At 66.8% G+C, this 57,671-nt stretch carries 49 protein-coding genes (1 of these 49 running past the window's edge); 20 read left to right on the forward strand and 29 right to left on the reverse strand.

Translation table 11 applies throughout. The features are described from left to right. Positions 1-175 precede the first annotated feature (175 nt). From ASD82_RS09605 to ASD82_RS09650, 10 genes are all read left to right on the forward strand, one after another. Entirely contained in the window at positions 176-1,114 is a 939-nt protein-coding gene (locus ASD82_RS09605; RefSeq protein WP_235580682.1) for an acyl-CoA desaturase, read from the forward strand. Positions 1,115-1,117: 3 nt separating this feature from the next. Further along, positions 1,118-2,413 (forward strand): FAD-dependent oxidoreductase, encoded by a 1,296-nt coding sequence (locus ASD82_RS09610; RefSeq protein ID WP_056717615.1) that lies wholly within the window; start codon positions 1,118-1,120, stop codon positions 2,411-2,413. Positions 2,414-2,439: 26 nt separating this feature from the next. Further along, the gene (locus ASD82_RS09615; protein WP_056717680.1) at positions 2,440-3,210 is read left to right on the forward strand and encodes a DUF1365 domain-containing protein; all 771 of its coding nucleotides are present in this window, start codon (positions 2,440-2,442) and stop codon (positions 3,208-3,210) included. Between the two features lie 22 nt (positions 3,211-3,232). Then, positions 3,233-4,510: a cyclopropane-fatty-acyl-phospholipid synthase family protein gene (locus ASD82_RS09620; RefSeq protein ID WP_056717616.1), complete on the forward strand. Its 1,278-nt coding sequence runs from the start codon at positions 3,233-3,235 to the stop codon at positions 4,508-4,510. After that, complete coding sequence (locus tag ASD82_RS09625; RefSeq protein WP_056717617.1) at positions 4,507-5,058, forward strand: DUF2878 domain-containing protein; 552 nt, start codon at positions 4,507-4,509, stop codon at positions 5,056-5,058. Before ASD82_RS09620 ends, ASD82_RS09625 begins: the two co-directional genes overlap by 4 nt. Continuing rightward, positions 5,055-5,837: a DUF1295 domain-containing protein gene (locus tag ASD82_RS09630; RefSeq protein WP_056717618.1), complete on the forward strand. Its 783-nt coding sequence runs from the start codon at positions 5,055-5,057 to the stop codon at positions 5,835-5,837. The genes ASD82_RS09625 and ASD82_RS09630 overlap by 4 nt, the downstream gene beginning before the upstream one ends. Continuing rightward, positions 5,834-6,949 (forward strand): cyclopropane-fatty-acyl-phospholipid synthase family protein, encoded by a 1,116-nt coding sequence (locus ASD82_RS09635; RefSeq protein WP_056717619.1) that lies wholly within the window; start codon positions 5,834-5,836, stop codon positions 6,947-6,949. The genes ASD82_RS09630 and ASD82_RS09635 overlap by 4 nt, the downstream gene beginning before the upstream one ends. Beyond that, positions 6,946-7,497 (forward strand): lipocalin family protein, encoded by a 552-nt coding sequence (locus ASD82_RS09640; protein WP_056717620.1) that lies wholly within the window; start codon positions 6,946-6,948, stop codon positions 7,495-7,497. The genes ASD82_RS09635 and ASD82_RS09640 overlap by 4 nt, the downstream gene beginning before the upstream one ends. Before the next feature lie 149 nt (positions 7,498-7,646). Beyond that, on the forward strand, positions 7,647-8,756 hold the full coding sequence (locus tag ASD82_RS09645; RefSeq protein ID WP_056717621.1) for a catalase family peroxidase: 1,110 nt from the start codon (positions 7,647-7,649) through the stop codon (positions 8,754-8,756). Next, positions 8,753-9,379, forward strand: a complete 627-nt coding sequence (locus tag ASD82_RS09650) for a cytochrome b (protein WP_056717622.1) — start codon at positions 8,753-8,755, stop codon at positions 9,377-9,379. Before ASD82_RS09645 ends, ASD82_RS09650 begins: the two co-directional genes overlap by 4 nt. Before the next feature lie 10 nt (positions 9,380-9,389). Here the strand turns inward: ASD82_RS09650 and ASD82_RS09655 are convergent, their stop codons facing one another. Further along, positions 9,390-10,022, reverse strand: a complete 633-nt coding sequence (locus ASD82_RS09655) for a PQQ-binding-like beta-propeller repeat protein (protein WP_056717623.1) — start codon at positions 10,020-10,022, stop codon at positions 9,390-9,392. Between the two features lie 210 nt (positions 10,023-10,232). Beyond that, positions 10,233-11,453 (reverse strand): hypothetical protein, encoded by a 1,221-nt coding sequence (locus tag ASD82_RS09660; protein ID WP_056717624.1) that lies wholly within the window; start codon positions 11,451-11,453, stop codon positions 10,233-10,235. 129 nt (positions 11,454-11,582) lie between these two features. Between ASD82_RS09660 and ASD82_RS09665 the strand changes: the two genes are divergently transcribed. Together ASD82_RS09665 and ASD82_RS09670 are read left to right on the forward strand one after the other, a co-directional pair. Beyond that, positions 11,583-12,347: a DUF899 domain-containing protein gene (locus tag ASD82_RS09665; protein WP_056717625.1), complete on the forward strand. Its 765-nt coding sequence runs from the start codon at positions 11,583-11,585 to the stop codon at positions 12,345-12,347. Positions 12,348-12,371: 24 nt separating this feature from the next. After that, positions 12,372-13,160, forward strand: coding sequence for a DUF2182 domain-containing protein (locus ASD82_RS09670; protein WP_056717681.1), 789 nt, complete (start codon positions 12,372-12,374; stop codon positions 13,158-13,160). A gap of 53 nt (positions 13,161-13,213) precedes the next feature. Here ASD82_RS09670 and ASD82_RS09675 read toward each other — a convergent pair whose 3' ends face one another. From ASD82_RS09675 to ASD82_RS09705, 7 genes are all read right to left on the reverse strand, one after another. After that, positions 13,214-13,588, reverse strand: a complete 375-nt coding sequence (locus ASD82_RS09675; RefSeq protein ID WP_056717626.1) for a cupin domain-containing protein — start codon at positions 13,586-13,588, stop codon at positions 13,214-13,216. Positions 13,589-13,718: 130 nt separating this feature from the next. Beyond that, a complete protein-coding gene (gene mnhG / locus ASD82_RS09680; protein ID WP_056717627.1) occupies positions 13,719-14,072 on the reverse strand; it encodes a monovalent cation/H(+) antiporter subunit G in 354 nt (117 codons plus the stop codon). After that, positions 14,069-14,350, reverse strand: coding sequence for a K+/H+ antiporter subunit F (locus ASD82_RS09685; RefSeq protein WP_056717628.1), 282 nt, complete (start codon positions 14,348-14,350; stop codon positions 14,069-14,071). The genes mnhG and ASD82_RS09685 overlap by 4 nt, the downstream gene beginning before the upstream one ends. After that, on the reverse strand, positions 14,347-14,835 hold the full coding sequence (locus ASD82_RS09690; protein ID WP_056717629.1) for a Na+/H+ antiporter subunit E: 489 nt from the start codon (positions 14,833-14,835) through the stop codon (positions 14,347-14,349). The genes ASD82_RS09685 and ASD82_RS09690 overlap by 4 nt, the downstream gene beginning before the upstream one ends. Then, a complete protein-coding gene (locus tag ASD82_RS09695) occupies positions 14,832-16,430 on the reverse strand; it encodes a monovalent cation/H+ antiporter subunit D (RefSeq protein WP_056717630.1) in 1,599 nt (532 codons plus the stop codon). Before ASD82_RS09695 ends, ASD82_RS09690 begins: the two co-directional genes overlap by 4 nt. Beyond that, positions 16,427-16,762, reverse strand: coding sequence for a Na+/H+ antiporter subunit C (locus ASD82_RS09700; RefSeq protein WP_015446488.1), 336 nt, complete (start codon positions 16,760-16,762; stop codon positions 16,427-16,429). Before ASD82_RS09700 ends, ASD82_RS09695 begins: the two co-directional genes overlap by 4 nt. Continuing rightward, positions 16,762-19,659 (reverse strand): monovalent cation/H+ antiporter subunit A, encoded by a 2,898-nt coding sequence (locus tag ASD82_RS09705; protein ID WP_056717631.1) that lies wholly within the window; start codon positions 19,657-19,659, stop codon positions 16,762-16,764. The genes ASD82_RS09700 and ASD82_RS09705 overlap by 1 nt, the downstream gene beginning before the upstream one ends. 348 nt (positions 19,660-20,007) lie before the next feature. Here ASD82_RS09705 and ASD82_RS09710 point away from each other — a divergent pair, with 348 nt between their 5' ends. Both ASD82_RS09710 and ASD82_RS09715 read left to right on the forward strand, forming a co-directional pair. After that, positions 20,008-20,898, forward strand: coding sequence for a universal stress protein (locus ASD82_RS09710; RefSeq protein WP_056717632.1), 891 nt, complete (start codon positions 20,008-20,010; stop codon positions 20,896-20,898). Positions 20,899-21,034: 136 nt separating this feature from the next. After that, positions 21,035-21,877, forward strand: a complete 843-nt coding sequence (locus tag ASD82_RS09715; RefSeq protein WP_056717633.1) for an autotransporter outer membrane beta-barrel domain-containing protein — start codon at positions 21,035-21,037, stop codon at positions 21,875-21,877. Between the two features lie 96 nt (positions 21,878-21,973). Here ASD82_RS09715 and ASD82_RS09720 read toward each other — a convergent pair whose 3' ends face one another. From ASD82_RS09720 to ASD82_RS09785, 14 genes are all read right to left on the reverse strand, one after another. Beyond that, a complete protein-coding gene (locus tag ASD82_RS09720) occupies positions 21,974-22,720 on the reverse strand; it encodes a DUF2968 domain-containing protein (RefSeq protein WP_235580676.1) in 747 nt (248 codons plus the stop codon). Positions 22,721-22,851: 131 nt separating this feature from the next. Next, complete coding sequence (locus tag ASD82_RS09725; protein ID WP_162253821.1) at positions 22,852-24,597, reverse strand: pilus assembly protein TadG-related protein; 1,746 nt, start codon at positions 24,595-24,597, stop codon at positions 22,852-22,854. 51 nt (positions 24,598-24,648) lie between these two features. After that, complete coding sequence (locus ASD82_RS09730) at positions 24,649-25,110, reverse strand: DUF3613 domain-containing protein (protein ID WP_157599237.1); 462 nt, start codon at positions 25,108-25,110, stop codon at positions 24,649-24,651. Beyond that, entirely contained in the window at positions 25,107-25,985 is an 879-nt protein-coding gene (locus ASD82_RS09735) for a hypothetical protein (protein WP_082585299.1), read from the reverse strand. Before ASD82_RS09735 ends, ASD82_RS09730 begins: the two co-directional genes overlap by 4 nt. 5 nt (positions 25,986-25,990) lie before the next feature. Then, positions 25,991-26,881, reverse strand: coding sequence for a type II secretion system F family protein (locus ASD82_RS09740; protein ID WP_235580677.1), 891 nt, complete (start codon positions 26,879-26,881; stop codon positions 25,991-25,993). Positions 26,882-26,966: 85 nt separating this feature from the next. Further along, complete coding sequence (locus ASD82_RS09745) at positions 26,967-27,893, reverse strand: type II secretion system F family protein (RefSeq protein WP_056717683.1); 927 nt, start codon at positions 27,891-27,893, stop codon at positions 26,967-26,969. Next, on the reverse strand, positions 27,890-29,203 hold the full coding sequence (locus tag ASD82_RS09750; RefSeq protein ID WP_056717638.1) for a CpaF family protein: 1,314 nt from the start codon (positions 29,201-29,203) through the stop codon (positions 27,890-27,892). Before ASD82_RS09750 ends, ASD82_RS09745 begins: the two co-directional genes overlap by 4 nt. Then, on the reverse strand, positions 29,188-30,438 hold the full coding sequence (locus tag ASD82_RS09755; RefSeq protein WP_056717639.1) for a hypothetical protein: 1,251 nt from the start codon (positions 30,436-30,438) through the stop codon (positions 29,188-29,190). Before ASD82_RS09755 ends, ASD82_RS09750 begins: the two co-directional genes overlap by 16 nt. Positions 30,439-30,501: 63 nt before the next feature. Beyond that, on the reverse strand, positions 30,502-31,716 hold the full coding sequence (locus tag ASD82_RS09760) for a type II and III secretion system protein family protein (RefSeq protein WP_235580683.1): 1,215 nt from the start codon (positions 31,714-31,716) through the stop codon (positions 30,502-30,504). Positions 31,717-31,844: 128 nt separating this feature from the next. Beyond that, on the reverse strand, positions 31,845-32,885 hold the full coding sequence (gene cpaB / locus ASD82_RS09765; protein ID WP_056717641.1) for a Flp pilus assembly protein CpaB: 1,041 nt from the start codon (positions 32,883-32,885) through the stop codon (positions 31,845-31,847). Positions 32,886-32,915: 30 nt separating this feature from the next. Further along, on the reverse strand, positions 32,916-33,359 hold the full coding sequence (locus tag ASD82_RS09770) for a TadE/TadG family type IV pilus assembly protein (RefSeq protein ID WP_056717642.1): 444 nt from the start codon (positions 33,357-33,359) through the stop codon (positions 32,916-32,918). A 95-nt stretch (positions 33,360-33,454) separates the two neighbouring features. Further along, positions 33,455-33,988, reverse strand: coding sequence for a prepilin peptidase (locus ASD82_RS09775; protein ID WP_082542608.1), 534 nt, complete (start codon positions 33,986-33,988; stop codon positions 33,455-33,457). A gap of 121 nt (positions 33,989-34,109) precedes the next feature. Continuing rightward, the gene (locus ASD82_RS09780; protein WP_056717685.1) at positions 34,110-34,289 is read right to left on the reverse strand and encodes a Flp family type IVb pilin; all 180 of its coding nucleotides are present in this window, start codon (positions 34,287-34,289) and stop codon (positions 34,110-34,112) included. Between the two features lie 567 nt (positions 34,290-34,856). Continuing rightward, a complete protein-coding gene (locus ASD82_RS09785) occupies positions 34,857-35,567 on the reverse strand; it encodes an autoinducer binding domain-containing protein (RefSeq protein ID WP_157598734.1) in 711 nt (236 codons plus the stop codon). A 98-nt stretch (positions 35,568-35,665) separates the two neighbouring features. Between ASD82_RS09785 and ASD82_RS09790 the strand changes: the two genes are divergently transcribed. The 3 genes from ASD82_RS09790 (at position 35,666) to ASD82_RS09800 (ending at position 38,069) form a co-directional block, all read left to right on the forward strand. Continuing rightward, positions 35,666-36,091 carry a DUF4902 domain-containing protein gene (locus ASD82_RS09790; protein WP_056717644.1) on the forward strand — a complete coding sequence of 142 codons (426 nt, stop codon included), beginning with the start codon at positions 35,666-35,668 and terminating at the stop codon, positions 36,089-36,091. A gap of 236 nt (positions 36,092-36,327) precedes the next feature. Next, on the forward strand, positions 36,328-36,939 hold the full coding sequence (locus tag ASD82_RS09795; RefSeq protein ID WP_056717645.1) for an acyl-homoserine-lactone synthase: 612 nt from the start codon (positions 36,328-36,330) through the stop codon (positions 36,937-36,939). A gap of 209 nt (positions 36,940-37,148) precedes the next feature. Further along, positions 37,149-38,069: a helix-turn-helix domain-containing protein gene (locus ASD82_RS09800; protein WP_235577693.1), complete on the forward strand. Its 921-nt coding sequence runs from the start codon at positions 37,149-37,151 to the stop codon at positions 38,067-38,069. 151 nt (positions 38,070-38,220) lie between these two features. Here ASD82_RS09800 and ASD82_RS09805 read toward each other — a convergent pair whose 3' ends face one another. Together ASD82_RS09805 and ASD82_RS09810 are read right to left on the reverse strand one after the other, a co-directional pair. Next, the gene (locus tag ASD82_RS09805) at positions 38,221-39,033 is read right to left on the reverse strand and encodes an OmpA family protein (protein ID WP_304437862.1); all 813 of its coding nucleotides are present in this window, start codon (positions 39,031-39,033) and stop codon (positions 38,221-38,223) included. Between the two features lie 38 nt (positions 39,034-39,071). Further along, positions 39,072-43,514, reverse strand: coding sequence for a YadA-like family protein (locus ASD82_RS09810; protein ID WP_162253822.1), 4,443 nt, complete (start codon positions 43,512-43,514; stop codon positions 39,072-39,074). A gap of 612 nt (positions 43,515-44,126) precedes the next feature. Between ASD82_RS09810 and ASD82_RS09815 the strand changes: the two genes are divergently transcribed. After that, positions 44,127-45,365: a hypothetical protein gene (locus ASD82_RS09815; RefSeq protein WP_056717648.1), complete on the forward strand. Its 1,239-nt coding sequence runs from the start codon at positions 44,127-44,129 to the stop codon at positions 45,363-45,365. 3 nt (positions 45,366-45,368) lie between these two features. Further along, positions 45,369-46,229 (forward strand): hypothetical protein, encoded by an 861-nt coding sequence (locus ASD82_RS09820; RefSeq protein ID WP_235577692.1) that lies wholly within the window; start codon positions 45,369-45,371, stop codon positions 46,227-46,229. A gap of 29 nt (positions 46,230-46,258) precedes the next feature. Here ASD82_RS09820 and pbpC read toward each other — a convergent pair whose 3' ends face one another. The 4 genes from pbpC to ASD82_RS09840 all read right to left on the reverse strand — a co-directional run bounded on the left by pbpC (position 46,259) and on the right by ASD82_RS09840 (position 56,954). Then, a complete protein-coding gene (gene pbpC / locus ASD82_RS09825) occupies positions 46,259-48,661 on the reverse strand; it encodes a penicillin-binding protein 1C (protein ID WP_056717650.1) in 2,403 nt (800 codons plus the stop codon). 142 nt (positions 48,662-48,803) lie between these two features. Then, on the reverse strand, positions 48,804-53,810 hold the full coding sequence (locus ASD82_RS09830) for an alpha-2-macroglobulin (RefSeq protein ID WP_056717651.1): 5,007 nt from the start codon (positions 53,808-53,810) through the stop codon (positions 48,804-48,806). Positions 53,811-53,966: 156 nt separating this feature from the next. Then, on the reverse strand, positions 53,967-54,857 hold the full coding sequence (locus ASD82_RS09835) for an alpha/beta hydrolase (RefSeq protein WP_200950277.1): 891 nt from the start codon (positions 54,855-54,857) through the stop codon (positions 53,967-53,969). A gap of 81 nt (positions 54,858-54,938) precedes the next feature. After that, positions 54,939-56,954 (reverse strand): serine protease, encoded by a 2,016-nt coding sequence (locus tag ASD82_RS09840; protein ID WP_235580678.1) that lies wholly within the window; start codon positions 56,952-56,954, stop codon positions 54,939-54,941. Positions 56,955-57,193: 239 nt separating this feature from the next. Between ASD82_RS09840 and ASD82_RS09845 the strand changes: the two genes are divergently transcribed. Continuing rightward, a protein-coding gene (locus ASD82_RS09845; protein WP_056717652.1) for a DEAD/DEAH box helicase crosses the window boundary here: on the forward strand, positions 57,194-57,671 show its start. 4,013 nt of this gene lie beyond the right edge of the window; only the first 478 of its 4,491 coding nucleotides appear in the window; its start codon is at positions 57,194-57,196; the stop codon falls past the right edge of the window.

The raw sequence follows: 57,671 nt of genomic DNA on the forward strand, positions 1-57,671 counted from the left end.
CCCCCCCCCCCCCGCAACGGCCATGCCCGGCAAGAGCCACGTTGCGAGCCATCCCACGCATCCACTCCGCCGTTTCCCCCGTATCTGTCATCGAGCCCTACTTGCCGCTCGCCCACAGGTACGCCGCATGCCCCGTTCACCCGCCCCTTCCAGCGCACCCGCCAGCCCGCCCGGCATGCTGGCCGGCCATGGCCGCTCCTGGCTGGGCCGCACCCTGCGTCGCTGGTTTGATACCAGCGCCACCGTGCAGGTGGACGAGGGTCGCGAGGACCGGATCGACTGGCTGCGCGCCGCACCGTTCGTGGCGATGCACCTGGCCTGTCTCGCGGTGATCGGGGTTGGCGTGTCGCCGGTGGCGTTGGGCGTGGCGGGCGCGCTTTACGCGGTGCGGATGTTCGCGCTGACCGGGTTCTATCATCGCTACTTCTCGCACCGCACCTTCCAGACCTCGCGCGCGGTGCAGTTCGTGTTCGCGCTGATCGGCGCGTCCTGCGTGCAGCGCGGACCGCTGTGGTGGGCGGCGCATCACCGGCAGCACCACCGGGTTACGGATACACCGGCCGACCCGCATTCGCCGCGCGTGCACGGTTTCCTGTGGAGCCATGTGGGCTGGTTCCTGACCCCGCGCAATTTCCGCACCGACCTGACGCGCGTGCCGGACCTGGCGAAGTATCCGGAGCTGCGCTGGCTGGACCGCTTCGACATCGCGGTGCCGCTGCTGCTGGCCGTGGCGATGTACGGACTGGGCGCATTGCTGCAACAGGTGGCGCCGCAGCTGGGCACCAGCGGCGGGCAGATGCTGGTGTGGGGTTTCTTCGTCTCCACCGTCGTGCTGTTCCACGCCACGGTGACGATCAATTCGCTGGCGCACCGCTTCGGCAGCCGCCGTTACGCCACGAAGGACGACAGCCGCAACAACGTGTGGCTGGCGCTGCTGACGTTCGGCGAAGGCTGGCACAACAACCATCACTTCTTTCCCGGTTCCAGTCGCCAGGGTTTCCGCTGGTGGGAAGTGGACGTGACGTGGTACGGGCTGAAGCTGATGGCCATGCTGGGCCTGGTGCGCGGACTGAAACCGGTGCCGGCGTGGGTGCTGGTCAGGGCGGGGAGCTGAGCGATGCGCATTGCCGTGGTCGGATCGGGCATCGCGGGGCTGGCGTCGGCGTGGTTGCTGTCGCGCCAGCATGAGGTGACGCTGTTCGAGGCGAACGACTATTTCGGCGGCCACACCCACACGCACGAGGTGGAGCAGGCCGGAAAAACTTACCGCATCGACAGCGGCTTCATCGTGCACAACCCGGCGCACTATCCGCTGCTGACGCGGATGTTCGCGCAGCTTGGCGTGGCGTCGCAGCCGACCACGATGAGCTTTTCGGTGCACAGCGAGGCCAGCGGGCTGGAGTACAACGCCACCACGCTGGACACGCTGTTCTGCCAGCGCCGCAACCTGCTGTCGCCGCGCTTCCTCGGCATGGTGCGCGACCTCACCCGCTTTTATCGCGAAGCGCCCGCGCTGTTGCTGACGAGCGAGGACACCACCAGCCTCGGCGATTACCTGCTGCAGCACGGTTACGGCGCCGCGTTCCGCGACGAGCACCTGATCCCGATGGCCTCCGCGCTGTGGTCGTCGCCGCCCACGCAGATCCTGCAGTTTCCCGCGCGCTACCTGGTGCAGTTCATGGCCAACCACCAGATGCTGCAGCTCGGCGACCGGCCGCAGTGGCGGGTGGTGAAGGGCGGCTCGTCGACCTACGTGGCGGCGCTGCGCGCGCACTGGCCGGTGCGCGAACGGCTGAGCTGCCCGGTGCATTCGATCCTGCGCCACGCCGGCGGCGTCGAGGTGTGCAGCGCGGCGGGCGTGGAGCATTTCGACCAGCTGGTGCTGGCCTGCCACAGCGATCAGGCGCTGCGCCTGCTGGGCGACGCTAACGAGCGCGAGCATTCGATCCTGGGCGCGATGACCTACCAGGCCAACGACACCGTGCTGCACACCGACGCCAGCGTGCTGCCGCGCCGGCGCAAGGCATGGGCGGCCTGGAATGCGTGGCTGCCGCGCGATTCCGCCGCGCCGTGCACGGTCAGCTACTGCATGAACCTGCTACAGGGCATCGCCTCGCCCGAGCCGTTCGTGGTCACCCTGAATCGCAGCGAGGCGATCGACCCGTCCAGAATCCTGGCGCGCATGCGCTACCACCATCCGGTCTACACCAGGGCCTCGGTGCAGGCGCAGACGCGCAAGGCGGAAATCCAGGGCTGGCGCCGCACCTGGTTTGCCGGCGCGTATTGGGGCTGGGGCTTCCATGAGGACGGCATGCGCAGCGCGGTCGAGGTGGCCGCGGCACTCGGTGTGCACTGGCCGCTGGGCACCGAGTCGGCGATGAATGATGTGCGTGAAGCAGAGCTGGTGGCATGACGATGAAGCCGGCCAGCTCGACGCTGCTGTCGCATAGCGCTGTCTACGAGGGCGTGGTGCGCCATCGCCGGCATGCGCCGCATGCGCATGCGTTCAGCTATCGCATGGCCCAGCTGTATCTGGATCTGGACGAAGTCGAGCAGGTGTTTGCCAGGCGCTGGTTGTGGTCGACCACGCATCGCAACCTGGCGCAGTTCCGCCGCAGCGATTATCTGGGGCCGGCGAACATGCCACTGGCCGAGGCCGTGCGCCGTTGCGTGGAACAGGCCACCGGGCAACGCCCGGTCGGCCCGATCCGCCTGCTGACCCATCTGCGCTACGCGGGCATGGTGTTCAACCCGGTCAGCTTCTATTACTGCTTCGACGCGGACGGGCAGACCCTGGTCGCGGTGGTGGCGGAGATCACCAACACGCCGTGGAAGGAACGCCACGCCTATGTGTTGCCGGTCGAGAACGCGCACGTCCACGGTCGCGCGCTGCACTGGCGTTTTCCCAAGACTTTCCACGTCTCGCCATTCATGCCGATGGATTGCGCGTACGACTGGCGCTTCACCGTGCCGGGCAATGACCTGATGGTGCACATGAATGTGCTGCGTGAAGGCCAGCGTACGTTCGACGCCACGCTGAACCTGCAACGCCGTCCGCTGACCGCCGGCTCGCTGGCCCGTGTGCTGTGGCGCTACCCGTTGATGACCGTGCAGGTGGTGGCGGCGATCCACTGGCAGGCGCTGCGGCTGTGGCTGAAGCGCAATCCGGTTCACGACCACCCTGCCGGACCCTCCCGCCATGCCGACTGAAACACATACCCCGAGGTTTGCGATGAACGACATCGGCACCGCGCACCAACGCCACGACGCCCCGTTCGGCGGACTCGACCGCTTCCTGCGCCAGCAATTGCTGAACCAGATGCGCGGCCTGCGTCATGGCCGACTGGTGCTGCAGGACGCCTGCGGCACGGTCGAACTGGGCGACCCGGCAAGCGCGCAACCGGACTTGCAGATCCAGTTGCAGGTACTGGACGCGGAGTTCTATCGCGCGGTGGCGCGCAATGGCAGCGTCGGCGCCGGCGAGTCGTATATGGATGGGCACTGGCGCTGCGACAACCTGGTCGGCCTGATCCAGCTGCTGGTGCGCAACCGCGACCTGCTCGACGGCATGGAGAGCGGGCTGGCCCGACTCGGCGGCATGGCGATGCGGCTCTGGCACGCGCTGCGCCGCAATACGCGCGACGGCAGCCGTCGCAATATCGCCGCGCACTATGACCTGGGCAACGATTTCTTCAGCCTGTTCCTGTCGCCGGACCTGATGTATTCCTCGGCGATCTGGACCGACCCGGCCGATACGCTGGAAACCGCATCCGCACGCAAGCTGGAGCGGATCTGCCGCAAACTGGACCTCAAACCCACCGACCGGGTGATCGAGATCGGCACCGGCTGGGGCGGCTTCGCGCTGTATGCGGCACAGCAGTACGGCTGCCATGTCACCACCACCACGATCTCGCGCGAGCAGCATGCCCTGGCCAGCCAGCGTGTCGCCGACGCCGGCATGAAGGGACACGTCACCCTGCTGCTCGAGGATTACCGCGACCTCGAAGGCCAGTACGACAAGCTAGTATCGATCGAGATGGTCGAGGCGATCGGCGCGCCGTATCTGGACGTCTATTTCGGCAAGCTCGGCAGCCTGCTGAAACCGGAAGGGCTGGCATTGGTGCAGGCGATCACCATCGAGGACCACCGCTATGCGCAGGCGCTGAAGTCGGTCGACTTCATCAAGCGCCACGTGTTTCCCGGCAGCTTCATTCCGTCGATCAGCGCGCTGGTCGCGGCCAAGACCCGCGCCAGCGACCTGAGCCTGATCCGACTGGAGGACTTCGGCAGTTCGTACGCGAAGACCCTGGAAGCATGGCGCGAGCGCTTCATGGCCCGGCTGCCGCAAGTGCGCGCGCTGGGCTTCGACGAGCGCTTCGTGCGCCTGTGGGAGTTCTACCTGGCGTATTGCGAAGGTGGCTTCCGCGAACGCTCGATCGGCGTCGTGCACCTGTTGATGGCCAGGCCGGATCATCGCCCCGCCACCTCGTCGCCGGGCCGGCCGGCATGAGCTTCTGGCTCAGCCTGATCGGCTACCAGGCCGTGTGGTTTGTCGCGGTGATCGGCGCGGGCCACGGGCTGGCGTGGCCGGGCGTGCTCGGCATGCTGGTCTACGCGCTGGTGCAACTGGCTTGCGCCCGCAACGTTCGCACCGATCTCGCCCTGATCGCCGCCGGACTGGTGATGGGCTTCCTGCTGGATGGCGCGCTCAGTCGCAGCGGGCTGGCTGATTACGCGGCCGGCTGGCCGAACCCGGCGCTGGCACCGGGCTGGATTCTCGCGCTGTGGGTCACCTTCGCGCTGACCTTCAGCCAGTCCCTGCGCTACCTGCAGACGCGATTGTGGCTGGCGGCGCTGCTGGGATTGGTCGGCGGTCCGCTGGCCTATCTGGGTGCGGCGCGCGGCTGGCACGTGGTCATGTTCACCGAGCCGGCATGGCGCGCCGTGCTGGCGCTGGCGCTCGGCTGGGCGCTGGCGACACCGGCGCTGGCGTGGCTGGCGCGCATCGGCAGCACCTCGTCGCCACCGCGACCGACAACGCGAGGAGCCTGCGCATGAATCCCTGGTGGCAACTGCTGATGGTGTGGCTGCTGGCCGCGCTGATGATGACGCTGGGCTGGCAATGGCAGCGCCGGCGCAGCAACGCGGGCATCGTCGACGTGCTGTGGGCGGCAGGCGTGGGCGGCAGCGCGGTGCTGCTGGCGCTGACCGGCAGCGGCACAGTGTGGACGCGCACGACGCTCGCCCTGCTCGGTGGCGCGTGGGGCGTGCGCTTGTCCATGCACCTGTGGCGCCGCGTGCGTGGCGAAGCGGAGGATGGTCGCTATCGCAACCTGCGCACGCACTGGCAGGGCGCGCAGTGGAAGTTCTTCGCCTTCTTCCAGTTCCAGGCGTTCCTGATCGTGCTGTTCGCGCTGCCGTTCGTGGCGGTGGCGCACAACCCGCAGGCGTCCGCGCCGTGGCTGGCCGCGGCCGTCGCCCTGTGGCTGCTGGGCGTGCTCGGCGAATCGATCGCCGACGCGCAGCTGGCGCGCTTCCGCAACGATCCGGCCCACCGCGGCACGACCTGCCGCGACGGCCTGTGGCGGTATTCGCGCCACCCGAACTATTTCTTCGAATGGCTGCACTGGTTCGCCTACGTCTGCCTGGCGGTCGGTTCGCCGATCGGCTGGCTGGCATGGTCCGGGCCGGTGGTCATGTACGTGTTCCTGCGCTGGATCAGCGGCGTGCCGTACACCGAGGCGCAGGCGCTGCGCACGCGCGGCGACGACTACCGCGACTACCAGCGCAGCACTCCGCTGTTGATTCCCTGGTTTCCGAAGAGGCGCTCGCGATGACCCACCCCGCTTTCACCGAACTGGCCAGCGACCGGCCGGCACCCGGCCTGCTGGGCCTGGCCGAACGCGGCCATCTTCCCGACGCGCTGTTGCGCCAGGGCATCCGCCGACTGTGCGCCCAGCGCCTGCGCGAGGAACAGGCCGGTGGCCTGGACGCACAGGCGGCGCGATACGCGCAGCGCATCGACATGCTGCGCCACAGTCCGGTGGCGATCCACACCGACGCGGCCAACGCGCAGCACTACGAATTGCCGCCGGCGTTCTTCGAGCTCTGCCTGGGCAGGCGGCTGAAGTATTCGTCCTGCTACTACGCGCGCGGTGACGAGTCGCTGGACGAGGCCGAGGAGGCGATGCTCGCCCTGTACGGCGAGCGCGCCGAACTCGCCGATGGCCAGTCGATACTCGAACTGGGCTGTGGGTGGGGTTCGCTGACCCTGTGGATGGCCGAGAACTTTCCGCAGGCACGGATCACCGCGGTGTCCAACTCCGCCCCGCAACGCCGGCACATCGAGGCGGAGTGTCTCCGGCGCGGCTTGTTCAACGTGCGCGTGATCACCTGCGACGTCAACGCGCTGCAGCTGGATCCGGCGCAGTTCGACCGCTGCATGTCGATCGAGATGTTCGAGCACATGCGCAACTACGAGACGCTGCTGGGCCGCATCGCCGGCTGGCTGAAACCCGGCGGCAAACTTTTCGTGCACATCTTCGCGCACCGCACCGCGATGTATCCGTTCGAGACCGAGGGCGACGACAACTGGATGGGCCGCCACTTCTTCACCGGCGGACTGATGCCGGCATCCGACACCTTGTTGTGGTTCCAGTCGGCGCTGCACATAGAACAGCGCTGGCATGTCGACGGCACGCATTACCAGCGCACCGCCAACCACTGGCTGGCCAACCAGGATGCGCACCACGACGAGGTGATGGAGGTGCTGGCGCAAGCCTACGGCGACAAGGCGGCGCCATTGTGGTTCCAGCGCTGGCGCATGTTCTGGATGTCCTGCGCCGAGCTGTTCGGTTACGCCGACGGGCAGGAGTGGCTGGTCGCGCACTACCGCTTCGTGCGCCCTGCCACCGACGCCCATCCATCCTTCGCCCCGGAGACGCCATGAAGCTCCCGATAACCGCGCTGCTGGCCTGCGCCATGCTGTTCAACCTCAACGCCTGCGCCAGCGAGCTGCCGCCGATCACGCCGGTGGCCCACGTCGACCTGCCGCGCTTCATGGGCGACTGGTACGTGATCGCCACCATCCCCACCCGCTTCGAGAAGGATGCGTACAACGCGCTGGAGGTCTACACGCTGAAACCCGACGGCAACGTGGCCACCTCGTTCCACTTCCGCGACGGCAGCTTCGACGGCGAGCGCAAGGACATCCACTCCACCGGCTTCGTCAAGCCCGGCAGCGGCAACGCGGTGTGGGGCGTGCAGGTGTTCTGGCCGCTGAAGGCGCAGTACATCGTGGCCTGGCTGAAGGACGACTACAGCCAGGTCATTGTGGCCCGCGACGCTCGCGATTACATGTGGGTAATGGCGCGCACGCCGACCATCGCCCAAGCCGACTACGACGCCCTGCTGGCGCGGGTGCGGGCGCTGGGCTATCCGATGGGCAAGGTGCGCAAGGTCCCGCAGCAGGAACCGGCAGCCAGATCCGGCCGTTAGCCGCGCCGGACTTGCGCAGGCCATGCAGCACGGCGGCTCGACGGGGGTCGCGGCAAGCGGACCCGGAGTGGATCCGTGCGGGCGATGTAACCGATGCGCCTGCGGCAGCGAATGGAGTGGCTGACACACTCGCCAGGACAGCAGCCGCCATGCCCGACATCGATCCCGCCACCGCTCCATCGACCCGCCATCGCTGGCCAGCCCTGCTGGCGATCGCCCTGATCGTGGGCGGCGTCGCGCTTGCCTTCGGCTGGATCGCCGGATGGCTGACGCCTGGCCGGCTGACTCCGCAACGTTTCACCAACGCCATCGAGAGCGGCAACGGGCAGATCTACCGGGGCTATCGTCGCGCGCATGCCAAGGGCATCTGCGTGGCCGGCTATTTCGAGGGCAACGGGCAAGGCGTGGCGCTGTCGAGCGCGCGGCTGTTTGCGCCGGTGCGCACGCCGTTCACCGGGCGCCTGTCGATCGCCGGCGGCGCGCCCTACGGGCTGGACGGCAAGGCGCGCGTGCGCAGCATGGCGCTGGAGTTGAACAGCGACGACGGCCAGCAGTGGCGCATGGCGATGAACAGCTTCCCGTTCTTCGGCGTGTCCACGGTGCCCGCGTTCTACGAGCAGACCCGCGCCAATGCCCCCGACCCCGCCACCGGCAAGCCCGATCCGGCGAAGCAGGCCGCCTTCGTCCGCGCCCATCCGGAATTCGCCCGCTTCGCCGCCTGGGCGAAGACCGCGCCATGGTCGACCAGTTGGGCCAACACCACGTTCAACGGCGTCAACGCCTTCCGCTTCACCAATGACCGTGGCGAAGTGCGCAACGTGCGCTGGTCGATGCAGCCGCAGGCGGCCTTCGCGGCGATGACGCCAGAGCAGCGTGCTACCGCCGACGGCAATTTCCTCAGCGAGGATCTGCAGGCGCGACTGGCCCATGCGCCGCTGCGCTGGGACATGGTGGTGACCCTGGCGCAGCCCGGCGATCCCACGGCCGATCCGGCGCAGCCCTGGCCCCAGGATCGCCAGCACGTCACCGTCGGCACCGTGGTGATCGAAAGCAGCACGCCACAGGCCACCGGCGCCTGCCGCGACATCAACTACGACCCGCTGGTGCTGCCGGCCGGCGTGCAGGGTTCGGACGATCCGATCCTGGCCGCCCGTTCGGCCGTCTATTCAGTGTCGTTCAACCGCCGCGAACACGACATCGCCAGCGGCAAGGCGGACACCGCCATCGGCAAGCCCGCCGCACCGGAGACCAGGCCATGAACGATCTTCATCCCGCCAAGCCCGCTCCGCGGCACTTCAACCTCACCGCGCGCGTGCTGCACTGGAGCATGGCGCTGGCGATCCTGGCCATGCTGTTCGTCGGCATCGGCATGGTCGCTTCGCTGAGCCTGCGCCCGACCCTGGTCAGCCTGCACCGGCCGCTGGGCATCGCGATCCTGCTGCTGGCGATCGTGCGGCTGGTGAACCGGCTGCGCCATCGCCCGCCGCCGTTGCCGGCCGACCTGCCCCGGGTGCAGGTGCTGGCGGCGAAGGCCTCGCACTGGCTGCTCTACGCGCTGATGTTCGCGATGCCGCTGATCGGCTGGTCGATGCTGTCTGCCGGCGGCTATCCGGTGACCATGTTCAAGGGTTTCAACCTGCCACCGATCATGCCCCACGACGCCAGCGTCTACGCCGCGCTGCGCGGCGCCCACACCTGGCTGGCCCTGCTGCTGTTCGCCACCGTGCTGCTGCACCTGGCCGCCGCGCTGTTCCACGCCTGGGTGCGGCGCGACGAGGTGTTCCCCAGCATGGCGCGCGGCGCATCACCGACGCCTGCGTCAGCTGCGCCGGAGCCAACCAGCGTGTCGGCACGGGACGAAGGCGGCGACGCGGACTCGTGAGGCGTCGAACTCAACCGGCGCGCTGCACGGTTCGCAGCTTGCCGCTGTTGCCGCCGCCACAGAAGAACTGATCGCCGCCGTCCGACTCCATTCCCGACACGCCGGTGCCGGCCGGCATCTCGAGGATTTCCAGCACCTCGCCGCTGCGCGGATCGATACGGCGCAGCTCGCTTTCGTCGTTCTCCCAGGTGCCGTGCCAGAGTTCGCCATCGGCCCAGCAGACGCCGGTGACGAAGCGGTTCGATTCGATGGTGCGCAGGATCGCGCCGGTGGCCGGATCGATCTGGTGGATCTGGCGCGCGCGGTACTGTCCCACCCACAACGAACCTTCGGCCCAGGCCAGCCCCGAGTCGGCGCCGCCACCGGGCGCGGGGATCGTGGCCAGCACCTGGCCACTGTGCGGATCGATCTTCTGGATGCGGTCCTCGGCAAGCTGGAACAGGTGCTGGCCGTCGAACGCCGTTCCCGCGTGGGCGACCACGTCGATCGAACGCAACGTCTGGCCGCTCGCCGGATCGATCGCGTTCAACTTGTCGCCTGAGGCAAACCACACGTGCCGGCCGTCGTAGGTGACGCCATGCACGCCGTCGACGCCCGCAAAGGGGCCTTGTTCGCGAACGATTCGGGCGGCTGATCGTTTCATGCTGCTTCCTGATGGAGCCTTGGGAACCTGCTTCCGCGCCGTCATTCCCGCGAAGTCGGGAGGTGCTGCATCAACGGCGAAGCGGGTCCCCCGGGGCGTGTTGTGGGAGATCAAGGTGGATTCCCGCTTTCGCGGGAATGACGTCATGGCGGAGTTTCGGGATTCGCGGTTGGCGCGCCGGTCTGTCTGATGTGTCTCGATGCAGGCAGCCTAGTCGCCCTGCAGCGGCGCGGGGAGTAACAAGCTCGTCGGGAATCCGGGCACCGGCGGGCTCAGCCAGCGGCGCGCCCGTCCGCGACCGAACGACTGCACCTTGCCGGCCGCCGCCAGCGCGTCGAGCGCGCGTTGCACGCTGCGCTGGCTGGCGCCCAGCGCCAGCGCCAGGGCCGAGCTCGACCACGACTCGCCGTCGGCCAGCAGGGCGAGCACGTCCGCGTGGCGTTCGTCGAACGGCGGCGCCATCACGACGACCTGATCGGCCCGATGCGGCGCCAACGCAAAGCCGCGCTTCGTCGCGCCCACGCCGGCCAGTGCCTGCAGCTCGGTACGCAGCCGGCCCATTTCGACGCGCAGGCGCACCCGATGCGATTCGTCGGCGAACCTGGTGCGGAAGACTTCGGCGATGAGCGTGTCCCGCGACACGTCGCCCGGCCATGCCTCGGCCAGCAGGCGGGCGATCGCGAACAGCACGGGCCGCTTCGCCAGCGCCACCCGCGTGCCGGACTGGCAGACGACCTGACGACAGGCGTCGATGACGAAGGCGTTCGATGCCAGCAACGCCTCGACCTGCTCCAGCCGGATCAGGCGTTCGCCGCCATGCGTGATCAGCCGTGCCGCGGGCGCGTCGAGCACACGGGCAGCATCGTCGATCTCCGCCACCAGCGCCGGGATGCCGGCGTGGCGCGCGGCGTAGCTGGCCCGGGCCAGCGCCGCACGCGCCGGTTTCGTGCGCAGGCGGCGCAGGGCGATGCCGGCGTTGACCAGCTCGCGGGCCGCGCGCGAGGCGAGTGGCAGCGGCGCGGCATCGAATCCGGCCAGCGCCCGTTCGGCCTCGTCGAGGCGGCCGAGCAGAAGCAGGCGCCGCGCCGCGAGATAGCGCGCATGCGCCGCGTTCACCGGATCACCGTGCGCCTCCAGCGTCGCCCGCGCGGCATCCAGCGCCTTCACCGGCCAGCCCAACTCGCGCGAGGCGAGCGCGATCTCGGCTTCGGCGATGACGCACTTCGCGCGGGCCACCGGCTCCCTCGCACCGAACGCGCGCGCCGCGCGCTGCACCAGCGTCTTCGCCCGCACGAAATCGCCGAGCTGCGCCATCGCGATGCCGCGCAGCGCCAGCGCGGGTGCATCGTCGCGCAAGGCGATCCGGTTCAGCGCGCCCAGCGGGTCGCCCGCCGCCAGCGCACGCGCCGCCGCCGTGATCAGCGAATCCATCGGACCGGAACCAATCGCGCCACGCTTGTCACTCCCACCCATCGATGTCCGGTTTCTAATCTAGCCCACGATCCACCGGCAAGTCGCATCGATCCCCGAACGAATGCCGGAACTCATTGGGAGAACGCAATGACCATGCACACGACCGGAACCCGCGACGAATGGCTGGAGGCACGACTCGGCCTGCTCGATGCGGAAAAGGAGCTGACCCGACGCGGCGACGAAGTGGCCCGGCAACGCCAGACGTTGCCGTGGGTCAAGGTCGACAAGGCGTATCGCTTCGACACCGACGAAGGCAGTGCCTCGCTGGCCGACCTGTTCCGGGGCCGCTCGCAGCTCTTGGTCTACCACTTCATGTTCGGCACCGATTACACCGCGGGGTGTCCCTCGTGCTCGTCGATCGCCGACGGCTTCGACGGCTTCGCCGTGCACCTGGCGAATCACGACGTGACCCTGTCGGCGGTATCGCGCGCACCACTGCCGAAGCTGCAGGCGTACCGGCAGCGCATGGGCTGGCGTTTCCCCTGGGCGTCCTCGTCCGACGGCGACTTCAACTTCGACTTCAACGTCGCGTTCACCGAAGCAGAGCAGCGCGCCGGAGACATCGAATACAACTACCGGCGCGATGGCCACGCCATGGACGCGACCTCGGCCCCCGCGCCGGTCATCCAGATGGCCGCCAGTTGCGGCACCGACGCGCCCACCTACACGCGCGACCGGCCGGGCCTCAGCGCCTTCGTGCAGGAGGACGGCGTGATCTACCACACCTACTCCACCTACGCGCGCGGCCTGGACGGCCTGTGGGGCATGTACCAGTGGCTCGATCGCGCGCCGCTGGGGCGCAACGAAACCGGCGTGTGGTGGCGTCGCCATGACGAATACGGCGGCAAGTGAGCCGCCCCCGTGGATGCGCACGGCATGGGAATCGCTTCGACCCGGGCTTGTCGGACGAACCTCCCGCTGCGCTTTTTCGGCGTCGCCGCCCCGCTGTTCGCCGCCAGCGCCACGCTGACGATCATCGGCTGCACCGCCATGGCATCGATGGGCGAGTTGCCGATGCCCGGCGGCTGGACGCTGTCGATGGCATGGATGCCGATGTGCGGCCAGGCCTGGCCCGACGTCGTAGCGGCGTTTCTCGGCATGTGGCTGGTGATGATGGTGGCGATGATGCTGCCGTCCCTGCTGCCGGTGCTGCGGCGCTGTCACGCGGCCATTGACCGCTCCGGCCATTCACCCGCGGGCCGGCTGATCGCGTTGATGGGCGCGGCGTATTTCACGGTGTGGCTCGTGCTCGGCACCGGCGTTTTTGCGCTCGGCGCCCTGCTCGCCACCGTCGTGATGCAATGGCCGGCGCTGGCACGCGCCGTGCCGATCGCGGCCGCCGCGGTCGTCCTCGCCGCCGGAGCGCTGCAGTTCACCGGGTGGAAAGCCCGCCATCTCGCCTGCTGCCGCGCGACGCCGGTCATCGCACCGCGGCTCGCCACAAGCTGGCGACATGGACTGCGCCTGGGCCTGCATTGCAGCTGCAGTTGCGCCGGCCCGATGGCGATCCTGCTGGTCGGCGGCGTCATGGACCTGCGCGTGATGGCGGTCGTGATGATCGCCATCACCGTCGAGCGTCTTGCATCGGATGGAACGTGTGCCGCGCGTGCCATCGGCGTTGCCTTCGCCGTGGCGGGGCTGCTGATGATGGCGCACGCGGCCTAGTCGGGATGAAACGATCCCGCCGCCGTGCATGGGCATGCCGAACCGCGCCCGATTCAGATCTCCACATGCAGCGGCGCGGTGAACTGCGCGTCCTCGACATTGCCGGTGTTGCGCGTCGCGGCAGGCTCGAAGATCAGCACCTCGACCTCTTCGTCGGCGGCCGTGCGGTGCTCACGGCCACGCGGAACCACGACCAGCTGGCCGGGCTCGAGCTCGACGACATGGTCGCGATATTCGACGCGGAACTTCCCGCGCCAGACCAGGAACATTTCGTCCTCGTGCTCGTGCACATGCCAGGGGAAGATCCCTTGCAACTTGACCAGCTTGAGCTCCTGGCCATTCAGCGCGGCGACTGTCTTCGGTCGCCAGTGCTCGCTGAACAACGCGAATTTTTCCGCGATGTCGATCTTCGAGGGAGTCGCATTCATGCTGTGGCACCGGGCAAGGTGGCGCGGGTCGGGTTGCCGCCCGCCAAGGGTAGTGAAACGCGGGCGGATCTTCCCGGATTCCGCACGCGCGATTTGTCCCGATCGACGCGGCCTGACGACCGTTCCATGCCTATTCCGGCGTCGTCACCTGCGGCACATCCTGCGAGCCTTCCTCGCGATCGCGGTACAGCGCGGCGCGCACCAGCAGCATCAGGGTGATCGGGGTGGTCAGGGTGAGGAAGACACCGATCAGGATCTCGTTGAAGATCGGGCGGCTGTGCAGCACCGAGAAGCAGGTGATCGAGGCGGCCAGCATGAAGAACGTGCCCAGCGTGGTGCCCAGGGTGGGCGCGTGCACGCGCTGGTAGAAGTTCTTCAGGCGCAGCAGGCCCAGCGAGCCGACGAAGGCGAACAACGCGCCGAGCAGCACCAGCATGGCGACGGTGATGGCCGCCCACGGCGGCAGGGCGTCGAGGTGGTTCATTCGATCACCTGTCCGCGCATCAGGAATTTCGACAGCGCCACGGTGCCGGCGAAACCGAGCAGCGCGATGATCAGGCCGGCCTCGACGTACAGCATGCTGCCGCTGCGGATGCCGATGGTGAGCAGCAGGATCATCGCGTTGACGTACAGCGCGTCCAGCGCCAGCACGCGGTCCTGCGCGCGGGGGCCGCGCACCATGCGGATGATCGAGAAGCTCATCGCCAGCAGCAGCAACAGTTGCGCCGCGATGATGGCGACGTGGAGCAGGCCGTGGCTCATTGAAAGACCTCCAGCAGCAGGCGTTCGTAGCGTTGCTTGATGGTGTCGATCCAGCCCTGCTCGTCGACCAGGTCGAGCACGTGGATCAGCAGGATGTTCGCGGTGGAGTCGTAGTTCACCCAGATCGTGCCGGGCGTCGAGGTGATGATGCAGGCCAGCACGGCCAGGCCGTGGCGATCGGTCAGCGCCAGCGGGATCGCCACGAAACCGGAGTGCATGCCCCGCTCGCGGCGCAGGACGATCCGCGCCACGGCGAGGTTGGAGCGGAAGATGTCCAGCATCACGCGCGCGAACAGCAGGCCGAGCAGGTGCGGATTGCGCACGCGCGCCTGCGGCGGGCGCAGCAGGCCGAACACTTTCGCCAGCGCGACGCCGAGCAGCGCACCGAACAGGGTGGTGGCCGGCGCCACGCTCTGGTTCAGCAGCAGCCACACCACCAGCAGCAGCGCGGACAGGATCGGGTACGGCAACCAGCGGCGGATCATGGCGCGGCCTCCGCCGATGGCAGCACTGCATGGATGTAACTGGCCGGCGCGTGCAGCTGGCTGGCGGTGTCGCGCAGGTAGCGCAGCGGCGACTCGACCAGCACGGTCAGCAGCAGGCACAGCCCCAGCAGGATCGCAATGGAAGCCGCTTCCGTGAGGCGCACCCTGGGGAAGATCCGCTCCGGCTCGACCCAGAAAATCTGGATGCCGGCGCGGCACAGCGCGATCACCGTGCACAAGCCGGCCACGATGATCAACGCAAACAGCACGACCGCGCCGGGTCGCGCGCTGTCTTCGAGCATCGGCGCCAGCAGCGCGAACTTGGCCAGGAAGCCGGACAGCGGCGGCAAGCCCGCCAGCAGCACTGCGCAGGCGGAGAAGCTCAGCCCCAGCATCGCGATCGGGGCGCTGATCACCACCCGGCTCTCGTCTTCCTGCGCGTACAGGCTTTCATTGGGTGCGCTCTCGCCCACCTGTTCGTACGGTTCCAGGCTCAGCGTGTCGTCGGTGTCGTCGTCGCCGTCGGAGGCGAGCAGACCGGCGACCAGGAAGAACGCAGCGATCGCCAGGGTGGAGATCACCAGGTAGGCCAGCGCGCCGGTGGTCACCGCCGGCTGCTGCAGGCCGATCGCACCGAGCAGGGTGCCGGAGGAAATCACCACGTTGTAACCGGCCAGCTTGGCCAGGTCGCGCGCGCCCAGCATGCCGACGATGCCGGCCACCACCGTGGCCACGCCGCCCCACAGCATCCAGTCGCTGCCGAAATGCGCCGACGCAGAACCAGCGCCATCGCCGAACAGCAGCAGCCCGAGGCGCAACAGCACGTAGATGCCGACCTTGGTCATCAGCGCGAACAACGCCGCCACCGCCGGCGACGCCGCTGCATACGTGCGCGGCAGCCAGAAGCCCAGCGGAAACATCGCGGTCTTGATCAGGAAGGCCACGCCGAGGATCGCGGCGCCCGCGTGCAGCAGCGCGCGGGTACGCTCGGGCACGTGCGGGATCAGCTCGGCCAGCGCGGCCATGTTCAAGGTGCCGGTGACGCCGAAGATCAGGCTGACGCCGAGCAGGAACAGCATCGAGGCGGTCAGGTTGACCGCGATGTAGTGCAGCCCCGCGCTGACCCGCCGCGCGCCCGAGCCGTGCAGCGCCAGGCCGTACGACGCGGCCAGCAGCACCTCGAAGAACACGAACAGGTTGAACAGGTCGCCAGTGAGGAAGGCACCGTTCAAGCCCATCAGCAGGAACTGCAACAGCGGCTGGAAATGGCCGCCGCGATGCTGCCAGCGGCCCAGCGCAAACGGCAGCACGGCCAGCGCCAGCACGCTGGTCAGCAACACCATCAACGCGGAAAGACGATCGGCCACCAGCACGATGCCGAAGCGCGCCGGCCAGTCGCCGATGCGGTAGACCGCGGCCAGCGCACCGTCGGCGGACACCGCGAACATCAACGCGGCGGCGCAGGCGACCAGCGCCGCGCACGAGACGATGCTCAGCGCCAGCACCGTACGTCGCCGCCTCTCGCCGACCAGCAACTGCAGCGCGGCGACCAGCAGCGGCAGCAGGATCGGCGCGATGATCAGGTGGTTGCTCACGGCGTGCCGTCCTCGCCGTCGACGTGGTCGTTGCCGGTCAACCCGCGCGAGGTCAACAGCACCACCAGGAACAGCGCGGTGGTGGCAAAACCAATCACGATCGCGGTGAGCACCAGCGCCTGCGGCAGCGGGTCGGCGTACTGCGCGATGTCGCCGCCATGCAGCACCGGGTCGGCGCCGGTGCGCAGGCCGCCGATCGAGAAGATGAAAAGATTCACCGCATAGGAGATCAGGGTCAGCCCGATGATCACCTGGAAGGTGCGCGGACGCAGCAGCAGCCACACGCCGGAGGCAGCGAGGATGCCGATCGCGGCGGCCAGTACCAGTTCCATCAGCCCTGCCCTCCCGTCTCGGCCGCAACCACCTGGCGCGGCCGGCGCAGCGACTGGTGCGCCAGCGCGATCAGCATCAGGATGGTGGTGCCCACCACCACCGCGAACACGCCAAGGTCGAACAGCAGCGCGGTGGCCAGCGGCACGCGGCCCAGCAGCGGCAGGTCGAGGTACTGGAAATACGTGGTCATGAATGGACGTCCAAACGCCAGCGAGCCCAACCCGGTCAGCACCGCCAGCAACAGCCCCGCGCCGAGCCAGCGCACCGGCAGCACGCGCAGGCGGGTCTCCACCCAGCGCGCGCCGCGGGCCATGTACAGCAGGATCAGCGCCACCGCCACGGTGATGCCTGCCACGAAGCCGCCGCCGGGCAGATCGTGGCCACGCAGGAACAGGTGCAGGCCGAACAGCAGGATCACCGGCGACATCAGCTGGATGATCAGGCCGGGGATCATCAGGTAGTCGGTCAGCGAGTGATCGGCGGCGCGATCGGGTGCGGCCGCGTCCAGCGCCGTCTGCTGGCGTTGCTGCATTGGCGCGCCGATGCTCTCGGCAGCGGGGCGGAACCGTCGCAGCAGGGCGAACACGGTCAAGGCCACGATCGCCAGCACGCTGATCTCGCCCAGCGTGTCGAAGCCGCGGAAGTCGACCAGGATCACGTTGACCACGTTGTGGCCGCCGCCCTCGGTGTAGGCGCGTTCGAGGAAGAAGCGCGAGATCGAATCGGCCACCGGATGGGTCATCGCCGCATAGGCCAGGCTGGCCACGCCCAAGCCGGCCACGATCGCGATCACCACGTCGCGGCGGCGGCGGAAACGCTGCCGGCGGCTTTCCACCGACAGCCCCTCGATCCGCTTGGGCAGCCAGCGCATGCCGAGCAGGATCAGGATCGTGGTGACCACCTCGACCAGCAACTGGGTCGCCGCCAGGTCCGGCGCCGACAGCCACACGAAGCTCACGCACGAGACCAGCCCCGCGCCGCCGGTGAGGATCAGCGCGGCGAGGCGATGGAACTTCGCCTGGCTGGCCGCGCCGATCGCGCAGGCCGCGCCCAGCAGCCACAGCAACGCGAACGCCGGGTCGATGCTGGACCAGCGCAGCTCCATGTCCAGCGAGGCGCCGGTCGCGGCCAGGGTGCCGGCCAGCAGCGCCAGCAGCACGATGCACAGCAATTGCGATTGCAGCCGCCGGCTCGGATAAAGCCGTTCGAGCCGCTGCGGCAGGTCGGCGGCCAGCACCGCCATCACCCGCTCGAAGATCCGCTTGCCGCTGAGCCGGCCGGTCAGCGGTGCCGACTCGCGCTCGGCGAAACGACGGCGCAGGCCCGCGAACAGCAGGCAGCCGGCCACGAAGGCGAACACGCTCATCAGCAGCGGGGTGGTCACGCCGTGCCACACCGCCAGGCTGTAGACCGGCAGGTCGCTGCCCAGCACCGAACCGGCCGCCGCCTGCAGGGTCGGTCCGATCACCCGCGCCGGCAGCACGCCCACCAGCAGGCAGGTCAGCGCCAGGAAGCCGATCGGGAAGCGCATCCACAACGGCGGCTCATGCGGCTGGCGCGGCAGCTCGGCCGGCGTGCGGCCGAAGAACACGCCGCGCACGAAGCGGATCGAATAAGTCACGCCGAACGCGCTGGCCGCCACCGCGATCACCACCGAGATCGCGTCCAGCAACGGACCCTGCCGCGCGGCCAGCGTCTCGGCGAAGAACATTTCCTTGGACAGGAAGCCGTTCAACAGCGGCACGCCCGCCATCGCCGCGCCGGCCACCAGCGCCAGCGTGGCGGTGATCGGCATGAACCGGCGCAGGCCGCCGAGCTTGCGCAGGTCGCGCGTGCCGGCCTCGTGGTCGACCGCGCCGGCGGCCATGAATAGCGAGGCCTTGAAGGTGGCGTGGTTGACGATGTGGAAGATCGCCGCCACCACGCCCAGCGCGCTGCCCAGCCCCACCAGCATGGTGATCAGGCCCAGGTGGCTGATCGTCGAATAGGCCAGCACGCCTTTCAGGTCCTGCTCGAACATCGCCGCGTACGCGCCCAGGATCAGGGTGACCAGGCCCACCCCGCCGACGATCCACGACCACTCCGCGGTGCCGCCCAGCACCGGCCAGAAGCGCACCAACAGGAACACGCCGGCCTTCACCATGGTGGCCGAATGCAGATACGCCGAGGCCGGTGTGGGCGCCGACATCGCCTGTGGCAGCCAGAAGTGGAACGGGAACTGCGCGCTCTTGGTGAACGCGCCCAGCAGGATCAGCAGCAGCGTGGGCGTGTACCACGGATGCGCGCGCACCGTGTCGCCTGCGGCGAGGATCGCGTCCAACTCGTAACTGCCCGCGATGTGGCCCAGCAGCAGCATGCCGCCGAACAGGCACAGGCCACCGCCGGAGGTGACGATCAGCGCCATCCGCGCACCGTCGCGCGCAGAAGGTCCGCGGTGCCAGTAGCCGATCAGCAGGAACGAGAACAGGCTGGTCATCTCCCAGAAGAACACCAGCTGGATCACGTTGCCCGACATCACGATGCCCAGCATCGAACCCATGAAGGCCAGCAGCAGCGCGAAGAAGCGCGCCAGCGGATCGTCGGGCGACATGTAGTAGCGGGCGTACAGGCCGACCAGCGCGCCGATGCCGCAGACAAGCAGCATCATCAGCCAGCTGAAGCCGTCGATCCGCAGCACCAGGTCCAGGCCCAGCCCCGGTGCCCACGGAATCACCTGGCGCAGCACGCCGCCGGCGAGGATCAACGGGGCCAGCCACAGGCAAAGCAGCAGGCCGAGCAGCGCAGTGGCGGTCATCAGCCACGCCGCCCGGTTGTGGCCGCGACCGCGCATCAGCCACGCCACCACGCTGGCCACGAAGGGCAGGCAGAGGATCAGGCTGGGCAGGTAGTGCGGCATCGGTCACGGGCTCCTGGGATTTGTCGGTGTCTCCGGCAAGAAACCCAGGCGGCGAAACCTGGCACTTCAAGAGCGTCCGCGCACCTGGGTCGCTGAAACCTCGGCGACAGCGGTGACCGCGGACAACGTTTCGGATCCGCCATGGCACTGCGCTCGACAAGCGCAGCCCCTCGAACGGGAATGACAGGATCGTTCGGGACTTGCTGCAGCGCGCGTCTCGCCCGCTGCCCCCGCAGTCTATCGCCCGGCGCGAACGACGGGCAATGCGGGCGGTCGCGGCGCGGCGTCGATTGTGCAATGGTCGACGCAATGCGCGTCGCGACGCATCGACCCGGCGGGAGATCGGACATGAGCGAACCCCTTGGCGCAACCCGGCCGGACTGGCTGCTGCTGGCCACCGACCTCGGCGCGGGCTGCGACCGCGCCATGGATCGCGCGGCGCAGCTGGCGCGGCAATGGCAGCTGCCGTTGTCGGTGGTGCATGCGACGCCGGCTGGCGCGGTGGACGCGTGGCCGACCTCCGCCCACGACGCGTCACCGAGGCAGCCACCGGAGCGGACGGCAGCGATCGAGCGGCAACTGCGCCAGGACCTGGGCGAGGACCTGCCCGGGCTGTCCATCCACGTGGCCGAAGGCGAGCCCGCCGACGTCTTCCTGGAACTGGCCCGTCGCGAAGGTCATGGCCTGATCGTGCTGGGCTCCGACCGCGCGGGTTTCGCCGACGGCTCGCCGGGCCGTACCGCCGAACGGCTGGTGCGCGCCTCGCCAGCCTCCGTGCTGATCGTGAGGCAGCGGCCGCGTGGTGCGTACCGGCACCTCCTGGTGGGCACCGATTTCACCGTCGAATCGCGGGACGGGCTGCGTGCCGCCGCGTCGCTGTTTCCGCAGGCCCGCATCGTGCTGATGCACGCGCTGGACATTCCCTACCAGTCGCTCTGGCTCGATGCCGCGCGCCGCCAGGAATTCATCGAGATGGAGATGGCCACGGTCGCGGCCTTCCTGGCCGACAGCGACTTGCCCGAGGCGGCGCGCCAACGCATCCACCCGCTGGTCGAGCACGGCCATCCGGAAATCATGCTGCGCCAGTACGTGCTGGAGAAAGGCGCCGACCTCACCGTGATCGGCGCGTTCAATCGCGGCCTGGCCTTTCGCCTGCTGATCGGCGGCACCGCGCAACGGATCGTGCAGGCCGTGCCCGGCGACCTGCTGGTGGTGCGCGCGACGCCCGCCACCGGATAAACGCGGCCGGCTTCACTTGTCACGATGCGTGCACGCAGCCTGCACGCCCGGGCTTCGTACCATGCACGCGGGAATCCCCAGGATGGCCTGACCGGCCAAGCCTTCCCATCCGTTCCGCGACCCCGGAGAAAACAACATGACCCATCGACAGCCACGTCGGCTTCGCCGTGCCGGCGGGATGCTCGCCTTCGTCCCGCTGCTGCTCACCTGCCACGTCGCCAGCGCGCAGCAGTCGCCGGCACTGGATCGCGTCAGCGTCTGGCTGGGCGCCTACAGTGCCAACGCCGATACCACCATCGGCGCCAGCGACAAGAGCGGCCAGTACAACGGCGACTTCAATCTCGAAAAGGACCTGGGCTTTCCCGACCGCAAGACCGTGCCCCGTGCCCGGCTCGACTTCCTGGTCGGCGACAGCCAGGGATTCTCGCTGGACTACTACAGCGTCAATCGCACCCGCAGCAAGTCGCTGGCGCGGGACATCAGCTACGCCGGCAACGACTACAGCGCGGCGGCCACGGTGAAGGGCAAGCTCAACTTCGACTTCGGCAGCGCGTCCTGGCGCTGGTGGTTCGGCCACGGCAACGACGTGTTCGGCCTCGGCCTGGGTGGCGCCTATTACCGCGTGCACGCCAGCATCAGCGGCGAGGCCAGCGTCAACGGCGATCCCGTGGGCCAGGCCTCGTCCAGCACCACCGACAGCGCCTGGGCGCCGATGCTGCAGCTGGGCTGGCGACATGCGTTCAACGATCAGTGGCGCATGTACATCGACGCCGCCGGCGTGAAGAAGAACGGCGGCAACCTCAACGGACACATCGTCAACGCCGCGCTGGGCGTGGAGTATTTCCCGTGGAAGAACGTGGGCTTCGGCGCCGAATACGGCTACAGCCGCGTCGTGCTGCATCAGCGCAAGCACGACTACAACGCCAACCTCGACATGAAGCTCGACGGCCCCTCGCTGTTCGTGCGCTTCCGCTTCTGAGCGCTTTCGCCGCGAGGTGATTCGACGTGGCGTGGTCGCCTGACGACCACGCCACCTACGAACGACCTGCTCCGCCTCATCCGATGGCGGCCCAGGTCAGTGGGAAACGCCGTCCCCGGACTGGGCAGCGGGCGTCGATGCGGTTCCGGCCACAGGTGCGCCGTCGGCCGGAACATCCGCGGTGGACGTCGGCAGGATCAGCTCGGGATTGTCCTGCTGCGCTTCCAGCTGGCGGATGTTCTGTTGCACGGTGGTGAGCTGGTTGCTGGTGGCGCGAAGATCGCTGCTGAGCGATACCGCCTGCTGCCTGGCCTGCTGCTGCAACGCCGCCACTTGCTGGGCCTGCTGCTGCCTGCGCGCCGCGTCCTGACGCAGCGTCGACAGGCGCTGCTCGTTCAGTGCGACCATCTGCTCGGCGTATTTCTTGCCGGCCTGCAGGCGCAGGGCGTCGATGTCGACCTGGGCCAGCTTTTCGGTCTGGGCGGCAAAGGTCCGGTAGATGCTGTCGGCATCCTTCTCCGAATCGGTGCGTATGACGCGCCAGAAGGCCTTGTCGTGGAACAGCGCAACGAAATAGGTCAGCTTGTCCGCCTGGAACAACAGACTGGCGCCATAGGTGCCGTTGTAGGTGGTGCGCAGCTCGGTGAGCTGATGGCTGTCCATCAGTTCGCGCAGGTAGCTCACCGTGCTGCCCGCAGCATCCCCCTGCGCGGCGGTGACGTCGCTGGTGTGCGCCTGCGGTGGCTGCGCAGCCTGCACCCCGCCCGAGAGCGCGATGAGGGCAAGCGTGACCAGCGGCATGCGAAGGCCACGCGCAACCGCGCTGCGAATCATTGAGTTCATCCCCTCATCCTTCGTGTTGGCGTATCAGTGATTTGCCGATGCCGGCCCGACAAGCCCGCATACCGGAATCCATGCAGTCTAAATGCAGCTCTCGACCGGTCAAGGGCCGTCGTCGTGGACGAATGATCATCTCAAAACACCAGTTGCACGCCGTGCTGACAGTCGAGGTCACGCAGGTTGATCCGGGCGGTGCCGATCTCGATGCCAAGCGTTTGCAACAGCGGGCCGACCAGGGCCGTGTCCAGCGCATCGAACAACGGCGACAGCACCGGCTGCAGCACCGTGGTCAGCCCCGACAGCAGTTGGCCGAGGTTGATGCCGAGCGGGACGCCCAGCAAGGTATCGTCGGTCTTCAGGTTGGTCGAGCCAAGCAGGCTGGTGATCACGGCCCCCAGTTGTGGAGCTTGCGTTGCCGAAGGCGGCGGCCACGTCATGCCCGGCTGACCGGCCACCGGGGTGGCCGGGTCGACGGCGAAGGTGTGCGCATACGGTGCCACGGTGACCAGCGAAACGCTGGACGACAGGTTCAGCGTGGCCACCGGCACGCCCAGGAGATTGACATTCACCAGTGGCGCCGTCTTGAGTCCGGCAACGATCGCTGCCCAGCTTTCGTTCCTGTTGATGACGGGATCGTCCGTCGGCGCACCCACAAGCGCATTCAGCACACCCGGTGAGGTGGTGATCGTCACGTTGTCGGTGCTTCCGCCGGCCCCGTTCGACACGCCACAATCGAGTGCCGTGATGGTCGCCTCGGCAGGTGCGACCTCCAGGTAGAGCGGCACCTGGGTCAACGACTCGTTCCCGCCAAGCGCGGTGTCAAGCGCAGAGACCTTCAGGCCAAGGCGGACCTGGGCCGTGCGTGCGGTGGCGCCCACGCCGCCGACGCCGATCTGCGGCGGTTCGATCACGCTCAGCGTCAGTGTCACGTTCGCCACACCCGGGACGTCGATGCTGGCAGCCGGCAGCGCCACCGCGTTCCTGCCATCGGCAGCGAGCAGCACGGCATTGAGCACATCCAGCGCATTGGCCTCGGCATCCAACGCGGCATCGGGGTCGTCGGTATCCGCATGGACGTCGAGAATGTCGCCCAGGCTCACCGGGACATTGCCCAGCTGGGCTTCGATGACCGCAATCTGCTGCTGGACGAAACCGAGATCGACATTGGCCGCGTCCGGCCCCTGGCTCAACACCTGCACGTAGGCGTCCAGAAACTGGCTGATGGTCACCTGGGTCGCCAGCACTCCATCGACCGTGCCCACATCCGGCGCCAGCAGGTCCTTCAGCCCAAGCAGCGAGACGCGCGCGTTGGCTATGCCGTTATAGCTGAGCAGTTGCAGGCCCAGCGAGGTACCCAGCGAACTTCCGAGCAGGCTCTGCAATGCCGCGTTCGTATTGAGGTCGAGCAGACTGGAACCCACCGAGAAGACCGCTATGGGCGGCCCACGCTTCGCCGCGACGGCCGTCGCGGCCACGCCGGAATAATGGGCAAAGCCCAGGAACGGAACCAGCGACCTGCGCGCTTCCACGCGGGTGGCGTTGACCGGTTGCGTGGTGCTCGCCGCGCCAAAGTGCTGCTCGCCGGGCAGCGTCGGGTCCCAGTGACCGCAGGTGGCCACCACCGAACCGGCGAAGCCGTTGTCCGCAAGCGCATTGCCCGAGGCAGCGGCGTTGCCACTGTTGTCGGCGCTGCAGGTGTCGAGCCTTTGCACACCGGCAAGCGCGGCGAGGTCGGCGACCTTTTGGGTATCGCGACGCGCCCAGTACAGATAGCCGACCTCGATCAGCCCCAGCATGCTGACCAGGCCCAGGAGGAGGAACAGCATGGTCACGGCCATCGAGCCGCGCTGGGAGCGGGCGACTCGCCCGCCGGCGCGCAACCGCCTGGCGCCGATCCCGCCACGTCCGTCGACGGCCGCACGCATCAGCGGCTACTTCCCTTCATCGCCGTGCTTGCCGATGGTTGCCTCGTAGAACTCGGGAATGTCATGGTTGAAGCTGCGCCGATAGCGCCGGTAGGCGAGGGTTGCCTCATCGCCGAGCATGGGCAGGGATTGGCCGGGCCGATGGGTATCCACCTGCATCTGCAACAAGCTGCGAGTGACATCGCCGATCTCGTTGGCGGGCTGCTCGGCCAGCCCCGTTTCGTCACCCGTCGTGGCCACCGGGTCATCCGCACCGACCACGGTCGGAGTGACCGGCGGCTGATGGTCCGATACTTGGCGCAGCGGTCCAGCCGCGGAAGCCTGCGGCGCGGGTTGCACAGGCGTCGATGGATCTCCGCCCATCATCTGCCCGGTCAACGGGCGCTGCTGGGCACAGGCCGCGCTGGTCACCAACAGCAGCAACGACATCATCCGGCCTGCCTGCATCGCGTTCATTCGCGCCTTCATGGATTCACCTCGTTTGGCGTGGACGCTGCGCCGAACCGCTCCAGCATGGAATCGGGCACACCGATGATCTGGTTGGAATCAGGCAAGCCTGAAGGGACCGCCGCGCGGCGGTCGGTCGTCCGCGGTGCCGCAACCTTCGCCGAAGAGGCGACGTCATGGCGCCGCGCGGGTATCTCCGCGGCAAGCCGCATGATCTGCTCGCGCGCCGGCTGTGGCAGGTCGGCCCGCTGCATCGTGTCGTCGGCACGCGCCGCTTCGCCATTGAGCAGCATCCACAGCACCAGGTTGGAGATCGCCTTGACGCTTTCCGGCGCCAGCTCCGCCGCCTTGGCGAGTGGTTCGCGTGCCTGCACCAACTGCCCCGTGCGCAGGCGTTCGAAGCCGAGGTCACCGAGATAACCGGGATTGACCGGATCCAGTTGCACGGCGCGCGACAATGCGTGCTCGGCCAGGTCGCTTCGGTCTTCGCTGGCCGCGATCAAACCGAGACCATGCCAGGCAGACGCTGCCTGATCGGTATCGAGCAGCTTCTGATAGACGGCTCGCGCCGCATCCGTCTGCCCGGTGGAGCGAAGCGCATCGCCTTGCAACTGCCGCAGTGCGGGCGGATTGCCATAGCGCTGCCGAAAAGCCTCGATGTTGGCCAGCGAGGCGTAATAGGAGCCCTGCTTCTGCATTTGGCGAATCAGGTCCAGGTACATGCCACTGCTGCTCTTGCCCGGTTTCGGCGCAGGACCGATGTCCGGCTGGAGATGGTTGATGTAGCCGCTGCGGGGCGCGCATGCCGCGAGCAGGCAGGCGCCGCCCAGTACAGCTGCAACAGCCAGCCGCCGGATCGCGGAACGGGACAACGGAAAGCGATACGCGTTCGTCATGCTTTTCATCCTTTCAGCCTGACCATTGTCTCGATCAGCGAGATCGCCGCCGGCCCCGCCAGCACCAGCATCAGTGCCGGCAGCAGGGTAAGCATCATCACCACCGTCATCTTCACCGAGAGCTTGCCCACCTTCTCCTTCATCTTCATCTTGCGTTGCTCGCGCAGGCGTTCGGCAAATTGGCGCAGCGGTTCCTGCACGGCGCCGCCATGCTGGTGCACCTGCAGGATGATCTGCACCAGGCTTTTCAGATCCTCGTTGTCGAAGGACTCGGCCAGACGATGCAACGACTGATCGCGCGAGCGCCCGTGCATGTAGTTGATGTTCGCATCGCGGATCTCGCGGCCGAGTATCGGCAGCACGGGATGAAAGCGCTCGGCCAGCATCTGCAGGCTCTGGTCCATGCTGAAGCCGATGCCCTGCAGCAGCCGCAGCAAGTCGATCAGCAGTGGCAGCTCGTTCTCGACGCGCCGGCGCAGCTCCGATGCCCAACTGCTCAGCAGGAATTTCGGCAACAACACGCCGATGGCCAGTGCGGCCAGCAAGGCGGTAACGGCCTTGACGCCGGTTGGCCGCATCCAGATGGCCACCAGCACGGGCAGCAGCAAGGCCATCACCAGTCGCAGGCCCAGGAACAGCGCACGCCCGGATACCGTATTGCGATTGGCCTGATCCAGCAGCAGGCGATCTTCGGCGGTGAGCAGCGCCTTGCCCAGCTGACGGTTCTCGAAATGGCGGCCGACCGACTCCAGCCACTGCACAACTGCGCCCCACCAGTTCCTGACTGACGTGGCGTGTGGACCGTCCTCCACCATCCGTCGCTGCACGCGCGCCAATGCCCGGTCGATCGCGTGTGCCTGCTGCTCTTCTTCCCTCACACGCTGGATCAGACTCACGCCGAGCAAGGCGATTCCCAGTGCCAGAGCAAATACCGCTGATGCGATGAACCATCCTGCCGTCATCACCCGTCCTCCCTCTTCGTCACAGCGATCTGGCCAGCCGATACAGCAGGAAGCCGCCGAGCAATTCCAGCGCCAGCGCGGCAAGCAGAATCCGGTGTCCCAGGGCATGGCTGAACATCGGACCGAAAAAGGCCGGGTTGAGCAGGGTCATGAGGACCGACACGATCACCGGCAGCAGGCCCAGTACCCACGCGGACATGCGCGTCTCGGCGGTGATTGCGTGCAGTTCCTGCTGGGCATGCGCCAGATCGCGCATGAAGTCGCTCATTCGCTGCAGGATGTGATCCGCGCGCCCGCCCATGCGTACCGCGGTACCCAGCACGACATGCAACAGGTCCATGGCTTCCAGCCGATAGGGCCGCGCCGCCAACTGCAGTGCGTAGTCCAGTTCCTGACCGGATCGCACCGAAAGCATGGTGCGATCGAGCACGGCACGCAGCGGCATCTGCACCGAAAGGGCGGCCGTCTGGAACGCCATCGGCAGGCTGTTGCCGATGCTGGCCAGACGCACCATCGCGTCGAGGAAGTCAGGCAATTGCCGGATCAGCTGCTTGCGCTGCTTGTCGATGCGCGAGCGCAGCCACAGCCATGCCAGCACCAGGTACACGACGAGCAGCACCGGGACGGCCCATGCGGTACCCAGGCGCCACGCGCCCAGTGCCACCAGCACCACCGCGGGCACCCCCAGAAATACCGGCATCGTCCAGCCGACCGGCAGGCCGGCCCGTAGACATAACGGGTCGGTGACCAGACCCTCCCGAGGCGCCGTCCTGGCAACGGTGACGGGGCTGACCGACGGCGGCGCCGTTCCGGTCAGCGCCTTCTCGATCGCCGCAAAACTCTTCCGCTGCTGCTGGCGCAACGGACTGCCCCACCACAACTCGATCGCCCCGGCCAACAGCAACGAGATGGCACTGAACAACACCAGCATCAACGCGACGTTCATCGCGGCCACCCCTCCTGGCGCTGGGATTCCATCACGGCGTCCTGCAGGAACTGGCGGAACGGCTCCAGCTTGCGCGTGTTGGGATGGAAGCCGAGTCCCGGCCAGCGATCCTGTTCCTTGCCGTCGCTGCCGACACGGGTTTCGTGGCGATACATCTCCTGGGTGGTGATGATCTTGTCGCTCACCCCGGTCACTTCGGTGACCGAGGTGATCACGCGGCGTCCGCTGCTCAGTCGGGCGATCTGGACGACGAAATCGATGGCGCTGGCGATCTGGCGGCGCAGACTGTCCTCGCTGCCCTGGAAGCCGGCGAAGCCCACCAGCATCTCCAGCCGGTACAACGCGTCGCGCGGCGAGTTGGCATGGACGGTGGACATCGATCCGTCATGACCGGTGTTCATTGCCTGGAGCATTTCCAGCACCTCGGCGCCGCGCACCTCGCCGACCACGATGCGGTCCGGGCGCATGCGCAGGCTGTTGCGGACCAGTTCGCGGATGCCGACGGCGCCGCCGCCGTCGAAGCCACCGAGCCGGCTTTCCAGGCGCACCACATGAGGATGACTCAGCGACAGTTCCGCGGTGTCCTCGATGGTGATCACGCGTTCCGCATCGGGGATGAAACTGGCCAGCGCGTTCAGCAGCGAGGTCTTGCCCGAACTGGTGCCGCCGGAGATCAGGATGTTGCAGCGACTTGCCACCGCGGCCTGCAGCAGGGCATGGATCGAGCGATCGAAGGTGCCGTTGCCGACCAGTTGCTCCGGCGTGAACGGGTCCTGCCGGAACTTGCGGATCGACACGGTGGGGCCGGTCACCGACAGCGGCTCGATGATGGCGTTCAGTCGCCCGCCATTGGCCAGGCGTGCGTCGACCATCGGATTGGCTTCGTCCAGCCGCCGACCGAGCGGCGCCAGTATCCGCCGCACGATGCGCACGACATGCCGGTTGTCGCTGAAGCGGACGGGTTCGCGCTGCAGGATGCCGTGCCGCGAGGCGTATACGTTCTCATAGCCATTGACGAGGATGTCCTCGACCTCGCCATCGGCGAGCAGGTCGTCCAGCGGCCCGAACCCGGTGACCTCCTTCACCAGCGCGACCGCCACCTTGTGCATTTCCGACTCGTTGACCGGTATCCGCCATTCCTGCACGAAGGTGGCCGTCTCGATGCTCACGTATTTTGCTGCCGTCTCGTGCGACCACGAAGCGACGTCGAGGTGCTGGTCCTCGATCCGGTTGAGCAGAAACTCGTGCGCCGCCGAAAGGACGTCGTGGAATTGCTGCGTCTGTTCGAACGGTGTTACCTGGTCGTCCATCGGAAACCTCCCAGATGGGGCAATAGCCGTTTCCAGCCGGTCAAAGCCGGCGTACCGGCAGAACCCACCTGCATCTTTTCGAGCAGGGGTCGCAGTGCGCGCACATACGGATCCCGCGAAGCGATCTGATGCAGCAGCTGGCCGCGGTTGGTACAGCCGCGCAGGGCGCGGGTGCGCTCCGGCAAGGTGGCCAGCAGAGGCAACTTGAACCGGTCGGCCAGTTGCGTGGCGCTGGCTCCCTCGTACTCGCCGTAGCGGTTGATGATCAGCGACAGTCGGCCATCGCGCAGCCCGAGCCGCTCCAGTTCGCGCAAGGTGGCGTCCAGCGATACCAGCGACCCGATGCCCTGGTCGGCCACCAGCCAGATCTGCCCGGCACTGCGCAGCAGCGGCAACGGTGCCGCGCCGACAGGCAGGCCACCGAGATCGCAGAGCAGCAGGCCGAAGTGATCACGCAAGCGGTCGATCAGCATCCCGGCTTCGGTATCCACAGCCTGTGTTCCGCTGGCTTCCGCCGCCTGTGAAAGCAGTGCCAGGCCACTCGAATGATGCGCAAGCGCGGTCCGGATCAGGATGGGGTCAATCCGTCTCGCGCTGCGCAAGGCGTCGTCATAGTGAAAATCACCATCCACGCCGAGGTAGAGCGCGACATCGCCGAAAGGACGACCAAGGTCGAGCAGCAATACCTGACTTGACGCTTCACCGGCCTCCGACTTTGCCGGCTCCGGCCCGGAGGCCATCGCCAGCGCCCCCAGGTGAGCAACCAGCGTGCTGGTGCCGACGCCGGGCCTGACGCCAAGCACCACCACAACCTGTCCCGGCGCCCGCACCGGGATGGTCCGCGTGCGGGCCATGCGGGCCAGCTCGGCCTGACTCTGCACGCGCGCGAGCAGATGGCGCAGCTCTTCATCCGTGGCATCCAGGTCCAGGAAGTCGCGCACGCCGGCACGCAGTGCCGCCAGCACGCCCGTGGCGCGATCCATGCCTGTGGAACCCACGCCGACCAGCGGCAAATCCGGCGCGTGCACGATCAATCGACGCGCCAGCGTTGATGATTCCTCGGCCGCGTCCAGCGAATAGTCCAGCAACACCAGACCTGACGAAGTTGCGGGTGGCAACTCGTCGGTCAGCGCGGATGGCCCACGGTCTATCCAGTGCACGGTGGCGAAATTCCGCAGCCTGGCGGAAAGGCGCTGCGCGCGCTTTTGATCCGGCGAGTAGAACTGCAGATCCACTCCGGGCTCCGGCTTTCCGAGAAGTGACGACGAGGCGGATACGTGCATGTCCATGGCCTGCGGTCAGCGTGAGAAGCCCGGCAATTGATCCGCACCGGCAGGATTGAGCAGGAAGGAACCCCACACCGGCAGATTGCGCCGGACTTCCCGCTGGCCCGGCAGCGGCAGGTGGGTCCCTGGCGCGAAGGGCTTGATGATGTGCGGCGTGACGATGATCACCAGCTCCTTGTCCTGGCGGCTGTAGCTGACGTCACGGAAGAACGCGCCGAGTATCGGTATGTCGCCCAGCAACGGAATCTTGTTGACCTTGCTCATGACCTGCTGGCTCACCAGGCCGCCGATCACGAACGTCTCGCCGTCGCCCAGTTCCACGGTGGTGTCGGCACGACGCGTGCTGATCGCCGGTACCGATACGCCGTTGAACACCACCGCGTTGGCGTAGTCCAGCTCGCTCGCCTCCGGCGCCACCTTCAGGGCAATCCGGCCGGGGGAAAGTACCGTCGGCGTCACGGTGAGACCGATGCCAAACGACTTGAATACGATGGTGGTGGCGCCCAGACCCTGCGGTTCGGGGATCGGCAACTCGCCGCCTGCAAGAAAGCTCGCGCTCTGACCCGACAGCGCCACCAGGGTGGGCTCGGCCAGCACCCGGGCAAGCCCGTCGCTCTTGAGCAGGTCAAGACTGGCATTCCAGGATCTGCCAAACCAGCGTCCTTTGGTAACCAGACCGAACGCGGAGGACAGTGCGCTGCCGGAGGAGCTGTCCGAGTTGCCGCTTGGATTGGTTATGGTGAAACCGCCACTGCTGTTCAAGTTACTGAAGTTCAGCCCGAACTGGTTCAGCGTCGTCTTGTCGAACTCGACCACCTTCACATCGACCTGCACCACCCCGCCACTGGCGATGGTCGAGGTATCGACCACGTCGCCTTTGGCACCCACGGCGATGCCGGCCGCGTCGATCGCCCGCTGATGATCGAGCATGTCCGGGGCACTGCCCTGCAACATCGCAGCGCCATCGTGCACGGTGAGCCCGACGCCAGCACCATCCTGCAGCTGTGCCTGCAGGGCGCTGCGTACACGCACCAGCAGACGCTGCGGTTCGGGCTGGCCGCGGTGCCAGAGCAGCAAGGTGGTCTGGCCGGGCTGCTTGCCGATCAGCAGTGCCTCATGCCGTCCCTTCAGCATCATGAGGTCGGCCACGGCGGGATCGGCGATGGCCACCCGCTCCAGATCGGCCGGCAGATGCCACGGTCGCTGTTCATGGGTCTGCAAGTCCATCCCGGCCGCCGCTGCAGCCGCGTTCGATGACACCTGCCAGGACAATGCCAGCACCAGGCCCGCCACCATCCACGGTCGTGCCGAGCCTGCGGCTCGCGAAAGGAAAGTCATGCGCAGCCTCGGCGTCTTCATGGGAGATCCTTCCGTGTGTCCCGTGCGGGTTCGCTCGCATAACCACGGATGATTTCGAGGCCCGTTGGTCGTTCGTGACGGTAGGGCCGCGAGCGCGCCCCCGAAACGGTCAGACCAGCCAGCCCCGGGCCGTTGATGCCCGCGTAGGCGCGGTTTTCGGGCTGGCCAAGCGCCTGATGCTGGTCGGCGTCAAGATCGGGACGCACGGCAAGCACGCCACCCGGTTGTTCGAAGAGTTGGCGATCCGCCTGACTGTCGTCACCGGCCGGCCGCAACGCCAGCGCAAGCCTGCCGTTCTGCACGCCGAGCAGCAATCGGTCTGCATCCTCAAGCGGCACGGCGAGTACCGCGGTGCGAGGCACCGCCGGCGGACCTTCCCGCCTCGACAGGGAGACCTGCTTTTCCGCACGGCTTGCACCCTTGCTGTCGTCACCAGCGGCAGCGTCGTTCGCGACGACCTGCGGGTGCGGAAGATTCTGATCACCGTACGCCAGCACGCGCAGGTGCGACAGCAACAACCGGGTCTGCGTTCCGTCGACGATTTGCTTCCCGAGGCTGGTCACCGGCGGCGGCTTGAGACTCAGGAACACATCCACGTAGTCGCCGGGCAGCACGCGGTTTCCAACGCCGGCCTGCTCGTCCACCGGCACGGCCAGCGCACGCTCACCCGGCTTCAGGAGCTTGGCCATTCCCTGGACAAGGAATGTGTCCGTCACCGTCATGCCGACGGGAATGTCGATGCGCGGAACACTTCCTGCCAGCTCTGCGACGTCGGCGAAACTGCCCGAGGGTCGCTGCATCTGCTTCACCACGCGCAGTTCCTCGCGATGGATGATCACGCCCTCCTTCAACGTCTCCGCCGCGACCACCACATCGAACCCCTGCTGCGAAGCCGCGGTCGTCATGGCAGGCCGGGGCGCCGAAGTGTTGACCGAAGGCTGTCTTGACGCGCGGCGACCGAGGCCGAACGCCACGATGGCCAGCACGATCGCGATCGCAACCAGAGCCAGGGCAGCAACGCGGGTGATCCTTTGCATCGAATGCCTCCTGATGGCCGTGACGGATATTCAGCTGCCCACGCTGTCGAGGTGCACGACGGCGGAGCTGGTTATGGTCTTGCCCAGCACCCAGCCATAGACGGTGACCGTGCCGGGAATGAGCGGGTGGGCGTCGTAATCGAAGCTGGTGACCACCTGCACGCACTGGGCGCCACCGGCGGGGCAACTGATGGCCGTGATGGCGATGGGCGACGTATTCCCCGGCGTGCTGCAATCGGGAGTCTCGCCGGAAAAGGCCAGCAGCCACTGCATGGACTCCTTCGCCGCCAGACACGCCGACACCTCGCGTTCGGCGATCGAACCATGGACGCCGAAGCGCAGAGCCGCGCGCGCCCCTTCGGAGGCTGCCAGTGTCAGCGACTGCTTCGCTGCGAAGATCAGTACGCCCGACACCGTCAACAGCAGCAACGGAAGCACACCCAGAAGAAAGATGAGTGCAAACTCCACCGCCATCGCGCCGCGCTGCCGCGACTTCCGGCCGTGGCGGCAAGCCAGGGCCCTGGTCGGCGCACGGGGGCGGAAGGGAGCTCCCTGGCAGGTCATCCGGATCACCAGTGCACGACGTTGGGCGCGTACAGCGTGAACAGGGCGCCGATCGCCATGTAAGCCGCATAGGGAATTCCCTTGCGCCCCTGGCGAGCCGTCATCACTCGTTGCCAGAGTCGCGATTCGCGCGACATCGTCTGCACCATCGCGACCGGTCCCGACGCCAGGGGGGTCTTCTGCCGCGCCACCGTGATGACGATGGCATGCATACCGCCGAGCAGACTCGCAATGATCCATATCGGCAGCAACGCCTCACCGCCGAGCAGGAAGCCGAGCGTCGCGAAGAATTTCACGTCACCCGCCCCCATCCAACCAACGATGTAGAAAGGCAGCAACGCACCCAGTCCGATCAGCAAACCCGCCAGCGACGGCCAAGGCGGACCAGCCGTACCTCGTGCCCACGACCACAACAGCCAGCCGCCGGCCGACAGCAACGCCAGCAGCAGCCAGGCATTGCGTACCCGGTGTGCGTACAGATCGCTGAAGATGGTCAGCCCGCACAGCATGACGATCAGTGCTTGCAGAGGTTCGGACATCTACGGACTCCTGATCCCTGGTCCGGGAGACAACGGATGGTGGTTAGCTGCAAGCGACACGCAACTTGGTCGTGCCTCGTCACCATCCGCGGCCTCACGGGAGTTGCCGCGCGAAGAGAACCTACGCCGTGGCGGAATCCACCGCCGCGCTGAGTGCCGTCATGATCTTGGTGAATACCCCGGAGATGCCCGGTCCGAACACGGAAACCAGCAGGGTGGCAATGAGCGCCGCAAGAATCCCGTATTCCAATGCCGTGATGCCGTCCTCTTCGCGCAGAAACTCTCTGACCGATACGTTCATGACTGATCCCTCATGGAGCACCAGGCTCCTCACGTTGCCAACGATCCCGGATGATGCCCACTCGGTGACACACCGTCCGGGTTGCCCGAGAGCCTCGACGAAAGTCGCCACGGCCCTGAATCGCGTGATCGAGGACTCCGCTCCCGCGCCTGCATGCGGTGCTCGGGTTCTGGAGGGTGGCGTGAGCGCGATTGATCTGCGCGAATCGGGCGGCGAGTCGGATCGTCTGGCCGGAGATGGTGTCGATCACGTCAGGACGTGACCGCGAGCCTTGCCTGCCAATCCGATCCTTCGCGACGACGAGCCCCCTTTGACCCGATGTCGAATTCCTGCGAACAACGACCTCGGATTTGATTCTTTCGTCATTGCCGTTCGTGAGGTGCACAAAAACGGCATCTGCTGAAAGCCTTGCCGAAAACGTGCAATCCCCGGAAACAGCAACGGATGGAAGAACCCGACAACGAGTCGTCGACATGGACCGGCGATTTCTGCGGTGCGCGGAAAAGCGATAAAACCGGCCAGGACGCCCCGGCTTCGCCCGCCGCCCGGTCGAGGCGGATTCCGCTGCTAGATGAGCTCCAGCAGAAGCGCCTTGGCGACCGCCTGCGTCTTGTTGACGGCATTGAGCTTCGCCAGACTGCTGGAGATATGAAACGTCACGGTCCGTCCGGAAATGCCGAGAATGGACCCCACTTCGTCGGCGGTCTTACCCGCCGCGGTCCAGCGCAGAACTTCACGTTCGCGCAGGGTAAGTTCCTGCTCCAGCGGCTGCGGCCCACCCGGCCCCGCTGCACTGATCAGGCCATGTACCAGATGGGATAGCCACACCAGTTTCATTTCCGTGAGAGCCAGCTCGGACTCGGTCACTGGTTGCTGAGACCGGGCCAGGGAAAGCATGCCAGCCGTGCCGTGCATGCCTTGCGTGCTCAACGCCCAACCGTGCCGTATGCCATGGGCGCGGGCTTCCTCCCAGAAACCTCGCTGTCCAGGCAGGCTTTCGTCACTCCAGACAACCGGCGAAGGATCGCGCGCCACCCGCTGCAGCAGCGGGTCAATCTCGAGATAGTCATGCGAGAAGTAGTGGTCCAGCCAACGCCTGGGGTAGGTGCTCGACCAGCTGACCTGGGGGCTTCCAATCGGAAAGGGAATGCGCATGACATAGGAGCAGTATTCGAATCCGAGCTGCCCGACAATGACCGCAAGCTCTTGAACGACGTCACCGACGGAGCCCGTCGTTGACGTCAATCGGGCCAGACAATCTTCACGCCACCCTTTCACTGCTGTGACTCCTGTCAATCTGCAGAATCTGACAGCTGGCTTCCGCGGTTTGGTATGGATAGGTTATGCATGGCTGCCCGACTTGAAGAGGAAGCGCCATGATCTCCGTCCCTCCTCTCCAGGGGATGTCCCTGTCCAGATCCTTCGATGGCTATATACGCATTACTTTCGATGCCTTTTCAAGTCTGGACTTTCCCCAGCGGCTTATATGGGAGGATCCGGCGCTGTGTGAGGAGCTTGTCCAGGACGACATCCCCGCATTCAACGCAGGTTATTGCGAATGGGCGACGGAAGAGTTGCCGGACCAAGTCAGCGTAGGCTGGGCATGGTTCCGCTCGGAAGACGGACATACCTTGCTGGCACCCGGAGGCATAAGCACGAACGTCATGCTGGTGGCCGCGGGCTTCCATGATCTGGGTTTCCACAAGACCCACGAGTTGCTGCAATCATGGTTGACTGGCGAACAGTGGCAACCGGAGGCGACTGCCTGGAACGGCGGCCGCCCATGGCCTCGAATGACTTGACCGGGCCAGGTCGATTGAGCCTGCCTGATCGGGGCGATCAGGCAGGCTCGGACCCGACAGCCATTCCATCGGACAAACTGCCTGGGCGGATATCGTGCATCCGCGTGGCATCTGCACGGGCTCTTGCATCATCGTTCAAAGCCAGCCCCTTGAGCCAGCTGTAAGTCTCTACAGTTATCGCCTGAACGCTGTTCTCCCTCTAATGCCATCCGTCCCATGGCTGGAGTGAAGGCGTGATGATGACCGTGCTCAGCAGCACAAGGAGTCAGCTTTCCAGCGACGTCGAGACGGAACTTGCCAGCTACCGCTACGCCATTTTCGTGGAAACGCTGCAGTGGCAACTTCCCGCCGAGAACGGGCGCGAATTTGACCAGTTCGATCGTCCCGACACGCATTACGTCATTGCAAGAGATGGACAGGGTCGGATCTGTGGTTGCGCACGGTTGTTGCCGACCACCAAGGCGTACCTGCTCGACGAAGTTTTCCCGGGCTTGATGAATGGTCTGCCTGCCCCGCACGACCCGCGGGTGTGGGAGCTCTCACGCTTCTCCGTCAAGGACACGGCCGAACTCAAGCCGCTGTCGAGAGAAGAGGCGCGAGCCCGCTTCTGCATCCTGTTCGCCGCCGTGGTCAATGCCGCGCTGGAGCAAGGCGCAACCCGCCTCGTCACGTTCACCGCCATGGGCGTCGAACGCATCTTGCGGAGCATCGGCATGCATGCGCACCGTGTCGGCCCTCCGCAACCCATCGACGGCAAACCGGTTCTGGCCATGTGGATCGAACTGGACGAACAGACGTGTGCCGCACTGGGCATCGCGTGGCAACCATCTAACGGGTTGTCGCACTGACACGCAAGGGGCCGTCGGCAGGACTCCGAAAACGGGGCGGTCGACGGGAGCCTTCTTGAGCCATCCGGAACGGGCCTGCAGCGACAACGCCACTCGGATCAGCAGGAGACAGGAACCACAGGGGGCTCCTTATCATGCTAGACAGGGACGACGGCATTCTGCTTCCATGCGACCTGGTTTCCCTCAGCGGAACCCTTCGGGTCTGCAACATGGAAATGGTGCTCCTGAACGCCGATGGTCCGCGAGCCATCGTGGACACCATTGCGCAAGACGACGCTTTCCTGTGCACCGCAGAATCGGCGTTCTCGTTCCGCGCCCGACTCAGCTTGCCAGCCAATTGGTGTCTGCTCGGCTATATCCATCACACGGACGACAGCAGTTGGTGCCACGGACTGTCGCTCGCCACGGATACGACGTTCACCCTGTTCCCCGAAGGCAACAGCGAATTCATGTTCACGGCGGGCAGCCGGCTCACGCTGCTGATGCTGCCGCTGCAACGGCTTCGGGAGAAATTCTCGGAGATGGACCCGCGCCCTTCAGCAGCACCCTCCCGACCGCATGCACTATTCCGCCTTGCCGAATCTTCGGCCGCGCAGAAGTTGAGGACGGCCTACGAGACCACGTGCCGGCAGATCGCCACACCCGCCGCACCATCCGTGGCGGACGTGCCCGCCAGCCGAACCCGCGTCGACGTGGAGGCACTGCTCGAGGCACACATTGCAGCCAGTCTTGCCGTAACTGCGGACAGTTTGCCGAACTGTTCGCGCGGTCGACGAAGGCATTACCTGATCATGCAGCGCACCGAGCAGTTCATGCGCGCCAACCTGCGCAACGACATCTACGTCAACGAGATGTGCAACGCCGCCGAAGTGAGCGAACGAGCCTTGCGATATGCCTTCGAAGACATGCTTGGCATTTCGCCGAACCGCTACCTGTCCATGCTGCGATTGTGTACTGCCTGCCGGAGCCTGGCAGCGTCCGACGTCAGCCGGCGTTCGGTGAAATCGGTGGCGCTCAGCTGCGGACTATGGGATCTGTCGCGTTTCGCCGACAGCTATCGCCGCGTGTTCGGAGAATTGCCGCACGACACGCTGATGCGAACACCGGTTACGGAACCGCTGCCGTACTGAAGTCAGCCCGACATGGGGATGTTCCCGTCCGTCGCTTGCTGTCGTCGCGGTCGACGCCCCGGCACATCCACGCATGGGATGCCGATGATGATGCGCCGACAGAGGGAGCAGCCATCCACGGCGTCGATCGCAACAGCACAACTCGGGACGTTCAGGAGCGGGCGCTTCCCGACAGCTCCACCCTGCGATTGGGAGCCAGACAGGCAATCAGACGGGCGTGTTCGTGGTCCGTGCATTGGACAACCGGATCCGCCTCACCGCGTCCTTCCACCTGGATGGTTTCAGCGGAAACTCCTCCGCTGACCAGGTAATCGCGAACCGATTCGGCGCGACGCCGCGAGAGCGCCCGGTTGTAGCCGTCGGTCCCGATGCGGTCGGTGTAACCGACCACCAGGATGTCTTCGATCTGGCTGGCCGACTGCACCTGCTTCAGCAGACCTGAAAGGTGTTCCCTGCCCTGCTCGGTAAGCATCGCACTGTCGAAAGCGAACAGGGCATCGGAAGAAAGCCTGATCGGTTGCGCCGGCAAGGCCACTGACGGTTGCGCCGCCACCGGCTCGACCGGCCGATCGATCACCGATTTGCACGAGGCGGGCTTCCAGTAGAAGGCACTGGCCTTGCCATCCTTATCGAAGTGCACCTGATACTGGCAGCTGAACGATTCGCCATCGACCTTGCGGAAGTCGAACAGATAGTTCCACTCGCGCACGCCGAACACGCCTTCGTTGAAGTGTGGGGTACCCAGCATTGCGTAGAGTTGCCGCTTGCTGACACCCGGTGCGACCTTGCGCAGGTTCTCGATGTTGACGAAGCTGCCCTCCGGCACTGTCGCACGTGCGGGATCCGGAAAGACCACGTCGTCGCCAGCCCCCGACGTCTTCGACGGATTGCTGCCGCATCCGGCCAGCAGAAGGCCGGCAAGCACAGTCGGCAACGTCAATTGGCGTACTTTCATCATGTGCATTCCACTCCGTTGTATGCCGCGGATAACCGACTGCGGATCTACCATTGGAAGCCGGCGCCGATGGATACCCCGGCGTCACCGCGGGTATCGGTCGAACCGGTCAGCTTGTAGACCCAGCGCCCTCCTTCGGAAATGGTGGACACGCCAATCGCCAGGCTCGATTCGCCGCGGAAGGTGCCTGCCGATACAGCCGCCATGCTCTTGCCCGGTTCGTAGGCCTGCGGCATCCCCGCCATCGCCATCGCGGCCGCGACGCCGGCGTTGGCGCGGTTGCCGAGCTCGCGCACCTGCTGATCGGTGTACGAATTGGCCCAGTTCACGGCCCGCGCAAGGCCGGTGTTCAGCTGACCGACGTTGACGGCATCCGTATCGGCCACACCTGCAGCCACGTTGTGGATGGTGGTGGGGCCGCCGCCGTTGCCCAGGGTCACGTTGCCGTAGTCAATGCCGCCGGAGCCGTTGGTGTCGTAGTGCACCGAACCTTGCGTCGACGCGGTCATCGAGGCATTGAGCTGGTCGAGGTTTACCGCATCGGTGCCCTCGGTACCGGCCGCAACGTTGGTGATCTGGCGACTGTTGCCGTCGCTGCCAACCGAGACCGTGTTGTCCCGGTCCGCAACCGATCCCGCGCCGATCGCCACCGAATTGTCGCCGCTTGCCGCGGCACCGTTGCCTATAGCCACGCTGTCACTGCCGGACGCCTCGGCCACCGGTCCTATCGCCACGCTGTCGGAGCCGGTTGCGGTGGAGTCCCCGAGCGTCGAGTTGACGTTGAAGTATTTGATGGTGCCCGAACCTTGCGTGAGGCTTGCGATGTCGTTGTACAGGTTGTAATTGCTGTAGATGTTGCTGGTGTCCTGGGTCCAGTGCCACAGCTGTGAACCGTTGACCGCGTCGGTGCTGGTCGTTGTTTCATCACCGGCGGCCATGTTGCTCACCTTCACCTGTGCGCCACTGCCATCGCCGAGCAGGGTGATGGTGTTGGTCGCATTGCCCGAGCTGTCGGCGTCGTATTTCACCGCCAGTTTGTCGACCGAATCGACCTGGTCGCCGACCGCCTTGAGTTGGGCCACGTTGACCGCATCGTCGTCGGCCGACCCTGCGGCCACGCCGGTGATCTGGCGATCGCCGACGTTCAGCTCGCCCAGCGAGGTCTGTGGTGATACCAGCCCATAGGCGGTGTAACTGGTCAGCGCACCCACCGAGGTAATGGAGCCAGCACCGAGCGCAATGCTGTTGGCCATGCTGGCATTGGCGCCGGTACCAAGGGCCAGCGCATCGTCGGCGCTTGCACTGGCACCGTCGCCCATGGCCACGCTGCTGGCGCCACTGGCATCCGCCTGCGGGCCGACAGCAACACTGTCACTGCCGCTGGCACCGCCATCCGCCGCAGCGGAATTGACGTGGAAGTACTTGATTCCCTGGCTGCTGCCGCCACCAGTCAGCGCATCCAAGACCGCCTGCACCGAGTCATAGCTGCCACCGCCGTAGTTCAGGCCCGCGGTCAGCATGCCGGTGCCGCTGTCATAGGTCGAGACGCCACCCAGGGAGCTGGCCAGCGACGTACCCAGGGTGTTCACACCGCTGACCACCGAGAACAGTTGCGAGCCGTTGACCGCATCGGTCGAGGTTGCGGCAAGCACGCCTGGCGCCACGTTCTGGATCTGCCGCTCCTGGCCTGGGGCACCGACCGACAACGCTGCAAAGGCATTGCCTGCTGCGCTGCCACCGTAGAAGGCGAAGTCTCCCGTATGGGGTGCCGACGTGATCGAATTCGCACCAAGCGCGACATCGTCACTATTGGTGGCCACCGCATTCATGCCGATCGCCACACTGTCCTGGCCCACCGCCATGCTGTCCGTGCCGCTACTTTCCGCGTGGAAGTACCGGGTTCCGTTGTCGTTGATGTTGGTGATGCTGTTGTTTGTCGCATACAGCTGGGAGCCGTTGACGGCCTCGGTACTGGTGGCGCTGAGGTCCGCCTGGTGAAGGTTGCCCAGGACGGTGCCGTCGGTGACCCCACCATCGGTGCTGGTCGTGCCGCCAAGCGTCACATGGGCCTTGCTGGCATCGTCATACTGCACCGAATTGTTGGCCACCCCGGCCACCCCTTCCAGCTGGGCAACATTCACCGCGTCGTCCTGCGCGCTGCCGGCGGCCACGCCGGTGATCTGGCGATTGCCGACGTTGAGTTCGCCTGCGGAGGTCTGCGGTGCGGTCAGGCCGTAGGCGGTGTAGTTGGTCTGTGCACCAACCAGCGTGACCGAGTCGGCACCCAGCGCGATACTGTTGGCCATGCTGGCCGTGGCACCGGCACCGAAGGCCAACGCATCGTTGGCGCTGGCCGTAGCCCCGTTGCCGACGGCCACGCTGCTGTCTCCCCCGGCGATCGCCGCAGGTCCGGCGGCAACGCTGTCGGCACCGGTGGCTGCGGCGGCAGCCAGCGCCGAATTCGCCTGGAAATACTTGGTACCGACATCGTAGATGTTGTTGATGCTGGTGTTGGTCGCATACAGCTGCGCGCCGTTGACCGCATCGGTACTGGTGGCGCTGACATCCCCCTGATGCACGTTGCTGATGGTGGTGCCATTGGTCACCCCGCCGTCGGTGCTGGTCGTGCCGCCGAGCGTCACGCTGGTCTCGCCGACGTCGTCATACTGCACCGAGTTGCCGGCCAGCGCGCTCACGCTCTTGAGCTGGGCCACATTCACCGCGTCGGTGTCGGCACTGCCGGCAGCCAGGTTGGTGATCTGGCGCTCGCTGCCCGGTGAACCGATCGACACCTCGCCGACAGAGGTCTGCGGCGCCGCCAGGCCGTATGCCGTGTAGCCGGCTTGCGCTCCGCGCGTGGCCGACGACTGGTAACCCAGGGCAACGCTGTTGGCTACGGAAGCGGTGGCCTCGGCACCGATGATGGTCTGGGCATTGGCCGTGCCCGCTGCGTCATCTCCGATCACGACCGAGTGGCCCAAGCGCGCGCCGTAGTCTGCCGTCGGCACGCCGCTCGGGTTGTTCGGGTCGTCGCGACCATCGCCCGGAAAAACGGTGTCGGCATCGACCGTAGCCAACGTATGGCTGGCGTTCGTGCCGATCACCACTTCCTTCGAGCCATTGGCCGTGGCGCCATCACCCACCAGAACCTGATAGTCCTGTGCCGCGTTGACGCCCCAGCAGGACTCGGTAAGCACGCCAAGCACGTTGAGGCAAGTCGATGACCATGCCGGCGCGCCGCCGGGAAGCACCAGGCCAAGCAGTCCACCTGCCGCACCGTTGTTGATGTTGTTGATGTAATTGCCTGAACTGACCCCGCCCAGCAAGGTGAGATGCGAATTGATACCGGTGCCACCAACCAGGTCACCGTTGGTGGCCGTGAGCACGGTGCCGACGGGTGTCAGGTTGAGCACAGGAAGGCCAAGCAGGTTGAGCGTGGAATAGCCCTGGGTGAAATTGGCGTTGTCCACGCGCAGGCTACCGCTGGTGACATAGCCGTCCGTGTTGTTGAACAGCGCGTTGGGTGTCGAACCGAGCAGGTCGGTCGTGGTGCCGACCACGCCACCATTGCCAACGATGAGCCCGGTGGGAGCCGGCCCGGGGGGCGGTACCACGGGCACCGCCTGCGGCTGGACGATTGCCATGCTTTCGGCCGTCGGCATCGGGGCGGACTGCACCTGCGACAAGGTGGCGTTCGCAACTACTGGCGACGAATACGGGGAGAGCGACGGGGTCGTTGGCGTTGCGCTATCTGATGCAGTTGCCTTGTCCTCCTCTGTGGCGGCCAGAACGTCGTCATCGACATCCTCGCCGTTGTCATCCTTGTCGATCTTCCTGGTGGCGTGCACGCGGCGACGATCCAGAGCGGTATCCGCAACTGGCTCCCGAGCGGTGTCCGTCGCCTTGAGCGAAACGAGTTCGCGATGTGGTGCAATCGCCTGCGGGCTTGCAGCAGCTTGCAGGCTCGAAGCCCTGCCAGGCTGCGCCATCGCTGCCGTCGGTGCCTGCCCGCGCGTTGCTGTCGCTGTCGCTGTCGCCAGTTCATTGCGGGGTCTGCTTCCATGCACGGCACGCGATCCGCGCGCCGACATGGCCACTTCGCCGGTGTGGCGAAGCCCGGCCGATTGCCCGGCCGATACAGCTGGTTGGCGATGCCCTGGTCGAACCGCCACTGGCATCGGCGGCGCCACGCGCGCGGCTGACGAGTACGGCCGCGATGCTGCAGCCGTCGCCACCGGCACGGCCGCATGGCTGCTGTCATACCGGTCCATCACCGATTGCAGATCCGCCAGCTTGGCATCCTGTGCCAGCGCCACCGAACCATGCAGGAAGGCGGCAAAGCCAAGCATGATCGCCGAAAGCAGCAGCGACGGCCTGCCCACCACACGGGAACCGGAGCAACTGCTCCGGCGACTTGCACGGGCCAGTTCCGATGTCGCCACCATGGCACCGATGGAACGGCACCAGACCAGACGATAAATGCGATTCATTAGGAAACCCCTCTTGCCGATGGTCGGCATCCGACCTGCACATCTGTGCCCAAGCCGTCCGATGATTGAGGCGCCCATACCCCGCGACGCTGACCTTCATTGAACCGCTCCCGCAACTGATCCAATGTGTCAATCCGGCATTGCGCTATGTGTATCCGGCAAGGACATGCACGAATACGGCAATTAGTTGGCAGCTCCCCTCACTCAACCACGCGGCACTGATGGGCTGACTGACGGCAATCTCAGCCCGCAACACGAACTCGATTCAGAAGATCACCCGCCCCTTCCCCGCTCGAATGGACTTTCTACCGGGACAGCAAAACCTTCGCCCGATGAGCGCGACATCGTTCTTCGCAGCACCTTGCCGGGCGACAACCACGGCGAGGCCCACCCGTCTCGACGTGAAATTCGGCGGCCTTCGGCGTGTGCAATCCACTACGGAAGTTTGCGACAGCAAGACCCGACGAATCGTCCAGCGGGAGCACCGAATCGGCGGCTGTGGGAACTGTCCTACAGGTGAAAGGGCGAAACTGCCACAGGCATGCCGGGATACCATGGCCACCAGGATTGCGTGGCCACTCCCGATGACCGCGCGCACAAGGAGACGTGCCGATGAGCCGACAGTCGTTGAGTCGCGAACAGTTGCAGCAACGCGCCGCACGGCGCCATACGTGGCAAGAAGCCGCGGCCGGGGCGCCACAGATCGCCGCCCTGTTCGAACCCCGAAGCCCCACGTTCCGCACGCTGGACAAGAAGCTCGTCCTCGGCGATGAGGCTCTTCGCATGCTGCGTGCGCTTAATGACTTCGACCGCCGCAAGGTGACGGAAGAGCTGCTGGATATCGCCCTGCACCCGAACCGACTGGACGCCGACACTGGCCGCAGGGACTGGTTTCAGCGGCTGCTCCCTAGTCGCTACCCGTTCAAGGGCTACCACTACAAGATCCGCTATGCGATCGTGCCGGGCAAACCGGTGGTGATCGTCGATATCTATCTGGACCACGATCTGCTGCGGTCGAAACTGCCGGACTCCATGCAACGAAACGCGTTGTATCGCGTGAACAAGGTGGGGACAGCAAGTTTCACACCTGAATTCAAGCGATTGGGAAGCAAGTCCGAGGACGTCGCCGTTGCGCTGGAGGCCAGTTGGGACACTGAAAATGCCACGCCTACCCACCGCATCGAGACCTTTCACGCAGCCGTCAACGGCATGCAGAACAATCTCGCCAAGGCAGCCTGGCTGATGGGTACGCACCTCGAAACCGCTTACGGGGACAAAGCTGAGCCCATCGATAATTACACCTTGTTCTTCAATCCCACCGACGGGCTAAGTCGGGACTTGTTCGAGTGCGCCTTCGACAAGCAGAACCTGATGGAGTGCAGCAACAACAGCCAGCATCTGGCGGCGGTGCTGGTGGAGGCGCAAAGGCGCGGACACCGCACGCGCTGGGTAGCGCACAGCCAGGGCGCCATCATCTTCATCGCCGCCGTCGAGTTTGCGCTGCAGCACTATGGCATCCGTCTCGATCGCCACAGCGTTTGCCTGCATGGCGCCGGCTGCAACGTCAGACAGGCCGAGCTCACCTGCACCCGTGCAGGCATCACGATCGAGCGCGTGCGCAACAACCCGTTCGACATGGTGCCCAATATCTTCGGCCCCAACGACTGGAGTCTTAGCGGGCTGGAGCGGTCGTGGAAGTTCCGCGGCCTGGTCGGCAAAGGTGGTCCGCTGGCCAGTCCGCACACCTTGCCGTATCTGGGCCTGGAAACCTATGTGGAGCAACTGAGGTTCACCGGGCACCATGAACTGGCACGCTATGCGCAGCAGTTTCACCCTTCCGAGATGGCCTGAATCATGAGCAAGTCCTCGCCGCCGACCACGTCCTTCAAGCGCCGTCCGCAACCCTGGTACAAGCGGTTGACCTTGGCCCTCAGCGCTCCACAGGGCGGCATACCGGTGGCTCGCGTCATGCCTCGGCAGACCGATTGCGGACCATTTGTCCTGAGCTTTGTCGAACCCTCGGCCGCCTTTGGCGAGAGCGAGGCAGGTCCTGATTCCGTCAACCTTGACGCCATGAACTTCATCGGCGCGAGTCTTGGCGAGTGGCGAGCTTGCCACCGGACAATCGAGCTGGGGATAAGCAACTGGATCTACCACTTGCCGCGCCTGCACAGCTCACGCATCTATCCTGTCCCACATCCGCCCTACGCCATCATCACGGCCTATTGGCAACTCGAACGGGTCAAGCACGACATCCAGCTTCAACCCGATGACATGGCCATGCTCGAGGACTACCTGCGCCATGACTACATCGCCTTCCTGGAATCCGAGGGCGGCCCCAACTGGAAGCTGCGCGATGAGACGTACAAGGGCAAGACGATCGGCGGCTCCCCGTTGCCGCAATACCAGATCGACGACATTCTGGCGGCCCACTTGAAAAGTCCCCCTTCGAGCTATGAGCCGCTGACCAGCAATGGCATGCATTGGTTGCGCTACCTCTGGGATCCGATGCAAGGCATGCCGAATACCCTCAACTACACCACGGTTCTGCTACCCGACGTGCTGTTGACGGTATGTTTCCACATCACGCGCATGAACTCCGAACCCTGGGAAGACTGGTGGGACCTGTTCATGGAGGACTGCGAGATCCTGGTGAAGACGATTGCCTGCCAACGCAAGGAACTGCCGGGCGCCGGCGCTACCGCGTCGGAATGACCGGCTTGAGGGCTTGGGAGATTCACGACTCAGCGGCGGTTCGATTCGCCGACTGCTCCGAGCACCTGAAAGCGGATCGTGGCGAAGGCGCCGTCGCCGGCGAGCGCCGTGACGCGCTGATCGCCGCTTTGCGGCAGGTCGATCGACATCGGCTCGGCGGCTTCGCTGCGGCCTTGCAGTCGTCCGTTGAGCAGCCATTGCACCGGGCCTTGCGCGCCCAGCGCGCGCAGGTTGATGCGCAGCGGCTGGTCGCTGTTCGGCGCCTGGCGCAGGGTGACACCATCGCCGAGGCCGCTGATGCGGATCGGGTTGGCGCTGCCCAGTGAGTCGGCGGCACAGCCCGGCGCCAGTGGCGGCAATGCCGAACTTTCCCGGTCGTCGCGACTGAGCCACGGCGTGGCCAGCGCCGGCCAGCGTGCCAGCTGGACGGTCTGCTCGTGCGGCGCATGGCAGGCGCCGCTGAGCCGATGTCCGCGGCCGTCGACACGCAGCGTGATCAGGCCCGCCGACCACGCGCCGAGGCCGCGTTCGGCGAAAGTGGGCGGCAACGCATCGTCCAGCAGCCAGGCGGTGCGGTGCTGACGGCACAGTGCCGGAGCGGTGGACTCCAGCGCGCCACCCAGTGGCCAGCAGATCTCGCGCTGGCTGACGCTGGCCGGTTGCGCGGCGACATGACCGCCCCGCGACGGCAGCATGTCGGCGATCTGGAACAGCAGCGGCAGCGCGGTCACCGCGCCGTACTGGCCGGGTGACGGCGTGCCGTCCGGACGGCCGATCCATACGCCGATGGTCCAGCGGTCGGTGACGCCGATCGACCACGCGTCGCGGTAGCCGTAGCTGGTGCCGGTCTTCCACGCCACGCTGGCGTGGCGATTGATCGCGCCGGCCAGCGGCGCGCCTTCGACGTCGGCGGGGTTGTGCGCAAGGATGTCGCGGACGATCCACGCCGCGCCCGGCGACAGCAGCCGTCGTTGGTGGGCGGGCTGGTCGGCGGTGTAACGCGGCATGCCGGCGATGCCGCCGTTGGCGAACGCGGTATAGGCGCCCACCAGGTTTTCCAACCGGGTGGACGCGCCGCCGAGGATGATCGACAGGTTCGGCTGCGCGCCGGCCGGCAGTCCGAGGTCGACGCCGCCCGCGGCCAGTCGCGCCACGAAACGGCTCGGCCCGACCCGGTCCAGCACATCCACCGCCGGCACGTTGAGCGAGCGCTGCAAGGCCTCGGCCGCGCTGACCGGGCCGGAGAATGCCTCGTCGAAATTGCCCGGCTTGTAGCCGCCGAAATCCTGCGGCGCGTCGACCAGCAGGCTTTCGGAATTGATCAGGCCGTCGTCCAGCGCCAGTCCGTACAGGAACGGCTTCAGCGTGGAACCGGGCGAGCGCGGCGCGGCCACCATGTCGATGTAGCCGTGCCGCTGCGGGTTGGCGAAGTCGCTGGTGCCGACGTAGATGCGCGTCTCAAGCGTGGCGTTGTCGACCACCAGCAACGCGGCCGAGGTGTGCGGCGGCAGTCGCGACAGGTAGGCGCCGACGCGATCCTCGGCGGCGCGCTGCAGGTTCGCGTCGATGGTGCTGGTGATCCGTCGCAAGGTCGGTTGCTGGCGCTGCAGCCGCTCGGCCAGCAGCGCGGCCGACAGCGGCGCGCGCAGCGAACGCGCCACCACCGGTTCGATCGCCGCATCGCGCACCTCGGCCGCGCTCCACACGCCGAGATCGCGCATGCGGCGCAGCACCTTGTCGCGGGCGGCACGCGCCGCTTGCGGGCGACGATCCGGGCGTAGCCGGCTGGGCGATTGTGGCAGCACCGCCAGCAGCGCGGCCTCCGCATGCGACAAGCGCGTGGCCGGCTTGCCCAGGTACGCCCACGACGCCGCCTCGACGCCTTCGATCGGCCCGCCGAACGGCGCGTGGTTGAGATACAGGTCGAGGATCTGCGCCTTCGACAGATGCGCTTCCAGTTGCAGCGCCCGGAAGATCTGCACCAGCTTGCCGCGGAACGTATGCGGGATCGGTTCGATGATCCGCGCCACCTGCATGGTCAGGGTGGAGCCGCCCGAGACGATGTGGCCATGGAGGATGCCGCCGGCAAAGCCGCGCAGCAGCGCATACGGATTCACTCCGGGATGGCGGTAGAACCAGCGGTCCTCATAGGTCAGCAGCGCCTGCAGATAGAGCGGCGACACCTGCTTCGCCGTGGTCGGATAACGCCACACGCCGTCGCTGTCGGCGAACGCGCGCAGCGGCGTGCCATCGCGCGCCAGCACCACGGTGCTGCCGGTGTCGGGGGCGGGGAGGTGGAGCGGGAACAGGCGGTCGAGGGCGAAGGCGACGAGCAGCAGCACGCCGACAGTGATGAGCACCGCACGCAGCCAGCGCCACGCGCGCGAGCGGCGTGTGGAAGCGAGCGGCGTGGCGGTTGGAGTCGCAGTCATGATGCGGTGCAGGCTGCCTGGCTCCCTCCCCTGCACAGCAGGGGAGGGCTGGGGTGGGGTGCTCTTTGTCATACCCAAGCGAAAGTCAAAAGCCCTACCCCCTCCCAGCCTCCCCCTGCGAGCAGGGGGAGGAGCAGGAGCATCACGGTTCGACCACGGTGATCTTCGCCGGCTCGACCTTGCCGATGCCGCGCACGGCGGGACGGTACATGTCTTCCACCAGCGGCGGCGGCACGGTGTAATTGCCGGGGGTCACCGCACGCACCAGGTAGAACACGCGGGCCTTGTCGCCGCGACGCAGGTTCAGCGCGGCGGCGTAGCGGTCGTCGCGGTATTCCTCGTGCTGGATGTCGGCGGCCGAAGCGTGTTCGTCCAGGTTGATGCCGTCGATCACCACGCCGGACCAGGTCTGCGCGCCGCCCAGGTTGAGGTTCTCCACTTCCAGCCCGCCGGGCAGCAGGTCGGTGACCAGGGCATCGGGGATGTCCATGCGCGCCTCGATGTCGAGTTCGACGATCAGCGTATCGCCCTCCCTCAGCTCATCGCCCGTCCACGGCTTGCCGTCGGTGGTGAAGTAGCTGCGGCGCACGTCGATCTGGCTGTCGTCGGCCGCGGGCGCCTTCTGCGGGATGCCGGCCACGTCGAACGTGGCGAAGATCGCCGCGTCGCTGGTCGGCTGCACGTTGACGCCGGCATCGAGTTCGGCCACGCTGAGCGGGCGGCTCCACACGCGCTGGTCGGGCGCCTGCTCGGTCTTGCCGCCGGCGGTGATCGTGGCGGCCAGCGGGGCGTTGCTCTTCGCGTCGAACGCACTCGCCACGCGGGCGATCGCCGCCTGTTCCTGCGTGCTCAGGTACGACCACGACCAGCGGTAGTCCTTGTCCTGCTGCTGGCGCTGGCGCACGTTGGCGGTGGCGTTGCGGGCCCAGTCGACCAGCTTGGCGTCGTAGGCCGGCTTGTTCATGCCGTAGGTGTGGGTGAGCGCCACCATCAGGGCCAGGTCGCGCAGGTCCGAGCCGTAGTCGCCGACGTACCACGGGCGTTCCTTGCTCCACGCGAAGGCCTCGTCGATCGCCTTCTGCGCGCGCTCGTTGTCGCCCATCAGCTTCAGCGCGATACCCAGGTGCACCAGCGGCAGCGGGGCGACCAGCTTCTGCCGTTCGTTGTCGAACAGCGCGCGCAGCGTGCCCAGCGGCGCGCGGTTGACCCGGGCCAGCACGAAGCCGGAGTACGCCTCGTCGGCCAGCCGCATGTGGTCGTGGTGCTCGTAGTCGTAGTACGGATGGCCGCCGGCCAGCAGGTCGTCGTTGAGCCGCTGCAGCGATTTCTGCAGCACGTCCTGCGGCACGGCGAAACCGGCGTCGCGGGCGTCCAGCATGAAGTCGACCACGTACGGCGTGGTGAAGGTGACGATCGGACTGCTGCCGCCCCAGAAGCTGAAGTGGCCGTTGCTGGCCTGGAACGAGGCGATCCGCGACAGCGCGCCCTCGACCGCCGCCTTGCGCACGTCATCGCTCATCACCGGCGCGCCCAGCGCCTTGGCCGTCTGGCCGTCCAGAATCAGCGCGGCGTAGCCCTTGCTGGTGGTCTGCTCAATGCAGCCGTACGGGTAGCGCAGGATGTCGCGCAAGGCGGCGGCATACGGCAGCGGCGGCAAGGTGCTCAGGGTGAGCCGCGCGTTCACCGTGGCCGGCAACAGGCCGGCGATCGCGGCGGCGCCGAAGCGCTGGGGCTTGCCGGCTTCCAGCGCCAGCGGCGTGGTGGTGACGGTTTCCGGCCAGGCCGGGCGCACCGCGAACTCGAAGTGGCGATCCACGCGGTAGTCGTTGAGTTCGGCGTGGATGTCCACCGTCGCCACCGCCGCACCGGCCTGCGCCGCCACCGGCATGTGCAAGGTGGTGCCGGCGCCGTCCTTCAGCGCCACGTTCTGCACGGCCTTGTCCACGGCGATCGGGCCACCGCTCTTGACGCTGACCTTGGCGGTGCCGTCCTTGCCCGAGAGGTTTTTCAGGTCGAGGCTGATCATCGCCTTGTCGCCGGCCGCCATCACCCGCGGCGTGCTGGGCTCGACCACCAGCGGCGCGCGCACGGTGACGTTGCCGTCGGCATTGCCGTAGCGACTGTCGGTGTACGCCAGTGCGGCGAGACGCAGGCTGCCGTTGAAGTCGGGCACGTCCACATGCAGGGTGGCCTTGCCCTGGGCGTCGAACGCCACCGGGCCGCTGAACAGGTCGACGATCTGCACCTTGGGATTGAGCCGGTTCGCCTTCGGCAGCGCGCCTGCGCTCATGTCGCCACCGTAGCGCAGCCTGGCCTGCTCGCCGTCCATCGCCTCGATGATGCGGCTGTAGAGATCGTATGCATCGACGCTCAATGCGCGCTTGCCGAACAGCCACGCCCACGCATCGGGCACCGGGTAGTCGGTGATGTTGAGCACGCCCTGGTCGACCGCCGACAGCGTGACGAACGCCTTCTGCCCGGCCAGGCCGGTGGCCTGCACGCCGACGTCGAGCGGATTGCCCGGGCGCATCAGGGCGGGCGCGGCGAGCTTGAGCGGAATGCGTCGGTCGTTGCGATCCATCGCCACGTATTCCACGCCCATCGCGCGGGCGGGCGTGGTGTGCTCGGCCGCCTCGCCGCCGCGGAACACCAGCGCGGTGACGTAGACGTCGTGGCGCTCCCAGTCTTTCGTCACCGGAATCTCGAATACCGCCCCGGCCTTGGCCTCGATGTTCCTGGTGTAGAGCAGATGATCCGACTCCACCAGCAACACGCCGGGGCCGTCCTGCGGCGGCGTCACCGTCACTTTCATGGTGTCGCCGGCGCGATAGCGGGCCTTGTCCAGCTGCAGCTTGACCTTGTCCGGGCGCGCTTCCTTGCCCAGGTTTTCGTCATCCCAGCTGTAGCCGGCGAAGAACGGGAACACCGTGGTGAGCTTGGTGGCCGGGTCGTATACCTCGACGCGGTAGCTGCCCCACTGCACGGGGAATTCGACGTGGGCCGACTGGCCGCCGGCCACGTCGACATCCTTCTCGTCGACCAGCTGCAGGCGCTGGTTCGCGCTGGACTGCCAGCCACCGTTCTGCTCATACAGCCAGTAGAAATCGCGCAGCTCACGCTGCAGGCGCACCTTCAGGTGGCTGCCGGCGATCAGCTCGCCCTTCGCGTTGGCGCGCACGATCTCGAAACCGGCCGGCGCCTCGCTTTCGGCGCCCTGCTTCGGATCGAACAGCGGGCGCACGCCGACCAGCGCGTCGGCCGGCCAGTAGCTGCGCTTGAGCAGCCGGGTCACCGCGCGGCCGCCGCTTTCATAGACGCTGCCGGACAGGGTCACCGCCAGCGGCGCGACCGGCTGCACGTCGTCGGGCAGGGCCACGTCCTGCTCCAGCACGCCTTGCGCATCGAGCCTGGCGTCGATCACGTCGTCGGCGCTCTTGGGCAGCTCGACCAGCGGGTTGCCGAAGAAGGTGTCCTTCATCTTCTCCAGCGGATGCACCTCCGGCGCCACCAGCAGTTTCGCGGTGAAGCGGTTGCCGTCGGCGGGAGCGCCGTACAGGTAGCTGGAGGCGACCTTGAGCTTCAGCGGCTCGTCCGGCGCGAGCTGCTGCTGCGAGCTGGTCAGTTCGACCTTGAGCCGCTCGGGCAGGAACTCCTCGACGTGGAACGGGAACGCCTGCACGGTGTCCTTGGCTGAAGGGTCGAGGCGGAATTCCAGCTGCCACAGGCCGGTCGGCGCATCGGCCGGAATCGCCTGGCTCAGCTCGAAGTAGTTCAGCTGCTGCGGCTCCAGCCGTTTCTCCACCAGGGTGCGGCCGTCGGGCTGCTTCACCCGCACGAACAGCGACTGCGGCTTCATCGGCTTGCCGTCGTAGTCGCGCAGCAAGGCCGACGCGCGCAGCGTCTCGCCGGGGCGGTACAGGTCGCGTCCGGACCACGCATAGACCTCGAACGGCGCCTGCCTGCGACCGCTGATGTCGAAGTTCGACACGTCCAGCGCCGGTCGGTTGAACGGCAGCACCGAGACATCCTTGCCGTGGCGCGCCACCAGCACGTCGGAGGCCTTGACCTTGTATGCGATCAGCGCGTTGCCGTCGGCGTCGGTGGTGGCCTTGAGCTTGCTGCGCCCGTTCACGTCGCGCACTTCGACATCCACCGCATTGACCGGCGTGCCGTCGCGCAGCGAGGCCACGTGCAGCAGCACGTCGTCGCGGTACACGCGCAGGTGCAGGCCGAGGTCGCTGACGAAGAAGGTGGCGGTGTCGTAGCCTTCCTTGAAGGTGCCGCCGGCCTTGACCACGGCCATGTACACGCCCGGCGTGGCCAGCTCCTTGATGTTCTGCACCGGCAGGTAGGTCACCGTGCGCTCGTTCGCCTCGCCACCCAGCGTGTAGTGGTTGGCGTAGACCGAGTCGGCGATGTCGGTGATCGGCACGCTGGCGCGGCGATCGTCGCCTTCGCCGCACTGGTTGTAGTAGCGGACCTCGTGGTCGAGCTCGTAGCTCTCGCGATGGCCGTTGCGCGGATAGGCGCAGAACAGGTCGGACAAGGCGTCGTCATGCACGCGGAAGAATTCCACGTCGGCGTCGTGCACGTTCATCGACACCAGCGGCAGGCCGCGGGTGCCGCGCGCGGGCAGCACGCTGCCGTGCGAGGCGAAGCCGACCGCCGCCGGCAGGTTGCCGGAATACACCTCGTGCTTCACCTCGTGGCCCAGGGTGCGGCCGTCGGCGGCCAGCACGCCAGCCTTCAGCTGCACCACGTAGCGCGTGTTGGCCTGCACGAACGGGAAGCTCAGCGTCTTGCCATCGTCGTCCAGGCTCCAGCTGCCGCTGACCACCTCGCCGTTCGGGCCGGTCACCGCGATCAGGCTGTCGAACGCCTGGGCCGAGGCCAGTGCCGCGTTGAAGCGCAGGATCAGCGCGGTGCGCGAATCGCGCGGGGTGGAACTGGCCGAGACCAGCGCGAAGCCGGCCGTGCCGGCGTCCTTCGCGGGCGCAGTCGACGCACTGGCGGCAGGCTTGCCCTGCAGGGCGGGTTTGCCGTCGTCGCCACCGCGATGACAGGCGCCCAGCGCCAGGCCGATCGCAAGGCAGGCGAGGACTCGCCACGCAAGGTGGCGCGAGATGCGCCGGCTCGATCGAGGTGACATGCAACCTTCTCCCTGTAGGTTTGCGTGGAAGTATCGCCGCCAATCATGGCGATCCGGAGGCGCGCAGCGGGCGCGCCGATTTTTTTCGCGTCGAACGCAGTGTGCCCCAGCCGGCCCGCCGGAAACGGGCCGCAGCGCGCTTCCCCGCGAGGTCCTCTACGGAGCCGCCGCGAGATCCTGCCGGCCCAGCCAGTCGGCCAGCTGCATCAGCACCTGGCTGCGCCCCGGCTCGGCCTCGTTGAACAGCTCGTGGTACAGCGTGGAAAAGAAACGGGTGGTCAGCTGGCCGCTGCCGGCCGCCTTGCGGGCGAACGAGCGACTGCCGGAAGGATCGACCAGCGCATCGCTGTCGGCGACCAGCAGCAGGGTCGGCACCGCCAGGCCGGCGGCATCGCGGATGCAGGCGGCTCCGGCATGGAAGATGAAGTCGGCCAGTCGCGGGGTGATCCAGCCGTGGCGCAGCGGGTCGCTGCGGTAAGCGGCGACCACGCCGGCTTCGTGCGACAGCTTGCTGGCATCCAGCCCGTTGCGCAGCGGCAGGTTCGGCGCGAGCCGGCTGAGCAGCCGGGCCAGCGCGATCATCCGGGGCGACTCCCAGCTGCGCAGCGCCGGCGACGACAACACCAGCGCCGGCGGCGCGACCCGGCCATCCAGCACTGCGCGCGCCGCGACCAGGCCGCCCATGCTGTGGCCCAGCAGCAGCGGCGGGTGCGGCTGGCTGGCGGCGTAGTCGTTGTAGACGGTGGCCAGATCCTCCAGCAGGTCGTCGGCCTGGCGCAAGGCACCGCGCCGCCCCGGGCTGCGGCCGTGGCCGCGCTGGTCGTAGCTGCGCACCGCGTGGCCGCGCTGGTTGAACCACGCTGCCAGGCGCTGGTAACGCCCGCTGTGTTCGCCCAGCCCGTGCACGATCAGCACCGCGCCGTGCGGCTGCGCCAGCGGCCAGTCACGCAGGCACAGCGGCTGGCCGTCGGCCATCTCCAGCCAGCTGATGCTGCTGTCGTCTTGCGCTGGCGCATCCGGCGTCGGCGCCCGTACCCGTCGTTCCACCCGCATCCTCCTCGCCTGTTTCAACGGGATACCGTAGCCGGATCGGCCGGTGTCGTCACCACCGACCGATGCGCCCGAAGCTCAGTGCTCGGTGACCCGGGCGTCCTTCAGCAGCAGGTCGAGCTTGGCCTTCATTTCGGCGGCGGGGTGGCTGCCCTCGGCGTAGTGGTAGACGGTGTACAGCACGTCGGGCCGGGCCTGGCCCGGCGCGGCCAGCACGCTGCTGATCTTCATCACGTCGTTCTCGCTGCGCGGCACGCCATCGAACGGCCGCTGGCGGTTGCTGATCTTGCTCCAGTTGCTCTTGTAGTCGTCGTTGAGGTCGTCCGACGGCACCACCACGCGGGCGAAATTGCTCCAGTACTTGTCGTGAGCACTGGCCGCCTGCCACACGTCGGTCACGTCCCAGACCACCTTGCCGTGGTCGAGGAAGTAGCTGAAGCCGATGGTGAGCATGCTGTCCTTGTCGATCTTCTGCAGCGCCGGGGTGTAGGCGTAGCGCAGCCGCTTCGAGCTGTAGGCGAAGCGATGGCCGTAGTCGATGTCGATGCGGATGTCGTCGAACGCCGCCGGCAGCAGGTCCTTCTGCTTCAGGAAATCCTGCCACTGGGCCAGGCTGCCGTCGTAGGTGACGTAGAAGAAGTCGGTGAGCGCCTGCAGGTTGATCAGGAAGTCGTGCTCCTGGCTGGCCGGGGCGATCCGCATCAGCACCGCGTAGCCGTCCGGCACCGGCAGGGCGAAGCTCATCACCACCGCATTCTCGGCCGGTATCGGCCATACCCGCACCTGCCAGCGGCGCTGCCAGGCATCGGTGTACAGCGTGTCGCGCACCGGCTTGCCCAGCGAGGTGATGCGCACCTGCTCGGGGCCGACGTTGCGGGTGAGGAAGCCGACCCTGGCGATCATGTCCATCAGCTTGACCGGGTCGCGGTACAGCGCGGCGGCCGTCACGTTGTCGGGCCGGCGCACGTGGAACAGCAGGTTGCGCCCGACCACGCCCGGCGTGACGTAGCCGTTGTTCGACAGGCTGGTCTTGCCGCCCTCCTTCTTCGCCAGGCTCCAGGTACCGTCATTGTCGCGGGTGATCAGCGAGGGGAAGTCGTCCATCGACGGCGTCGAATGCAGCAGTTCGTTGGAGCCCTGGCCGCGCGGGAACAGCCGCTCCGGCTCCTTCGCCAGCAAGGCCTTGAGCTGGCTGTCGGCATAGGCGTTGAAGCGCTGCTGGAATGCCGCGCTGAAGTCGGCGAAGCTCAGCGGCAACTTGAACTCGGCCTTGAAGGTGTTGCTGAGCGTGGTGTCGAACACGTCGAACTGGTAGGGCATGCGCTGGTCGATCGAGGCAACGTGATCGGGCGCGTCCAGCACGCGGCCGATCGGCAGCGCGTAGTTCAGGTTTTCGTTCTGCGACTTCATCAGCACGATGCCGATGACCTTGCCGTTCGCGTCCAGCAGCGGACCGCCGCTGTTGCCCGGTGATGCCGCCGCGGAGAAGCGCATCCACTTCCAGCGGCCGTCCTGGTCTTCCGGCGTGTCGGAGGTGTACAGGCCGTCGCGGATCACCACGCCGGTACCCAGCGCATTGCCCACCGCGTAGACCACGCCGTTGAGACTGGGCGTGGTGTCCACCTCCAGCGCGGCGGCCTGCGCCGGCTGCGTGGCCAGGCTGAACACCACGAAATCCTGCTGCAGCGAATACTTCTCGATCTTGCCGATCGCATACACATGGCCACCGGCGTCGCGCAGCGCAGGCTCGCCCCACAGGCTGTCGATGCCCACCTGCAGCACATGCGCCGCGGTCACGTAGCGGTTGTTGCCCAGCGCGAAGGCGGTGCCGATCGAGTAATACTTGTCGTTGCGCTCCTGGAACGGCAGCAGCTCCAGCGGCAGCGGCTTCTCGTAGGTCAGCGGGTCCTTGACTGGCTTGGCGGCCACCACTTCGAAGGTGGCCGCCTGGATCTTCGGCAACACGGCCGGATCGAGACTGGCCGCATGGCTGGCGGCCGCAGCGAACAGGCTCACCAGGGCAAGGAGCGCGAACCGGCTGCAGGCCGTGCGCATGAAGCCGGGCTTGCGCCGCGGCGATTCCATTACGTGCATGAGTGTCCTTCGCATGAACGCCGCCACCGGATTCCCCCCGCGGGCCCCTGGCTGTGACGGCCGAATCTGGATACTGCCGATTCCGAATACTGCCATGACAGGTCCGGCGCTGCACCGGCGGGCTGATGGCGGCGATCGGCCGAAGTCATGACAATGGCCGTCGGACCGGTGGACTCGGGCCCGCAAGGCCCCATATATGACCGGTGAGCACTTCCCGACTGTCACGCGGATCCGCACCGATGCGCAACGACTCCTGCCCGCTGGACGCATTCCACCCGGCCGTCGCCGCCTGGTTTCGCCGCACCTTCCCTGCGCCTACCGCGGCGCAGGCGGCAGCGTGGCCATCGATCCGCGCGGGCAGCCACACCTTGGTCGCCGCACCCACCGGCTCGGGCAAGACGCTGACCGCCTTCCTCGCCGCGATCGACGAACTGGTGCGCGAAGGCGTGGCGCACGGCGGCGTGCTGGCCGACGCCACCAGCGTGCTCTACGTGTCACCGCTGAAGGCGCTGTCCAACGACATCCACATCAACCTGGAAGCGCCGCTGGAAGGCATCCGCGCCGAACTCGAAAAACTCGGCCTGCCCGACGTGGCGATCCGCACCGCAGTGCGCACCGGCGACACCCCGCAGGTCGAGCGGACTCTGTTGCGCAAAGTGCCGCCGCATATCCTGGTGACCACGCCGGAGTCGCTGTACGTGCTGCTCGGCTCGGCCT

This window comes from Rhodanobacter sp. Root179 (genome assembly GCF_001428465.1).
GTDB lineage: Bacteria > Pseudomonadota > Gammaproteobacteria > Xanthomonadales > Rhodanobacteraceae > Rhodanobacter.

Bases quoted from the DNA above. Each gene is read 5' to 3' on its own strand.
- ASD82_RS09640 (WP_056717620.1), top strand. From the start codon at position 6,946: ATGAAGCTCCCGATAACCGCGCTGCTGGCCTGCGCCATGCTGTTCAAC.
- ASD82_RS09650 (WP_056717622.1), top strand. From the start codon at position 8,753: ATGAACGATCTTCATCCCGCCAAGCCCGCTCCGCGGCACTTCAACCTC.
- ASD82_RS09775 (WP_082542608.1), bottom strand. From the start codon at position 33,988: ATGTCCGAACCTCTGCAAGCACTGATCGTCATGCTGTGCGGGCTGACC.
- ASD82_RS09625 (WP_056717617.1), top strand. From the start codon at position 4,507: ATGAGCTTCTGGCTCAGCCTGATCGGCTACCAGGCCGTGTGGTTTGTC.
- ASD82_RS09840 (WP_235580678.1), bottom strand. From the start codon at position 56,954: ATGCACGTAATGGAATCGCCGCGGCGCAAGCCCGGCTTCATGCGCACG.
- ASD82_RS09770 (WP_056717642.1), bottom strand. From the start codon at position 33,359: ATGGCGGTGGAGTTTGCACTCATCTTTCTTCTGGGTGTGCTTCCGTTG.
- ASD82_RS09805 (WP_304437862.1), bottom strand. From the start codon at position 39,033: ATGCACATGATGAAAGTACGCCAATTGACGTTGCCGACTGTGCTTGCC.
- ASD82_RS09630 (WP_056717618.1), top strand. From the start codon at position 5,055: ATGAATCCCTGGTGGCAACTGCTGATGGTGTGGCTGCTGGCCGCGCTG.
- ASD82_RS09710 (WP_056717632.1), top strand. From the start codon at position 20,008: ATGAGCGAACCCCTTGGCGCAACCCGGCCGGACTGGCTGCTGCTGGCC.
- ASD82_RS09800 (WP_235577693.1), top strand. From the start codon at position 37,149: ATGGAAATGGTGCTCCTGAACGCCGATGGTCCGCGAGCCATCGTGGAC.
- ASD82_RS09745 (WP_056717683.1), bottom strand. From the start codon at position 27,893: ATGAACGTCGCGTTGATGCTGGTGTTGTTCAGTGCCATCTCGTTGCTG.
- ASD82_RS09715 (WP_056717633.1), top strand. From the start codon at position 21,035: ATGACCCATCGACAGCCACGTCGGCTTCGCCGTGCCGGCGGGATGCTC.
- ASD82_RS09810 (WP_162253822.1), bottom strand. From the start codon at position 43,514: ATGAATCGCATTTATCGTCTGGTCTGGTGCCGTTCCATCGGTGCCATG.
- ASD82_RS09730 (WP_157599237.1), bottom strand. From the start codon at position 25,110: ATGAAGGCGCGAATGAACGCGATGCAGGCAGGCCGGATGATGTCGTTG.
- cpaB (WP_056717641.1), bottom strand. From the start codon at position 32,885: ATGCAAAGGATCACCCGCGTTGCTGCCCTGGCTCTGGTTGCGATCGCG.
- ASD82_RS09635 (WP_056717619.1), top strand. From the start codon at position 5,834: ATGACCCACCCCGCTTTCACCGAACTGGCCAGCGACCGGCCGGCACCC.
- ASD82_RS09760 (WP_235580683.1), bottom strand. From the start codon at position 31,716: ATGGACTTGCAGACCCATGAACAGCGACCGTGGCATCTGCCGGCCGAT.
- ASD82_RS09685 (WP_056717628.1), bottom strand. From the start codon at position 14,350: ATGAGCCACGGCCTGCTCCACGTCGCCATCATCGCGGCGCAACTGTTG.
- ASD82_RS09700 (WP_015446488.1), bottom strand. From the start codon at position 16,762: ATGGAACTGGTACTGGCCGCCGCGATCGGCATCCTCGCTGCCTCCGGC.
- ASD82_RS09790 (WP_056717644.1), top strand. From the start codon at position 35,666: ATGATCTCCGTCCCTCCTCTCCAGGGGATGTCCCTGTCCAGATCCTTC.
- ASD82_RS09735 (WP_082585299.1), bottom strand. From the start codon at position 25,985: ATGACGAACGCGTATCGCTTTCCGTTGTCCCGTTCCGCGATCCGGCGG.
- ASD82_RS09720 (WP_235580676.1), bottom strand. From the start codon at position 22,720: ATGAACTCAATGATTCGCAGCGCGGTTGCGCGTGGCCTTCGCATGCCG.
- ASD82_RS09660 (WP_056717624.1), bottom strand. From the start codon at position 11,453: ATGGATTCGCTGATCACGGCGGCGGCGCGTGCGCTGGCGGCGGGCGAC.
- ASD82_RS09665 (WP_056717625.1), top strand. From the start codon at position 11,583: ATGACCATGCACACGACCGGAACCCGCGACGAATGGCTGGAGGCACGA.
- ASD82_RS09815 (WP_056717648.1), top strand. From the start codon at position 44,127: ATGAGCCGACAGTCGTTGAGTCGCGAACAGTTGCAGCAACGCGCCGCA.
- ASD82_RS09605 (WP_235580682.1), top strand. From the start codon at position 176: ATGCTGGCCGGCCATGGCCGCTCCTGGCTGGGCCGCACCCTGCGTCGC.
- ASD82_RS09670 (WP_056717681.1), top strand. From the start codon at position 12,372: ATGGGAATCGCTTCGACCCGGGCTTGTCGGACGAACCTCCCGCTGCGC.
- mnhG (WP_056717627.1), bottom strand. From the start codon at position 14,072: ATGAACCACCTCGACGCCCTGCCGCCGTGGGCGGCCATCACCGTCGCC.
- ASD82_RS09795 (WP_056717645.1), top strand. From the start codon at position 36,328: ATGATGACCGTGCTCAGCAGCACAAGGAGTCAGCTTTCCAGCGACGTC.
- ASD82_RS09780 (WP_056717685.1), bottom strand. From the start codon at position 34,289: ATGAACGTATCGGTCAGAGAGTTTCTGCGCGAAGAGGACGGCATCACG.
- ASD82_RS09675 (WP_056717626.1), bottom strand. From the start codon at position 13,588: ATGAATGCGACTCCCTCGAAGATCGACATCGCGGAAAAATTCGCGTTG.
- ASD82_RS09820 (WP_235577692.1), top strand. From the start codon at position 45,369: ATGAGCAAGTCCTCGCCGCCGACCACGTCCTTCAAGCGCCGTCCGCAA.
- pbpC (WP_056717650.1), bottom strand. From the start codon at position 48,661: ATGACTGCGACTCCAACCGCCACGCCGCTCGCTTCCACACGCCGCTCG.
- ASD82_RS09655 (WP_056717623.1), bottom strand. From the start codon at position 10,022: ATGAAACGATCAGCCGCCCGAATCGTTCGCGAACAAGGCCCCTTTGCG.
- ASD82_RS09750 (WP_056717638.1), bottom strand. From the start codon at position 29,203: ATGGACGACCAGGTAACACCGTTCGAACAGACGCAGCAATTCCACGAC.
- ASD82_RS09645 (WP_056717621.1), top strand. From the start codon at position 7,647: ATGCCCGACATCGATCCCGCCACCGCTCCATCGACCCGCCATCGCTGG.
- ASD82_RS09830 (WP_056717651.1), bottom strand. From the start codon at position 53,810: ATGTCACCTCGATCGAGCCGGCGCATCTCGCGCCACCTTGCGTGGCGA.
- ASD82_RS09610 (WP_056717615.1), top strand. From the start codon at position 1,118: ATGCGCATTGCCGTGGTCGGATCGGGCATCGCGGGGCTGGCGTCGGCG.
- ASD82_RS09690 (WP_056717629.1), bottom strand. From the start codon at position 14,835: ATGATCCGCCGCTGGTTGCCGTACCCGATCCTGTCCGCGCTGCTGCTG.
- ASD82_RS09705 (WP_056717631.1), bottom strand. From the start codon at position 19,659: ATGCCGCACTACCTGCCCAGCCTGATCCTCTGCCTGCCCTTCGTGGCC.
- ASD82_RS09620 (WP_056717616.1), top strand. From the start codon at position 3,233: ATGAACGACATCGGCACCGCGCACCAACGCCACGACGCCCCGTTCGGC.